Origin of the sequence: Micromonospora sp. NPDC050276 (genome assembly GCF_044459545.1) — a bacterium.
Lineage (GTDB): Bacteria > Actinomycetota > Actinomycetes > Mycobacteriales > Micromonosporaceae > Micromonospora.
The window spans coordinates 10011-67057 of the sequence record NZ_JBITJA010000009.1 but is presented as its reverse complement, the minus strand read 5'-3'; the positions used below and the strand labels follow the sequence as shown (position 1 = coordinate 67057).

The following is a 57047-nucleotide window of genomic DNA, read 5'->3' as shown; positions in this document are numbered from 1 at the left end:
CCGGGCCAAGGTCCGGGAGTTGCTCGACCTGGTCGGGCTCAACCCGGAGCACATCAACCGGTACCCGCACCAGTTCTCCGGCGGTCAGCGTCAGCGCATCGGCATCGCCCGCGCGCTCGCGCTGCGGCCCGAGATCATCGTCTGTGACGAGCCGGTGTCGGCGCTGGACGTCTCCATCCAGGCCCAGGTGATGAACCTGCTGGAGCAGCTGCAGGGCGAGTTCGGGCTGTCGTACGTCTTCATCGCGCACGACCTGTCGGTGGTCCGCCACCTCTCGGACCGCGTCGCGGTGATGTACCTCGGCAAGATCGTCGAGATCGGCACCGAGGACGAGATCTACGAGCGTCCGACCCACCCGTACACCCAGGCGCTGCTGTCCGCCGTGCCGGTGCCGGACCCGACCCAGCGGAACAACAAGACGATCATCCGGCTCACGGGTGACGTGCCGTCGCCGATCAGCCCGCCCTCGGGCTGCCGGTTCCGGACCCGCTGCTGGAAGGCGCAGGACATCTGCGCCGAGCAGGTCCCGCTGCTGGAGATCCGGCGGGACTCGGACCACCCGAGTGCCTGCCACTTCGCGGAGAAGCGCGAGATCGTCGCCACCCACGAGGCCTGAGTCACCGAAACCGCCTGCCGACGTCACCACGACGACGGCAGGCGGTTTCGTCTGTCCGTACCCGAAGGGCCGCGCGGCGCGGAGCTGCCCGCGTGGCGTCAGCGGGCCGGGCGACTCGCCGCGGGCCGGGGGTGGCTCACAGTGGGCCACGACCCGCGCGGAGCAGGAGCAGGGCCAACTGGGTGCCGTCGGCGCCGAGCGCGACCCGGAACCGCTCCAGGATCTCCCGTTCCCGGGAGAGCACCAGGCGTGTCCCACCGGACGCCATCCGGGTCACGCCGACCTCCTGGGACAGCGCGGCCCGCTCCTGCCAGAGCGTGATCAGCGCGTGGTCGATCTCGTCGATCCGTTCCCTGATCTGCACGATCCGCGCGGCGGCGGACGGCTCCTCGGTGCCGGTCTCCTGCTCGGCCGGCTCGGCATTGCCACCCGTCAGCGGCGTGACCACCGCCGGTTCAGCCCCCGGCGCGGCGGGCTCCCCAGCCTCCGGTCGGGTCGGGCCGCCGCTCTGCTGCATCACGTCTGTCATCATCGGGTACCTCTCGCACTGTGGTGCCCGGTGCCCGGAACCTGGGACGGAAAAAGCCCCGGACTCCAGGAGCCCGGGGCTTTAGCAGGTCTGAATCGATCAGGCGCGACCTACGGCTGCCGGACTCCCGGTGCCATAGTAAAAGTAGTAGCGCGCAACGATCACGCCGTCGAGTATGCCCACGTCGTTGCCGGGTGCGCAAGCATTCCGCGTCCAGACGGGCGCCTTTCTCACCGGTGGGCGGAGCCAGTGGTGGTGCGCGCCGTCCGGAAGTGTCTGGCCGGCGGCATAGACTTGTCGGGCGATGCATCCTCTCTTCGACATCCCCGCGTCCCCGCCTGCGCCGGAGTCCGCGCCGGCCCGCCCGCACCGACCCGGGGCGGCCGCCGCGCGCCTCGATCCACAGCAGCTGCTCGCCGGGCTGAACGGGCCGCAGCGCGACGCCGTCAGCCATGCCGGCTCGCCGCTGCTGATCGTGGCCGGCGCCGGGTCCGGCAAGACCCGGGTGCTCACGCACCGGATCGCCTACCTGCTCGCCGCTCGGGACGTGCACCCCGGTGAGATCATCGCGATCACCTTCACCAACAAGGCGGCCGGCGAGATGAAGGAGCGCGTCGCCGCGCTGGTGGGCCCCCGGGCCCGCCTGATGTGGGTGTCGACGTTCCACTCGGCCTGCGTCCGGATTCTGCGTGCCGAGCACGAGCACGCCGGCCTCAAGTCGACGTTCTCGATCTACGACGCGGACGACTCCCGCCGGCTGATGCAGTTGGTGACCCGCGAGCTGGATCTCGACCCGAAGCGCTACCCGGCCCGGGGGCTGGCCGCCCAGGTCTCCAACCTGAAGAACGAGCTGGTCGATCCGGAGCAGTTCGCGGCGCGGGCCACCGGGCCCAACGAGCGGGCGCTGGCCGAGGCGTACACGCTCTACCAGCGCCGGCTGCGTGAGGCGCACGCCCTGGACTTCGACGACCTGATCATGACCACGGTGCACCTGCTCCAGTCCCACCCGCACGTCGCGGAGAGCTACCGCCGGCGCTTCCGGCACGTGCTGGTGGACGAATACCAGGACACCAACCATGCCCAGTACGTCCTGATCAAGGAGCTGGTCTCCGGCACCGACGGGCTGGAGCCTGCCGAGCTGTGCGTCGTCGGCGACGCCGACCAGTCGATCTACGCGTTCCGCGGTGCGACGATCCGCAACATCCTGGAGTTCGAACGGGACTTCACCGACGCGCGGACGATCCTGCTGGAGCAGAACTACCGCTCCACCCAGACCATCCTCAACGCGGCCAACGCGGTGATCGACCGCAACACCTCCCGCAAGCCCAAGCGGCTGTGGAGCGAGGCCGGCGCCGGCGAGCGGATCGTCGGCTACGTGGCCGACACCGAGCACGCCGAGGCCGACTGGGTGGCCCGGGAGATCGACCGGTTGGTCGACGCCGACGAGACCCGTCCCGGCGACGTCGCGGTCTTCTACCGCACCAACGCCCAGTCCCGTGTCTTCGAGGAGGTGTTCATCCGCGTCGGCCTGCCCTACAAGGTCGTCGGCGGGGTGCGCTTCTACGAGCGCAAGGAGGTCCGCGACGCGCTCGCGTACCTGCGGTCGGTGGTCAACGACGACGACACGGTGAGCCTGCGGCGAGTGCTCAACACCCCCCGCCGGGGGATCGGCGACCGCGCGGAGGCGTGTGTCGAGGCGCTCTCCAGCCGCGACCGGATCTCGTTCGGTGCGGCACTGCGCCGGGCCCGGGAGGCGCCGGGCATCTCCAGCCGGGCCGCCAACGGCATCGCCGACTTCGTGGCGCTGCTCGACGGCGCCCGTGAGCTGGCCGAGACCGGCACCCCGGAGGAGGTCCTGGAGGCGCTGCTGACCCGCTCTGGCTACCTCACCGAGCTGGAGGAGAGCCTGGACCCGCAGGACGCCGGCCGGGTGGACAACCTCCAGGAGCTGGTCAGCGTCGCCCGGGAGTACACCGAGCGGATCGAGGCGCTGGGCGAGGAGGGGGAGCGGGCCACCCTGGCCGGCTTCCTGGAGCAGGTGGCGCTGGTCGCCGACGCCGACCAGATCCCCTCCGACGACCCCGACCACCAGGGTGTGGTCACCCTGATGACGCTGCACACCGCCAAGGGGCTGGAGTTCCCGGTGGTCTTCCTGACCGGGCTGGAGGACGGCGTCTTCCCGCACCTGCGCTCGCTGGGCGACACCCGGGAGCTGGAGGAGGAGCGCCGACTGGCGTACGTCGGCATCACCCGCGCCCGACAGCGGCTCTACCTCTCCCGGGCGGTGACCCGCTCGGCCTGGGGGCAGCCGTCCTACAACCCGCCGTCGCGCTTCCTGGAGGAGCTGCCGACCGAGTTGGTGCACTGGGAGCGCACCGAAGGGTCGTACACCTCCTGGGCCGGCGGGGGCGGCGGCGTCGGCGGTCGTGCGGACCGCGCGCCCGGCGGTCGTGGCAATTTCACCGGCGGCACCCCGAAGGCGGCGCAGCTGGCCCAGCGGCTCGGCGTGGACGCCAGCCGGCTGACCACGGCCAGCGAGCTGCCGCAGGGGCCGAAGGTGGTCGCGGGCGACCGGGTCAATCATCAGCGGTACGGGCTGGGTCGGGTGCTCGCCGTCGAGGGGCATGGCCCGGGCGCTCGCGCGCAGATCGACTTCGGCGACCAGACCATGTGGCTGGTGCTCCGGCACGCCCCGGTCGACAAGCTCTGACCCGCCCCACCGGGCCCCGCGCCCCCGATCGCGCCGATCTTGCAGTTTCGGTCGCCGACATCGGCGGTTTTACCCCGTTATGTCGGGGCAGAAAGTGCAAGATCGGCGCGGCTGAGGGGGCGCGGCGCGGCTCAGCAGCCGAGGTCGACGCCGCGTGCCCGCATGAACGGGGCCGGGTCGATCTGGTTCCACATCCCCTGGTGCACCTCGAAGTGCAGGTGCGGGCCGGTGGCGTCGCCGGTGGCGCCCTCGTAGCCGATGACCTGGCCGGCCTTGACCTGCTGCCCGACGGTGACCGCGATGCGGCTCTGGTGGGCGTAGTGGGTCAGGTAACCGTTGCCGTGGTCGATGAAGACGGAGTTGCCGTACCCGTCGGAGGCGTCACCGGCCTGGGCCACGGTGCCGGCGGCCGCGGCGTGGATCGGCGTACCGGAGGGCAGCGCCAGGTCGATACCGGCGTGCAGGGTGCCCCAGCGCTGCCCGTAGCAGGAGGTGACGGCCGCGCCGGGCATCGGGTCGACCCAGGCGGGCGTGGGCTTGGTGGTCTTCTTCGGCTTCGGCTTGGCCTTCGCGGTCGCCGTCTTCGCCGGTGTCGGGCTGGCGCTGACCGCCGACGGGCTGGGCGTCGGGCTGGCCGAGGGGGTGACCGGCGTGCTCGACTCGCGGACCGAGCGGTCGGCCCGGCCCGCCGCCTCGGCGCGGGACTGCGCGTCGAGGGAGACCGCGGCGGGCGCCGGGTGGTCGGTGCCGCTGGTGGCCACGGCGACACCACCGAGGCCGAGGGCTACCAGGGCGGCGGCGCTGAGCACGATGAGGCGGTTGCGCCGGCCCGGGCGCTGCGACCGCTCGGCCGGGACGGTGTCGGGGGTGTTCTCGTTCTGGACGGGGCTGTCTTCCTGCACGGCGGACCTTCACAGTCGAGGGGCACTTGACCTCGAAATACTGGTGTCGGGCCGAATCCAGGCAGGCGCGGGGACCAAACGACCGGGTGGTCGACCGACGGCCCGCTGTCCGGGTATGACCCGCTGTGCGGCGCTACATCCGGAAAAGTGATCATGTCGTCCGGTGGCGTCGGTCACAATCGTCGCTGTGACCGGGGATACATCTGGCAGTCCTGCCCAACGCAAAACCGCCCGGATCGACAGATCCGGGCGGTCAACGGTCGCTACGCAACGTCAGGAGGCGGCTACCTCGCTGTAAATTGCCTCGACTTGCAGCTTGATGTCCACTCCGCGCTCCTGGAGGAACGGCACCGGGTCGACCGGCTGCCCCTTGACATGGATCTCCAGGTGCAGGTGGGTGCCGTACGCGTGGCCGGTCTGACCCACCAGGCCGAGCTGGTCGCCCGCCTTGACCTGCTGGCCCTCCTTGACGCTGACCGCGGAGGAGTGGCCGTAGATGGCCTCGCTGCCGTCGGCGTGCTGCACGATCACGGCGTTGCCGTACCCGCCGAACCAGCCGGCCTTGGTGACCAGCCCGTCGTGGATCGCCACGTAGGGCGTGCCCTCGGGGGCGACCAGGTCCACGCCGGTGTGCAGCTTGCCCCAGCGCAGCCCGTAGGGGGAGTTGAAGTCGTAACCCTGCAGCGGTAGCAGCCAGACCTCGGGCTCGGCGCTGTCCTTGGGGCGGCTGTCCCGGGAGGCGCGGTCGGCGTTGTCCGCACGGGCCGCGGCATCCTGGCTGGTGACCGACGCCTGCTTGAGCTCGTCGAGGACCGTCGGGCTGACGTCCTTGGCGTCCGGCAGGGCGCTCGCGCCGAGGGCCACGATGCCGGCCCCGACGAACGCGGTGGTGACGACCGCGGCGTAACGGCTGCGGGGTGGGGTGGGTACGCGGCGGCGACCGCGATATCGATCGGGCTCAGACGACAGGCGCTGGCGCACGCACACCCTCCGTTGTCGGGGTTCCGAAGCGGCCGGTGAGCGTCCCCTGAAGCTCCAGTGAACGTCCGCTGACCGCGTCGTCACCCGTCCATGGACCTGATGACAACCGTGGACACGTTAGCCAACCACCAGGCGAGTCACAAGCTAGAGCGGAAAATTGGCGTGTCGATCTGTCCGTTTGCGTCCATGATTGTCATGCATCGCGACGCCGAACGGTGCCCCCGTCGCTGCCCGTTCGTCGCCGAGCGTGACCGTTCCGGCGGAGTCGTCCGGCTTGACTCCGAGCAGCACCGGGACGGGGGCTGACGGTGACACCGGGATGGTTGGGCGGTGGACCCCGGCGGGTTGCGGGGTGGACGCGCCGGGTGACGGCCGGTGACGGAGCCCGGATTTCCCGGTCCGGGTCCGCCGGGTTACCGTTCGTTCAGGTGAAGGCCGTGGAGCCGGTGAAAGGTGTGCGCTGATGAGCTCTCGTATTCGGGTCGTCGTCGCGAAGCCTGGCCTGGACGGCCACGACCGGGGCGCGAAGGTCGTCGCGCGCGCTCTGCGGGACGCCGGGATGGAGGTCGTCTACACCGGCCTGCACCAGACCCCGGAGCAGATCGTGGAGACCGCCATCCAGGAGGACGCCGACGCGGTCGGCCTGTCCGTCCTCTCCGGCGCGCACATGACGTTGTTCCGGCGGGTGCTGGAACTGCTCGGCGAGCGCGACGCCCGCGACATCGTCGTGTTCGGCGGCGGCATCATTCCGAACGGCGACATCCCCGAGTTGGAAAAGCTCGGTGTCGCGAAGATCTTCACGCCGGGCGCCACCACCCAGGCGATCGTCGAGTGGGTCCGGGCGAACGTGGCCCAGCCGGTTTCCTGAGGCCCGCCGCATTCCGGAGGCCCGCCGTTTTCCTGCGGGGTGCCGCGAGATTCACTGCGGTGTGCCGCGAAGGTTCGCTGCGGCGAAAGGATTTGGGCACGGGGGAGGGGCCGGACGCACCCCTCACACGTCCGGCCCCTCTATGCACGATGCCCCGCCGCCACCCCTCGACCGACAGGGCATCGGCCGTCTCCCGTCATCGCGCTCTGCAGCGCTCCGACACCTGACTCAACGACGCCCCCTCGGCCGGGTTACGCAGGTCCGACAACATCGCCCGGACGGTGGATGCCACCCGGCTCGTGGCCGGAAACCGGCCACGCCTGATGTCCGGTTGTGCATTACCGCACACCGCGCACCCGCTCGGTTGCCGGTGGTGCCGACCTCGCTAGGCTGCGGCCAATGGCCTGTTTCAACTGATGACAGGCGTCAAACTGTTTTCTGAACGCTGGTGGCGGCGCGACGGCGCGCCGCGGAGACGGGACGGGACGCGCAATCGTGGACCTGTACGAGTACCAGGGGCGGGACCTGTTCGAGCGGCACGGCTTGCCCGTGTTGGCCGGCGGCGTCGCCACTACCCCGGAAGAGGCCCGCGCGATCGCCGAACGCCTCGGCGGTCGTGTGGTCGTCAAGGCGCAGGTGAAGGTCGGCGGCCGAGGTAAGGCCGGCGGCGTCAAGCTGGCCGAGGGCCCGGATGAGGCGGTGGCTCGGGCCACGGACATCCTCGGCATGGACATCAAGGGTCACACCGTCCACAAGGTCATGATCACCGTGACCGCGGACGTGGCCGAGGAGTACTACTTCTCGTACCTGCTGGACCGGGCGAACCGCACCTTCCTCTGCATCGCCAGCGTCGCCGGCGGAATGGACATCGAGCAGGTCGCCGCCGACACCCCCGACAAGGTGGTGAAGGCCCCGATCGACGCCGTGAAGGGCGTGGACGAGGCGAAGGCCCGCGAGATCGTGACCGCTGCCGGTTTCCCGACCGAGGTCGCCGACCAGGTGGTCGAGATCGCGGTCGGCCTGTGGCAGGCGTTCGTCGCCGAGGACGCCACCCTGGTCGAGGTCAACCCGCTGGCCAAGAACGGCGACGGTCGGCTGCTGCTGCTCGACGCCAAGATCAGCCTGGACGAGAACGCGGCGTTCCGGCACCCGGACCACGAGGCCCTGGTCGACCAGGCCGCCGTGGACCCGCTGGAGCAGGCCGCCAAGGCCAAGGACCTCAACTACGTCAAGCTCGACGGCGAGGTCGGCATCATCGGCAACGGCGCGGGTCTGGTCATGTCGACCCTCGACGTGGTCGCGTACGCCGGTGAGCGGCACGGCAATGTCAAGCCGGCCAACTTCCTCGACATCGGCGGTGGCGCGAGCGCCGCGGTGATGGCGAACGGGCTGGAGATCGTGCTCTCCGACCCGGCCGTGAAGAGCGTCTTCGTCAACGTCTTCGGCGGCATCACCGCCTGCGACGAGGTCGCCAACGGCATCATCCAGGCGCTGGCCCTGCTGGAGCAGCGCGGCGAGCAGGTCACCAAGCCGCTCGTCGTTCGTCTCGACGGCAACAACGCCGAGGCTGGCCGGGCGATCCTGGACAGCGCGAACAACCCGCTCGTGCAGCGGGTGGACACCATGGACGGTGCGGCCGAGCGGGCCGCCGAGCTGGCAGCTGCGGGGGTCTGATCATGGCTATCTGGCTGACCAAGGACTCGAAGGTCATCGTCCAGGGGATGACCGGTTCCGAGGGTTCCAAGCACACCCGGCGGATGCTCGCCGCCGGCACCAACGTGGTCGGTGGCGTCAACCCGCGTAAGGCGGGCCAGAAGGTCGACTTCGACGGCGCCGAGCTGCCGGTCTTCGCGTCCGTCGCCGACGCGATGGCCGAGACCGGGGCCGACGTCACCGTCATCTTCGTGCCGCCGCAGTTCACCAAGGCGGCCGTGGTCGAGGCGATCGACGCCGCGATCCCGCTGGCCGTGGTGATCACCGAGGGCGTCCCGGTGCACGACACCGCGTCGTTCTGGGCGTACAACGTGGCGCAGGGCGAGCGGACCCGGATCATCGGGCCGAACTGCCCGGGCATCGCCTCGCCGGGCGCGTCCAACGCCGGCATCATCCCGGCCGACATCACCGGCTCGGGTCGGATCGGCCTGGTCAGCAAGAGCGGCACGCTGACCTACCAGATGATGTACGAGCTGCGCGACATCGGCTTCTCCACCTGCGTCGGCATCGGCGGTGACCCGATCATCGGCACCACCCACATCGACGCCCTGGCCGCGTTCGAGGCCGACCCGGAGACCGACGCCATCGTCATGATCGGTGAGATCGGTGGCGACGCCGAGGAGCGGGCCGCCGAGTTCATCAAGGCCAACGTCACCAAGCCGGTGGTCGGCTACATCGCCGGCTTCACCGCACCTCCCGGCAAGACCATGGGTCACGCCGGGGCGATCATCTCCGGTTCGGCCGGCACCGCCGAGGCGAAGCAGGCGGCGCTGGAAGCCGTCGGCGTCAAGGTCGGCAAGACGCCGACCGAGACCGCGAAGCTGATGCGGGAGATCATGTCCGGCAGCTGAGCCGGCCAGGCAACACCGAAGGGGGTCGACCGCAGCCGGTCGGCCCCCTTCGGCGTACGCGCGGTGCGCCGGTCAGCCGTTGTTCCAGAACGGGTAGTTGCCGGTGGCCCGCAGGATCGCCCCGCCGATGATGTTGATCACGCCGAGCACGATGGCGAGGTAACCGAGCAGCGGCGACTGCCCGTACCGTCGGGCGTCCCGGATGGACAGATAGCCGAAGACGATGCCGAAGATGCCGCAGCAGATCAGCCCCAGCACGATGCCCAGCACGCCCCAGAGGGTGGTCCGGTCCCGTCCCCGCGCCGGTGGCGGTGGGGGCGGCGGGTATGGCGTCGTCACAGCTACCTCCGAGCGGTCGTGGGCGGCAGGCCGGCCCGGACCGCGACCGGCGGGCCCGTCCCGGGTGGCGGCGACTCGCGCCCCCACTGGGCCGAGGCTAGACCGGACCGGGTGGCGTGGACGCCGGTTCGGTGAACTCGCCGCCCTTAGGAGGGGTTAACGGACTGCCGCCGCCCGCACGACGTGCCAGAGTAGAGCGGATGTCCCCCGTCACCCCTGACCGTCCCAGCCGTCCCGACGGTGTGAGCGCCGACGATCGGCCGGTCGACCGCGCCGCACCGGCCCGGCGGGTGCCCGCGCCCCGCGCGGGTGGGTCGCCACGCGGGCGTGCGCCGTTGCCCGTCGCCGCCGGGGTGGCCGCCGGCTGGGCCGCCCTCACCTCCTACCTGCCGGTCGCCATCGTGCTCGGCCTGGTTCAGCTCGGCGCGGATTCCACCACCCTGACCGGCACCCTGCGCACCGCGCTGGCCGGCTGGCTGCTCGGGCACGGCGTGCCGCTGCACACCGAGTCCGGTCCGCTCGGGCTCGCCCCGCTCGCGCTGACCGTCCTCGCGCTCTGGCGGCTCACCCGCGCCGGCGTGCACGTCAGCCGGGCGATCGGCGCCCGCGACACCCGCTCGCCGCGCCGGGCGCTGCTCGCCGCGGGTGCGGTCGGCATCGCGTACGCGCTGCTCGGTGCGCTCGCGGCGGTGCTGGTCGGTGCCGGCGGGCTGGACGTCTCCCCGATCCGGGCGGGTGCCACGTTCGCGGTGGTCGGCACACTCGCCGCGCTGGTCGGCGCGACCCGCATCACCGCCGTGACCCGGTTGCTCGTCACGTGGCTGCCCGGCCCGGTACGCGACGGCGTCCGCACCGGTCTGGTGGCCGGGCTGCTGCTGCTCGGCGCGGGCGCCGGCGCGGCCGGCCTGGCGGTGGCCACCGGCGGCGGCGACGCGGCGGACATGATCGGGGCGTACCGGACCGGGGTCGCCGGGCAGGCCGGTATCACCCTGGTCAGCGTCGCGTACGCGCCGAACGCGGCGATCTGGTCGACCAGTTATCTGCTCGGGCCGGGCTTCGCGGTGGGGACCGACACCGCGGTCCGCACCAGTGAGGTGTCGGTCGGCGCGCTGCCGGCCGTACCACTGCTCGCCGGCCTGCCGCGCGGCCCGCTGGACGGCTTCGGTGCCCTGCTGCTCGCGGTGCCGGCGCTGGCCGGGATGGTCGCCGGCTGGCTGCTCGCCCGCCGGGTGGCCCGGCTCGCCGGTCCGGAGCGGGCCCCGCAGCGCTGGGCCGAGCTACTGGCGCCGGCGGCACTGGCCGGGCCGGTGGCCGGGGTGCTGCTCGGCGTCGCCGCCAAGGTCTCCGGAGGGCCGCTCGGCGCCGGCCGACTCGCCCAGCTCGGGCCGGTGGCCTGGCAGGTCGCCGCCGTGGCGACCGGTGTCATCGCGGTCGGGGCGCTGCTCGGCGCCGCCGCGACCCGAGCGCTGACCCGCGCGCCAGCGCAGTAAAGCCCAACCGCGCCCGCTCGGTAGACGAGCGCGGGGCGCCCCGGGCGAACCCGGAGCGCCCCGTCGAATCCGAGCCCGTCAGGGCTGGGCGGGCAGGTTGACCTGCGCCACGACGCTCAGGATCAACGCCAGGATGCCCAGCCCGACGCCGACCGCGCCGCAGATCAGACCGGCCTTGGCCTGCCCGGCGTTGCTGGCCTGGCCTTGGGCCACCTTCTGCTTGGCGAGGTAGCCGGTCACGATGCCCGCGATGCCGACCGGGATGCCCAGGTAGAGGCAGCAGACCAGCGGGATCGACGCGATACCGAGAATCATCGACACCAGGCCGAGGGTGTTGTTCTGCCCCTGCGCCTGCGGGTACCCGGCGTTCGGGTACGTCGGCCCGGCGCCGTACGGCGGCTGCTGCTGGCCGTACGGGTCCTGGTACGGCGGCTGCTGGCCGTACGGCTGCCCCGAGGTGGGCTGCTGGCCGTACGGGGCCTGCGGCGCGGCGTACGGATCCTGCGGCTGCTGGCCGTACGGCTGGCCGGGCTGCTGGCCGTACGGGGCGGCTGGCGGCTGGGGGGTGGTCGGATCCTGGTTGGGCTGCTGGCCGTACGGGTCCTGACCGGGGTTACCGGGCTGCATTCGAGAAGCTCCTTGTACTGGTTCCGTCAGTTGCTGCTGTTTGTTTCCATCCATGATCGCGGTCAGTCCTCCCGATGCCCAGTAGAGCAACAGGACGACATGTCTCTCAAAGCACGCAGAAGGGGACTTGTTGACCGCTTCCGTGTCCCGGATCAGGTCGGTGTGGGGCCGGCGCGGCGTTCGGCCCGAGCGAGCGGCAGCGTACCGAGTCGGCGCACGTCGGAACCCCCATGATCGGCGCGCCGCCCAGCCGAAGGGCGTCCCTGACCTGCCCGATAGGGTGGCCCGGTGACCGAGCCCGCGTCTGTCGCCCGCATCGTCGTCCTCATCTCCGGCTCCGGGAGCAACCTTCAGTCGCTGCTGGAGGCCGCCGCCGACCCCGCGTACGGCGCGCAGGTCGTCGCGGTCGGCGCGGACCGCGACGGCATCGCGGGCCTGGACCGGGCCGACGCGGCGGGGGTGCCGACCTTCGTCGAGCGGGTCCGGGACCACGACACCCGGGAGGACTGGGATCGTGCGCTCACCGCGCACGTCGCGAAGTACCAACCCGACCTGGTCATCTCCGCCGGCTTCCTCAAGCTGGTCGGTCCGCACTTCCTCGCCGCCTTCGGCGACCGCTACCTGAACACCCACAACACGCTGCTGCCGGCGTTTCCCGGCATACACGGCCCGCGTGACGCCCTCGCCTACGGCGTGAAGCTCACCGGCGCCACCCTCTTCTTCGTCGACGCCGGTATGGACACCGGGCCGATCGTCGCGCAGGTCGCGGTGCCGGTGCTCGACGACGACGACGTGGACACGCTCACCGAGCGCATCAAGGAAGCCGAGCGGCGCCAGCTCGTCGAGCAGGTCGGTCGCCTGGTCCGCGAAGGCTGGACCATCACCGGAAGGAAGGTCACGGTTCCGTGAGTCCCACTCAGGACGGGCGCCGCCCGATCAGGCGGGCGCTGGTCAGCGTCTACGACAAGACCGGGCTGGTCGAGCTGGCTCAGGCCCTGCACGCGGCCGGTGTGGAGATCGTTTCCACCGGCAGCACGGCGGGCACCATCGCCGCCGCCGGGGTGCCGGTGACGCCGGTGGAGACGGTGACCGGGTTCCCCGAGGTGCTCGACGGTCGGGTGAAGACCCTGCACCCGAAGGTGCACGCGGGTCTCCTCGCGGACCTGCGGAAGGACACGCATGTCGCGCAGCTCGACGAGCTGGGCGTGGCGGCGTTCGACCTGCTGGTGTCCAACCTCTACCCCTTCCAGGCGACCGTCGCGTCCGGCGCCGGCGTCGAGGAGTGCGTGGAGCAGATCGACATCGGTGGCCCGGCCATGGTGCGGGCCGCCGCCAAGAACCACGCCTCGGTCGCCGTGCTCACCGGCCCGACCGCTTACCCGGCGCTGATCGGCGCGCTCGGTGCGGGCGGTTTCACCCTGGCCCAGCGTCGCGCGCTGGCCGCCCGGGCGTTCGCCGACATCGCCGAGTACGACGTCGCGGTGGCCCAGTGGTGCGCCCAGGAGCTGGCTCCGGCCGACGACTCCTGGCCGGCGTTCGCCGGGTCCGCGCTGCGCAAGTCGACGGTGCTGCGCTACGGCGAGAACCCGCACCAGCCGGCCGCGCTCTACACCGATCCGGACGCCCCGCCGGGGCTGGCCCAGGCCGAGCAGCTGCACGGCAAGGAGATGTCGTACAACAACTACGTCGACGCGGACGCCGCCTGGCGGGCCGCGAACGACTTCGCCGACCAGCCGGCGGTGGCGATCATCAAGCACGCCAACCCGTGCGGCATCGCGGTCGGCGCGGACGTCGCCGAGGCGCACCGCAGGGCACACGCCTGCGACCCCGTGTCGGCGTTCGGTGGCGTCATCGCGGTCAACCGGTCGGTCTCGGTCGAGCTGGCCCGGCAGGTCGCCGACATCTTCACCGAGGTGGTGGTCGCCCCCGGCTTCGACGAGGGTGCGGTCGAGGTGTTGCAGGGCAAGAAGAACATCCGGCTGCTGCGCGCGCCGGCGTGGACCCCGGCGACCCTCGAGTGGCGACCGGTGACCGGCGGCGTACTCACCCAGGTCGCCGACCGGGTGGACGCGCCCGGTGACGACCCGGCCAATTGGCAGTTGGTGACCGGCGAGGCCGCCGACGAGGAGCTGCTGCGGGACCTCGCGTTCGCCTGGCGGGCGGTCCGCGCGGTGAAGAGCAACGCGATCCTGCTCGCCAAGGACGGTGCCACCGTGGGCGTCGGGATGGGTCAGGTCAACCGGGTCGACTCGGCACAGCTCGCGGTCAGCCGCGCCGGCGCCGACCGGGCGCGCGGCTCGGTCGCCGCCTCGGACGCGTTCTTCCCGTTCGCCGACGGCCCGCAGATCCTCATCGACGCGGGCGTCCGCGCCATCGTGCAGCCGGGCGGCTCCATCCGCGACGAAGAAGTCATCGAAGCCGCCAAGAAGGCCAACGTGACGATGTACCTAACGGGAACCCGCCACTTCTTCCACTAACCCCGGTTAGACCCCGTCGATCATGAAGTTATTGCCCTGACACGCCGACGTGCAGGGCAATAACTTCATGATCAACGGCAGGGGTCAGGCTGCTGGGGTGGTGGGGCGGAGTTCGGCGAAGTGGCAGGCGGACGGGTGGGGGTCCGCCGCTCTCGGGACCGTCTGCGGGTCCTGGGTGGCGCAGATCTCCTGGGCCTTCCAGCAGCGCGTCCGGAAGTGGCACCCGCTGGGCGGGTCGGCCGGGCTGGGCACGTCGCCGACCAGCCGGATCATGTTGCGCTGGTCGCGGGCCTCCGGGTCCGGCACCGGCACGGCGGAGAGCAGAGCCTGGGTGTACGGGTGGGTGGCCCGCTCGTAGATCTCGTCCTCGGTGCCGATCTCGACGATCCGGCCGAGGTACATCACCGCGACGCGGTCGGCGATGTGCCGCACCACGGACAGGTCGTGGGCGATGAAGATGTACGAGAGCCCCAGCTCGCCCTGGAGCTGCTTGAGCAGGTTGATCACCTGGGCCTGGATGGAGACGTCCAGCGCCGACACCGGCTCGTCGCAGACGATGACCTCGGGCTTCAGCGCGAGCGCACGGGCGATGCCGATGCGCTGACGCTGACCGCCGGAGAACTGGTGCGGGTACCGGTTGATGTGCTCCGGGTTGAGCCCGACCAGGTCCAACAGCTCCTGGACCCGCTTCTGCTTGCTGCCCTTCGGCGCGGCGTCCGGGTGGATCTCGAACGGCTCGCCGATGATGTCGCCGACGGTCATCCGCGGGTTCAGCGAGGTGTACGGGTCCTGCATCACCATCTGCATGTTGCGGCGCAGCCGGCGCAGCTCGCCCCCGGAAGCCTTGAACAGGTCCTTGCCCTCCAGGGTGGCGCGTCCGGAGGTGGGAGTCTCCAACCGCATCAGCAGCCGGGCGAGGGTCGACTTGCCACAGCCGGACTCGCCGACCACGCCGAGTGTCTCGCCCCGACGCAGCTCGAAGCTCACCCCGTCGACGGCCTTCACCGCCCCGATCTGCCGCTGGAACAGCACGCCCTGGGTGATCGGGAAGTGCTTCACCAGGTTGTCGACGGCGAGGATGGTCTCGCCGCGAACCTTGGTGGAGTCAGCGGGCGACGCTGTCATCACGGACCTCCTGCGCGAAGTGGCAAGCGCTGGTCCGGCCGTCGCCGAGGACCAGGTCGTGCGGCACCTCGTCCACGCAGACCTGCTGGACGTATGGGCACCGGGGGTGGAACGGGCAGCCGGACGGGATGCGCATCAGGTTCGGCGGCAACCCCTTGATCGTCGACAGCTCCTGGCCGCGGACGTCCAGGCGCGGGATCGACTCCAACAACCCCTTGGTGTACGGGTGGGCGGGCGCCTTGTAGAGCGAGCGGACGTCGGCGTGCTCGACGATCCGGCCGGCGTACATGACCGCGATCCGGTCCGCGACACCGGCGACCACACCCAGGTCATGGGTGATCAGGATCATCGCCATGTTGAGTTCCCGGCGCAGGTCGGCCAGCAGGTCCATGATCTGGGCCTGCACGGTCACGTCGAGTGCCGTGGTGGGCTCGTCGGCGATCAGCACCTTCGGTTCCAGCGCCAACGCCATGGCGATCATGACGCGTTGCCGCATGCCGCCGGAGAACTGGTGCGGATAGTCGCCGATCCGCTTCGCGGCCCCCGGGATCTTGACCAGATCCATCAGCTCGATGGCGCGGCGTCGGGCGTCGGCCCGGGACATGCCGGCGCGCTGGCGTAGGGTCTCGCCGATCTGCCAACCGACCGGGAAGACCGGGTTCAGGGCCGAGAGCGCGTCCTGGAAGATCATCGCGATCTCCTTGCCGCGTACCTGCCGACGCTGCTCCTCGGAGCGGGTGAGCAGGTCCTCACCCTGGTAGAGGATCTGGCCGGAGCGGACGAACGCGGGCGGAGTGTCCAGGATGCCCATGATCGCCTGGGCGGTGACCGACTTGCCCGAGCCGGATTCGCCGAGCACGGCAAGCGTCTCGCCGGCATCCAGGTGGTACGACACGCCGTTGATCACCCGGGCGACACCCTCGTTGGTGCGGAACTCGACGTGCAGGTCCCGCAAGTCCAACAGGTGACCGCCCTCGGGCGTGGCGGAGGCGGGCGTGGGTTGAACGGTCATGAGGTCTCACCGCAGCTTCGGGTCGAAGGCGTCACGGATCGCGTCGCCGAGCATGATGAACGCCAGCACGGTCAGCGCCAGGAAGGCCGACGGGACGATCAACGGGGTGGCCGCCTCCCGCATGTGGATCCGGCCGGTGTCGATGTCCTGGCCCCACGAGATGGTGGGCGCCTTCAGGCCGATGCCCAGGAAGGAGAGTGTCGCCTCGGCGGCGATGAACGAGCCGAGCGCGATGGTCAGCACGACGATGGCCGGGGCCAGCGAGTTCGGCAGGATGTGCCGCCACATGATCCGGCTGTTGCCGGCGCCGAGCATCCGGGCCGCCGCGACGTAGTCCTGCTCCTTCGCGGTGATCACCGAGGAGCGGACCACGCGGGCGGCGGTGGTCCAGCCGAGCAGGGCCAGCACGAACACGACCGCGCCGATCCGGGCCCACTGGCTGTCGCTGGACACCCGCTTGAGCAGCACGATCGCGGCCAGCAGCAGCGGGATGCCGAGCACCACGTCGATCACCCGGGAGAGCACCGCGTCGACCCAGCGGCCGAAGTAACCCGCCAGCATGCCGACCACCAGCGCGATGATCCCGGTGCCGAGCGCGGCGAGCGCGCCGACCAGCAGCGACGCCCGGGTGCCGTAGACCGCCCGGGAGTAGGTGTCGCAGCCCTGGAAGTCGTACCCGAAGATGGCGCCGCCGGACGGCCCGGCGTGCTGCCGGGAGAGCAGGCAGTCGTTCGGGTTGTTGGCGGTGAACACCCCGGGAAGCAGCGCCATCAGGGTGAAGATGACGACCAGCGCCAGCGAGATCCAGAAGATCGGGTTGCGCCGCAGGTCGCGCCAGGCGTCTCCGGCCAGGCTGCGGGGCTTCTGCGCGGCACCGACCTGGTTGGGTGTGCCCGGCTCGCCCGAGGGGCCACGCCGCGCGGCCTGGTTCTCGGTCGCCGCCACAGTCTCAAAGTCGCTCATGCCGGCACCTCGCTGCGGTCACTCATAGCGGATCCTCGGGTCGAGTACGGCGTACAGGACGTCCACCACCAGGTTCGAGACCAGGTAGACCACGACGAGCACGCTGACGATGCCCACCACCAGGGGGCCGTCCTCGGTGCGGATGCCGCGGAAGAGGTTGAAGCCCACGCCGGGGATGTTGAAGACGCCCTCGGTGATGATCGCGCCGCTCATCAGGTTGCCCAGTTCCACACCGAGGAAGGTGACCACCGGGATCAGTGAGTTGCGCAGCACGTGGACGATGACGATGCGGCGCTTGACCAGGCCCTTCGACCGGGCGGTCCGGACGTAGTCCGCGCGCAGGTTCTCCGCCACCGAGGCCCGGGTGAGCCGCAGTGCGGTGGCCAGCGACAGCGAGCCGAGCACGATGCCCGGCAGCAGGAGCGCGTAGAACGTCGGGTCGGAGCCGGCGGTGGGTGGGAAGAGCTGCCACTTGACGCCGAAGAAGTACTGCGCCAGCGGCGCCAGCACGATGGTCGGGATGCCCAGCACCAGCAGGGTCAGCACCAGCGTCGAGTTGTCGAAGATGCTGGCCCGGCGGATGCCGGCGAGCACACCGGCGGTGACCCCGAAGATGATCGCCACAGCCAGCGCGATGAGCGCGAGCCGCACGGTGACCGGCCAGGCCTGCTGGAGGATGTCACCGATGTTCCGACCGGTGAGTGACTCGCCCAGGTTGCCCTGGAGCAGGTTCTTCACATAGTCGAAGTAGCGGTAGAAGAAGCCGCCGACGCCGGTGGCGTCCAGGTGGTACTTCTCGGTCAGGTAGGCCCGTTGGGCTGGCGTCACCGGCCGCTCACCGGCGAGCGCCTGGATCGGGTCGCCCTGCCCGGCGAATGTCAGCGCGTAGACGATCAGGGTGGTCCCGAAGAACGCCAGGACCATCTGCAGTAGGCGCCGCAGGATGTAGCGGAACATGCTTAGCAGTCTCTCCGGAAATGTGCGAAAGGGTCGCAGGACGGCATCTCTGGCGTACCCGAAATATCCGAGACGTGCCGTCCGGCCCGGGGGAGAGCCGGCACCACCGACGCCGGGTCCGCTGCTGCGGCCCGGCCCGGTGGTGCGGATTGGGCCACCCGGGCTTCGTCGCCCGGGTGGCCCGCACCATGGTCAGCTCAGCTGGCTGCTTCGATCTTGACGAGGTTGACCCGCTGGAACAGGTCCATCTCGACGTTCTTGACCTTGGACGAGTGGCCGAACACGTTCTCGCCGAAGCGGAGCGGGATCACCGGCATGTCCTTGGCCAGGATGTCCTCCGCCTGCTGGTACTTGGCGATCGCCTCGTCCTGCGTCTTGGCGGCGGAACCCTCCTTGACCAGCTTGTCGAACTCCGGGTTGCTGTAGCCGTAGTAGTTCGACGAGCCGTTCGTGCTGTACAGCGGGCCGAGGTAGTCCTCCATGGTCGGGTAGTCCATGACCCAACCCATCCGGAACGCACCGACCGGCTGCTTCTTCTCGACCTTGGTCAGCAGGTCGGCGAACTTCGGCTCGGCCGAGCCGACGGCGTCGACACCCAGGTTGGTCTTGAGCTGGTTGACCGTGGCGTCGACCCAGTCCTTGTGCCCGCCGTCGCCGTTGTACGAGATGACGATCTTCGACGGACCGCCCGCGGCCTGGTAGAGCTTCTTGGCCTCGGTCGGGTTGAACTCGCCGGCCTTGCCAGCGGTGTTCTCCCGGTAGCCCGGCAGGACCGGCGAGACGAAGGAGCGCGCCGACTGCTGCGAACCCTTGAAGACCGACTTGGTGATCTCGTCACGGTCGATCGCCATCGAGATCGCCTTGCGCACGTCCGGGTTGGCGTAGTCCTTGTCGAACGTCGGGAACGCGAGGAACTGGAAGGACGACATCGGGCTGACCTGGTACCGGTCGCCCAGGTCGGTCGGCGCGGTGCTCAGGCTCTCGGTCGGGATCGTCGGCAGCACGTCCAGGTTGTCCGCCAGGACGTCCGCGTAGGCCGCGGTCAGCTGCTGGTAGATCCGGAACTCGATGTCCTTCACCTTCGGCTTCTCGCCCGGGTACGCGTCGTAGCGCTCGACATCGATCTTGCTGTCGTGCTGCCAGGTGCCCTTCATCTTGAACGGGCCCTGTCCGATCGGCGCCTGCTCGTAGGTGTCCTTGAGCACGCCCGGGGCCGAGAACGCGGCGTCCGGCAGCGGGTAGAACGCGGTGTAGCCGAGCATGGTCTTGAAGTCGATGTACGGCTCGGACAGCGTCACGGTGAAGGTGAGGTCGTCGACCTTCTTCAGCCCGGACATCTCCTTGGCCTTCGGCGCCTTACCCTGCAGGTCCGCGTAGCCAGCGATCTTCTCGAAGAAGTAGTTGCTGTCCTGACCGTTGGGGGCGTACGCGCCGTAGTTCCAGGCGTTGATGTAGTCCTCGGACGTGACCTTCTTACCGTTGTGGAAGGTGAAGCCGTCCTTGAGCTTGATCGTCCAGACCTTGTTGTCGGACGAGGTCACCGACTGGGCCGCGACCTCGTACGGCTTGTTCTGGGCGTCGTAGTCGACGAGCGGGCTGAACAGGCCGGTGAGCACCTGCGCCCCGGACGTCTCGGTGGTGTTGGTGGGAACCAGGTGCTTCGGCTCGGCGATCTGGATGCTGACCGCCGAACTGCCGCTGCCGCCGGATCCACCGTCTCCGCCGCTGCCGCAGGCCGCGAGGCCCAGCGTCACCGCGAGCGGGAGGGCGGTCCAGGCGGCGAGTCTACGAACTCGCATTGAGCCTCCTCATCTCCTCACGCTGCGCAGTCAGGCCCGACGCTGGGTTACGCTGCGCAACAAGCCGTAACGGTAGGTCGGGGAGGGGTCTTCGACAACGACGCGGTTGCGGGTGGGTAACGGTCCGGGGTTGCCTCCCTTGTCGAAGGCGAGCGGATCTGCTACCCGAAACCGGGCTTATTGCGGCTGAACTCCGGATATGAGGTTGGTTGACACGATGAATGGGCCCGTCTGGGCCAACTCGGCAGCGGCTGAGGTGGCCATCCGGTCTTCGTTTCGCTGGCCCGGTCTGTCTGGTTCGACCGTGATCGAATCCACAGATCGTGACTGAGAGTGACTAGCGCCACGTTACGTACGGTCATTGGGGCGGCGGCCGGCTCAGGTTGGCCCGGTCGCCCGGCCGGACGCGGCTGGAGCGGCGGTCGGACGGCCCGGAGCGAGGTCGTCTGAAGCGTGGGCGGTGGCCGTGAGACGATCTGGTCGTGACGGCGACGCTTCTGGACGGCAAGGCAACCGCAGCGGAGATCAAGGACGAGCTGCGCATTCGGGTGAAGGCACTGGCGGAACGCGGCATCACCCCCGGGCTCGGCACGGTCCTGGTCGGGGCAGACCCGGGCAGTCAGGCGTACGTCAACGGCAAGCACCGCGACTGTGCCGAGGTGGGCATCGCCTCGATCCGCCGCGAGCTGCCGGCCGACGCCACCCAGCAGCAGGTCGACGACGTGCTGGCCGAGCTGAACGCCGACCCGGCGTGCCACGGCTACATCGTCCAGCTGCCGCTGCCGGCCCACCTCGACACCCAGCGGGTGCTGGAGTTGATCGACCCGGACAAGGACGCCGACGGCCTGCACCCGGTCAACCTCGGTCGACTCGTCCTCGGCTACGACGGCCCGCTGCCCTGCACCCCGCGCGGCATCGTCGAGCTGCTCCGTCGGCACGATGTGGCGCTGCGTGGCGCCACCGTCGCGGTGGTCGGCCGGGGCAACACCGTCGGTCGACCGCTCGGCCTGCTGCTCACCCGGCGCAGCGAGAACGCCACGGTCACCCTCTGCCACACCGGCACCCTCGACCTCGCCTCGCACACCCGTGCCGCCGACATCGTCATCGTCGCGGCGGGCGTACCGGGTCTGCTCACCGCCGACATGATCAACCCCGGCGCGGTGGTGGTGGACGTCGGCATCACCCGGGTGATCGGCGCGGACGGCAAGGGCCGCTACACCGGTGACGTGGACCCGGAGGTGGCCGAGACGGCCGGCGCGTTGGTCCCCATGCCCGGCGGCGTGGGCCCGATGACCCGAGCCATGCTGCTCACCAACGTCGTGGAGCGCGCCGAGCGCGGTTGAGGTGTAGGGCCGTAACCGTCCGCCCCTGGCCCGATCGGTGCCAGGATGACTGATACGGTCCGGAAAACCGACTGGTATCAGGGAGTGGGACGACCATGGGTAAGAAGGTCACTGTCGTCGGGGCTGGCTTCTACGGCTCCACCACCGCACAGCGCCTGGCCGAGTACGACGTCTTCGACACCGTTGTGATCACCGACATCGTGGAGGGCAAGCCCGCGGGCCTCGCACTCGACCTCAACCAGTCCCGGGCCATCGAGGGCTTCGAGACCAAGGTGGTCGGCGTGACGACCGGCCCCAACGGTGAGGGCTACGAGGCCATCGAGGGCTCCGACGTCGTCGTGATCACCGCCGGTCTGCCGCGCAAGCCCGGCATGAGCCGGATGGATCTGCTGGAGACCAACGCCAAGATCGTTCGGCAGGTCGCCGAGAACGTCGCCAAGTACGCCCCGAACGCCGTCGTCATCGTGGTCTCCAACCCGCTGGACGAGATGACCGCGCTGGCCCAGATCGCCACCCAGTTCCCGAAGAACCGGGTGCTCGGCCAGGCCGGCATGCTGGACACCGCCCGGTTCAGCAACTTCGTCGCCGAGGCGCTGAACGTGCCGGTGGCGTCGGTACGCACGCTGACCCTGGGCTCGCACGGCGACACCATGGTCCCGGTGCCGTCGAAGAGCACCGTCAACGGCAAGCCGCTGCGCGACGCGATGCCGGCCGAGCAGATCGAGGAGTTGGTCGTCAAGACCCGCAACGGTGGCGCCGAGGTCGTCGCGCTGCTCAAGACCGGTTCGGCGTACTACGCCCCGTCCGCCGCCGCCGCCCGGATGGCGAAGGCCGTCGCCGAGGACTCCGGCGAGGTCATGCCGGTCTGCGCCTGGGTCGACGGTGAGTACGGCATCTCCGGTGTCTACCTGGGTGTCGAGGCCGAGATCGGCGCCGAGGGCGTCAAGCGGGTCGTCGAGACCGACCTGGACGCCGACGAGCGCGCCAGCCTGCTGGAGGCGGCCGAGGCCGTCCGCGCCAAGCAGGGTGACATCTCCAGCATGTAGTCCCCCGAACCACCGCTTCACCGAAGGGCGCGCCGGCTCCGCCGGCGCGCCCTTCGCCGTCCATCCCCACCCCACCCCACCCCACTGCCCACCCGGCCCTCGCCCCGGTGATCAAGAGGTTTGCGTCACCACAACCGCGATTCCTGACGCAAATCTCTTGATCAACCGAGAGGGGTGGGGTGGGGGTGGGGGGTGAAGGGGGCGGACAGGTGGGGGGTGGCCAGGAGGGTGGGGTTGAGGGCGTTCAGGGCGGTCCGTCGGGAGGTGCGGGCGGCTTCCGGGTCCTCCTCGTGGGCGTAGGCCAGGTCGGGGTCGACCAGTTGCACCATGTGCACCAGAAGGTCACCGGTGAGCAGCATCCGTTCGTCGGCCGCGGTCAGCAGCACCGACTGGTGACCGGGGGTGTGGCCAGGGGTGGGCAGCAGACGTACCGCTGGGGTCAGGGAGGTCTCGCCGTCGACCACCCGGAGCTGGCCGGCGGCGCGCAGGGGCGCGAGCAGGCCGGCCGGCAGCCCGGGGTTGAGCGTCTCCGCCGCGTCGAGTTCGGCGCGCTGCACCAGGTAGCTCGCGTTCGGGAAGTACGGCCGCCCCGGCGTGCCGGTGACCGCCCAGCCGATGTGGTCGCTGTGTAGGTGGGTCAGGACGACCGTGTCGACGTCGGCCGGGCCGATCCCGGCGGCGGCCAGTTCGGTGGGCATCCTGCCGGGCACCGGTGCCCAGCTCGCGGCGGGCGCGTCGGCCGGGCCGATTCCGGCGTCGACCAGCGTGACCGGCCCGTCACCGGTGCGGATGGCGAAGCTGCGGAAGGGGAGCCACCACTGCCCGTCGGCGGTCACCGAGCCGGGGTCGCGTCGGTCGGCCTCCGCCCAGTGTGCCGCTGTGGCCTGCGGAAACGCCTCCGCCCGGGGCTGAAAGAAGGCACCCTCACCGTCGGTGAGCGCGGTGACCGTGATAGACCCGAGGGTGCGGTTCAGTGGCATCGGACGATGATTCCAGGGCATTTCTGTTCCGCGCAGCCCGGTTTCCGCCGGCCGGTCGAGGCCGGCTGAGGGCTGCCGGCCCAATTGCAGTACGCTCGTACTGCTTGAGCACGTGTCCCCCGAGAGGAGCGCCGGCCGATGGCGAAGATCAAGGTAAACAACCCGGTCGTAGAACTCGACGGCGACGAGATGACCCGGATCATCTGGAAGCAGATCCGGGAGCAGCTGATCCTGCCCTACCTCGACGTCGACCTGCACTACTACGACCTGTCGATCCAGCACCGCGACGAGACCGACGACCAGGTCACGATCGACGCCGCCAACGCCATCAAGGAGCACGGCGTCGGCGTCAAGTGCGCGACCATCACCCCGGACGAGGCCCGGGTCGAGGAGTTCGGCCTGAAGAAGATGTGGCGGTCGCCCAACGGCACCATCCGCAACATCCTCGGCGGCGTCGTCTTCCGTGAGCCGATCATCATGTCCAACGTGCCGCGGCTGGTGCCCGGCTGGACCAAGCCGATCATCATCGGCCGGCACGCCCACGGTGACCAGTACAAGGCCACCGACTTCGTCGTCCCCGGTCCGGGCACGGTGACCATCACCTACACCCCGGCCGACGGCGGCGCGCCGATGGAGATGGAGGTCGCCAACTTCCCCGGCGGCGGCATCGCCATGGGCATGTACAACTACGACGAGTCGATCCGGGACTTCGCCCGGGCCTCGTTCCGGTACGGCCTGGACCGCAACTACCCGGTCTACATGTCGACCAAGAACACCATCCTCAAGGCGTACGACGGCCGGTTCAAGGACATCTTTGCCGAGGTGTTCGAGGCCGAGTTCAAGGCCGAGTTCGACGCCGCCGGCCTCACCTACGAGCACCGGCTCATCGACGACATGGTCGCCGCCGCGCTCAAGTGGGAGGGCGGCTACGTCTGGGCCTGCAAGAACTACGACGGTGACGTGCAGTCCGACACCGTCGCGCAGGGCTTCGGCTCGCTGGGTCTGATGACCTCGGTGCTGCTCTCCCCGGACGGCCGGACCGTCGAGGCCGAGGCCGCGCACGGCACTGTCACCCGGCACTACCGGCAGTACCAGAAGGGCGAGAAGACCTCGACCAACCCGATCGCGTCGATCTACGCCTGGACCCGTGGCCTGGCCCACCGGGGCAAGCTGGACGGCACCCCGGCGGTCACCGAGTTCGCCAACACCCTGGAGCAGGTCATCGTCGACACCGTCGAGGGCGGCCAGATGACCAAGGACCTCGCGCTGCTCATCTCGCGCGACGCCCCGTGGCTGACCACCGACGAGTTCATGAACGCGCTCGACGAGAACCTGGCCCGTAAGCTCGCCGCCTGACCCAGGCGTACCGCATCATCGGAGCCCGCCGGCACCCTGCCGGCGGGCTTCGGCGTGTCCGGCGCCGCCGCGCCGATCGGCGTCACTCCGGTCGGCGCGCCTCGTTGACCAGGATGGACGAGATGCCAGTCGAGTCCAGGAAGGTTGACCACGGTCGACCTGCGGCACCCGTGCGCCGATCAGCCAGCCTTCCCGGCTGTGCCGTGCACAGCCAGCCGTCCCTTCCCTGCGGGGCCCTGTCCCGGGCCCCCCGCGCCCTGTTCTGGAGCTACCGCCTCGCTCGGCTCAGGCGGCGCGCAGCAGGTCGGCGGCGCGCTCCGGCGAGATGTCGTTGATGAAGACACCCATCCCGGACTCGGAGCCGGCCAGGTACTTCAGCTTGTCCTTGGCCCGCCGGATGCTGAACAGCTGCAGGTGCAGGTAGCTCAGCTCGCGGTCGATCCGCACGGGCGCCTGGTGCCAGGCGGAGATGTACGGCATCGGCATGTCGAACAGGCCGTCGAAGCGCCGCAGCAGATCCAGGTAGAGCGGCCCGAACGCGTCCCGCTCGCTGTCGCTGAGCGCCGGGATGTCCGGCAGCACGCGGTGCGGCGCGATGTGCACCTCGAACGGCCAGCGGGCGGCCGCCGGCACGAACGCCGTCCAGTGCTCGTTCTCGGTGACCACCCGGTCACCGGTGGCGCGCTCGGCGGCCAGCACGTCGGCGTACAGGTTGCCCCCGCCGGTCCGCTCGGCGTGCCGGCGCGCCGCGGCCAGCAGCGCGCGGGTGCGCGGCGTCACGAAGGGGTACGCGTAGATCTGCCCGTGCGGGTGGTGCAGCGTGACGCCGATCTCGACGCCCCGGTTCTCGAAGCAGAAGACCTGCTCGACGCCGGGCAGCGCGCCGAGCACCTCGGTGCGGTCGGCGAGCGCGTCCAGCACGGTGCGGACCCGGCGCGGCGGGAGGCTGGCGAAGGAGGCGTTGTGGTCCGACGTGAAGCAGACCACCTCGCACCGGCCGAGGCCCGGCCGGACCGGTGCGAACGGGGTGATCTCCCCGGGCTCCTCGGCCACCCGGCCGCTCAGCGACGGGAACCGGTTCTCGAAGACCACCACGTCGTAGTCGGGCGCGGGGATCTCGGTGAGCCGGTCGCCCACCGACGGGTCGAGGGGGCACTCGTTGGCCGGCGGGAGGAAGGTGCGGGTCTGCCGGTGCACGGCGACCGCCACCCACTCGTCGGTCAGCGGGTCGTAGCGCAGCTGTGAGGCGGGGGGAGGGGGCGGCAGGTCCCGACGGTCCGGCTGGTCGCGGACCGCGTCGTCGCGCTCGTCGAAGTAGATCAGCTCCCGGCCGTCGGCCAGGTCGATCGCGGTGCGCTTCACGGCGCCGTCCCCTCAGTTGTCGGCGTGCGCGTCGCGCGGCCCGCCCCTGTCGCCTTCACCATGATCAGTTCGCCCACCTGTTCGCCGAGTACCCGCCGGGCGGGCGGGGGCAACCGGTCGTCGCTGACCAGTACGTGTGCTGCCGTCAACGCGACGATCGACGAGATCCCCACCGTGCCCCACTTGGTGTGGTCGGCGAGCACCACCAGTTGGTCCGCCGCCGCCACGAGGGCGCGGTCGGTTTCCGCCTCCATCAGGTTCGGGGTGGTGAAGCCGGCCCGTTCGGTGATGCCGTGCACGCCGAGGAAGAGCAGATCCAGGTGCAGTGACCGGACCGCGCCGACCGCGAGCGGGCCGACCAGCGCGTCCGACGGTGTGCGTACGCCGCCGGTGAGCACCACCGTCTGGTCCGGTCGGCCACCGGCGTGCAGGATCTCGGCCACCGGCAGTGAGTTGGTCACCACGGTGAGGTTGGGCACGTCCACCAGCCGGCGGGCCAGCTCAGCCGTGGTGGTGCCGGCGGAGAGCGCGATGGCCGCGCCCGGTCGGACCAGTTGGGCGGCCCGGTCCGCGATGGCGGCCTTCTCCGGCAGTTGGCGGACCGACTTGGCGTGGAAGCCCGGCTCGTCGGTCGAGCTCGACCCGGCCGTGGTGGCGCCGCCGTGCACCTTGGCCAACAGACCGCGCTCGTGCAGCGCCTCCAGGTCGCGCCGGATGGTCATGTCGGAGACACCGAACTCGGAGGCCAACTCGCTGACCCGGACGCCGCCGGTCGAGCGGACCCGCTCCAGGATGGCCGCCTGCCGCTGTTGAGCGAGCATCCGCCTGCCTCCCGGGGGTCCACGTACCCTCACGCGGTCAAACGTGTTCCAACAAAGATGAACACTAGCGCGAGCGAGCAGCGGTGGAAGAAACGGGTGCGGTGACGCCTCAGGCAGACGCGATCTTCAACTCCACCCAGCCGGTCTCGGTCAGGTGGTGCAGTACGGCCTGCACCGCGTCCGCCACGCTCAGGTCGGTGGTGTCGAGCACCAGATCGGCGTCGGTCGGCTCCTCGTACGGGTCGTCGATGCCGGTCATCCCGGTGAGCAGGCCGGCTCGTGCGCGCGCGTACAGGCCCTTGCGGTCCCGCTGCTCGCACACCTCCAGCGGGGTGGCCACATGCACCAGCACAAACCCCGCCCCGGCAGCCAGGGCCATCTCCCGGGCGGTGGCGCGGGCCGCCGCGTACGGGGCGATCGGGCAGCAGATGCCCACCCCGTGGTGCCGCGCGATCTCGGCGGCCACCCAGCCGATCCGCCGGACGTTGAGATCCCGATCGGTCTTGCTGAAGCCCAGACCGGCGGACAACTCCCGGCGCACCACGTCCCCGTCGAGCAGGGTCACCGTGCGGTCACCGCTCTCCCGCAACGCGTCCGCCAACCCCCGGGCGATCGTCGACTTGCCCGAGCCGGAGAGGCCGGTCAGGAAGACCACCAGCCCTCGATGCCGACGCGGCGGACGGGCCCGGGCCAACTCCCGCGCCACGGCCGGTGGGGTGTGCCACTCCGGCAACGGGAAGCCCCGGTCGAGCAGGTCGTCGATCTCCGGCTGGGTCAGCGCGAGTCGACGGTTGCGCGGTGGGATGTCCTCCCGCCAGCGCCACTGCCCGTCCCGGTTGTCGTACGCGAGTTCGCGCGGCACGAGCACCCGCAGCCCGGCGCCGGACAGCATCTCCCCGGTGGAGAGCAGGTGGGTGACCCCGTACGCGGCGGAGACCCGGGCGCGCAGCAACGCGTCGCTGATCTCCTCGCGTCGGTGCGACAGCGGCACCGCGACCAGGGTGGCGGGCGGCATCCGGTCCCGGGCGGCGAAGATGGTGCGGACCAGCGCCTCCGGTGGGAGCCCGTCGACGCCACCCTCACCGACCGGGATCATCACGAGCAGATGCGCGGCCAGGGTGCGGGCGGCGTGCGCGATCTGGGCGAGCTGCGGACGATGCAGCGGCCGGTCGGCGATCACCCCGAGCACCCGGCCCGGTGGCAGCAGCGCGCGGACCTCCTCCGGGCTGCGGCGCAGTCGCTGGAACGGACCGTGCCCACCGTCGCCCAGCCGCCGGACCTGACCGCCCACCCCCGCCACGCCCTCGCGCACCGGCCAGACGTCGGCCACGTCCAGGGCGGCCGCCGGGGCGCCCTCGCCGTCGGTCAGCACCAGGGCCCGGCGGGCCGGGTCACGCGGATCGAAGCTCTGGGCCAGCGCGGCCGGCACCTGGAGAGTGACCGCGACCTGCCACGGCGCGCCGTCGGCCAGCCGGCCGCGTCGGCTGACCGAGACCAGGTCGGCACGGGTCATGAAGCCGGTCAGAGGGGCGTACGCGCCAGTCAACAGCAGCTCGAGATCCGCGAGCTCACCGGGACGCGGCGTGTACGCCGGAGCGTCCCGCAGCACCTCGTCGGGCAGCACCCAGCCGTTGCTCATCCACACCCCCCACTCGCTGACCGGCACACAGTTTCGCAGCCGACCGCCGATCGGTCGAGGGCGCCACTCCACGACCCGCGCAGGCGGATCAGCGCTTGATTCGCCGGCCCACCGCCGACCGCACCCGGTTCCACACCTTTCGCTCGTCGCGGATCCGGGGACGCGAGCCGTCCGCCCGGCAGATGAAGAGCAGTGGCAGCCGCGCGTCCTCGGTCCAACCCACGTTGGTGATCCGGGCCTTGAGCAGCCAGCTCCCTCTGGTCCGGCCGCCGTTGAGGGCGGCGAAGTCGACCGTGGCGGTGGCCCGGTGCACCAGGTGGACGGTGTCCGCTCCGGTCGTCCCGGTGATCCGCTCGGTCTCGAAGGTCACCGGAAGGAAGATCTCGTCGCCGGTCTCCCGGCGACGGGCCACCAGGTCGAGGCGGGCCTTGCGCACCTGGGCGGTGGCGTCGAGCACCTCGGGCGCGATCTCCTCCATCGGGAGCACCAGCACGTCCCGGCCGTCGTCAACGCGGAAGCCGACCGGCTGGCCCGCGGAGTGCAGTTCGGCGGCGACGGTCACCGTGACGGCGTGGTCGGTGCGCCGGAACTCGGCGATTGTGCCGTGCGCGGCGATGCCCGCCTCCCAGCGGGCCAGCCGGCGCAGGTCCGCGACGCGGCCCCGCTCCGCCAGGTACGCCACCGCGCGGAGCAGGGGCGGCAGTCCGGCGGCGACGCCCGGGGCGAAGCGGTCCTGGATGACCTTCTGGGTCTCCAGCGCGACCTGCTCCAGCCATGCCTCGGGGGCGTTCAGCAGCCGCTTGCCGCGCAGTCGGCTGAGCATCTCGTTGCGCAGCCAGCGCCGGTGCAGCCGGTCCCGCAGCGGGCCCGGCTCGGTGTGCGCGTCGACGATGTCCAGCGCGTCCCGCACGCTCTCGAAGTAGCTCGACGGCTCCAGCAGCGCCGCGGTGACGTTGCGCGCGTCGGTCCGCTGGACGTGGTGGTAACAGGTGTAGTCGGACAGCACCGAGGTGCGGCGGGACAGGAAGTACGCCCGCACGACCACCGAGTGGTCCTCCAGCCGGCGCTTGCCGCCCTCCGGGAACCGCAGACCGTGCTCGTTGAGAAACTCGCGCCGGAACAACTTGTGACAGGTCAGGCTGTCGATCAGCGGCGAGTTTTCCAGAGTCGCGTCGAAGCGGTTCTTCCGGAACAGCTCCCGGGGCACGGGTCGCCCGTACCCGGCCATCTTCCCGACGACGATGTCCGCGTCGTTCGCCTTCGCGCAGGCGTGCAGCCGCTCCAGCGCCTCGTCGGCGAACCAGTCGTCGTCGTCGGCGAAGAAGACGTACTCGCCGCGGGCGTGCTCGATGCCGAGGTTGCGCGGGCGCGACGGCCAGCCGGAGTTCTCGATGTGCAGCACCCTGATGTGCGGGTGCTCGGCGGCCAGCCGGTCCAGACGCTCGGCGGTGTCGTCGGTCGAGCCGTCGTCGACGAAGATCGCTTCGAACTCGCCGGCGGGCAGTGACTGGCGCAGCAGCGAGGCGGCGAGCTTCTCGATGTGCGGGCCGCAGTTGTACGCCGGCACCACGACGCTCACCTTCGGGACGCCCACCTCGGCCATCAGGATTCCTCCCGGGTCGTCGGTCGATCACCCGGCGGATCGATGCCTGGTGAACGGGAGGTGAATGGTGTCACCCCGGAAGTCTCTTCCCCGAGGCGGGGTCGGACCGAACGCAGGACCGGCGGAAACGTCGCGAGCAGCCCGGCGGACGACCTTAGGGGTAGGTCGGGACAAGGATCAGGGGAGTGCCGGGGGCGTGCCGGTGTCCATGCTGGGCATCGACTCCCTACGCTGGGCGCGTGACACTGATCGCGACCCAGTCGCTCACCAAGACGTACGGAGGTCGGGTCACCGCGCTCGCCGACCTCACCGTCGCCGTCGAGCCCGGGATCATCGGCTTGGTGGGCGCGAACGGCGCCGGAAAATCCACGTTGATCAAGATTCTGCTCGGCCTGATCGCACCGACCAGCGGTCAGGTCTCGGTGCTCGGCATCGACCCGACCGCGGACCCGGCGGCGGTCCGCGCCCGGGTCGGCTACATGCCGGAGCACGACTGCCTCCCACCGGACCTGTCCGCCGCCGAGTTGGTCACCCACCTCGGCCGGATGAGCGGCCTGCCGCGCACCGCGGCTCGCGAGCGGGCCTCGGAGGCCCTGCGGCACGTGGGGCTCTACGAGGAGCGCTACCGCCCGGTCGGTGGCTACTCGACCGGCATGAAACAGCGCGTCAAGCTGGCGCAGTCGCTGGTGCACGACCCCGACCTGCTGTTGCTGGACGAGCCGACCAACGGTCTGGACCCGGCCGGCCGCGACGCGATGCTGGCCCTGGTACACCGGATCGGCACCGAGTTCGGCATCTCCGTGCTGGTCTGCTCGCACCTGCTCGGCGAGGTGGAGCGGATCTGCGACACGCTGATCGCCATCGACGGCGGCCGGTTGCTGCGCGCCGACAACATCTCCGCGATGACCTCGGCGACCGACGTGCTCGCGGTGGAGGTCAGCGAGGGCACCGACGAACTTGCCGCCCGGCTCGCCGAGCTGGACCTGCCGGTGGCGCGGGACGGGCGACTGCTCCTGGTGCCGCTCGCCGACGACAACACCTACGACCTGATCCTCGGCGCGGTCGCCGAACTGGACCTGCCACTGCACCGACTGGACCAGCGCCGGCACCGGGTGGCCGAACTCTTCGCCACGAGGGAGCTCACCCATGCCTGAGCCGTCCAGCGCCGCCGTGCGCACCGCGCCGTCCGGCGTGATCCACGACATCGGCTACCAGCGTTACGAGGGGCCTCGGCTGAGCCGGCGGCACGTCTTCGGCGCGCTCTACCTGCACGGGCTGCGCACCACGTTCGGGTTCGGCCGCAGCGCCAAGGCCAAGATCTTCCCCTGGCTGGTGGTCGGCATCGTGACCCTGGTCGCGGTGGCCCTGGCCGCGGTACGCAGCCAGATCGGCGAGCCGGTCGCCACGTACGCCCAGTTCGCCGACGCGATGAGCTGGTTGGTCATCTTCTTCGTCGCGGTGGCCGCGCCCGAGCTGGTCTCCCGGGACCTGCGCAGCGGGGTGCTGCCGCTGTACTTCTCCCGGCCGCTGCCGCGCACGGACTACGCGCTCGCCAAGCTGCTGGCGCTGGTCACCGCGCTCTGGCTGCTGCTCGGTGGGCCGCAGTTGGTGATGTTCCTGGGCGCCGCGTTCACTACCAAGGACGGCATGCGCGGGGTCTGGAACGAGCTGCTCGACCTGCTGCCCGGGCTGCTCTACGCCGGGCTGTGGGCGGTGGTCTTCGCCTCGATCGGGCTGCTGGTCGCGTCGCTGACCGGCAAGCGCGCCTTCGCCGCCGGCGGGGTCGTCGCGGTCTTCCTCATGACGACCCCGATCGTGGGGGTGCTGAGCATCCTGCCGTCGCGTACCGCCAACGAGTTGGCCGGGCTCGCCTCGCCGTCCACGCTGGTGCAGGGAGTCGGCATCTGGTCGTTGGGCGACCTGCTGGTCGAGGGCGATCCGGGCGAGATGATGATCGGCGGGTTCGGTCCGGTCTACGCCCTGGCCGCAGTGCTGCTGGTCGCCGGCGCGACCGCCCTCCTGCTGGCCCGCTACCGGAAGGTCGCCTCCTGATGAGCACGCTGAACCTGACCGGGGTGTCCCGGTGGTACGGCAACGTGGTCGCGGTCAACGACATCAGCATGGCCCTGGGGCCGGGGGTGACCGGGCTGCTCGGCCCGAACGGCGCCGGCAAGACCACGCTGCTGCACATGATGGCCGGGTTCCTCGCCCCGTCCCGCGGCACGGTCACCCTCGACGACGAGCCGACCTGGCGTAACCCGGACGTCTACCGGCGGCTGGGGCTGGTCAGCGAGCGGGAGGCGGTGCAGGGCTTCCTCACCGCGTACGAGTTCGTGCTGGCCAGCGCGAAGCTGCACCGGCTGGCCGACCCGGCGGCGGCGGCCCGGCGGGCCATCGACCTGGTGGAGTTGGAGTCGGCGCAGGACCGCCGGATCGGCACGTACTCGAAGGGGATGCGCCAGCGCGCCCGGGTGGCCGCCGCGTTGGTGCACGACCCGCAGGTGCTGCTCCTCGACGAGCCGTTCAACGGGATGGATCCGCGCCAGCGGCTGCACATGATGCAGCTGCTGCACACCCTGGGCGACGCCGGCCGGACGATCCTGTTCAGCTCGCACATCCTGGAGGAGGTCGAGCAGGTCTCCGGGACGGTGCAGGTGATGGTGGCCGGTCGGTTGGCCGCCTCCGGCGACTTCCGGACCATCCGCCGGTTGATGACCAACCGCCCGCACGTCTTCGCGGTGCGCTCCACCGACGACCGGGCACTGGCCGTCGCGCTGATCGCCGAGGCCTCGGTGAGCGGGGTCGAGTTGGACCCGACGGGCCTGACCGTGCGGGCCGGCGACTACGGCGCCTTCACCCGCGCGCTACCCCGGATCGCGCTGGACAAGGGCATCCGGGTGCGCCAGTTGGTGCCGTCCGACGAGTCCCTGGAGAGCGTCTTCTCCTACCTGGTGGAGGCCTGAGGTGAGGGCGAGGAGTGAACGAGCGCAGCGAGTGATCCCCGCAGTCACGAACGAAGGAAGCTGAGATGTCGACTATTACCTGGATCACCGCGCGCGGGTTGTTCGGCCGCCGGCGGTTCCTGCTGCTGCTTCCGCTGCCGTTGGTGCTGCTCGCGCTGGCCGTGCTGTGCCGGTCGCTGGGGGTGGACCCGCGCGAGTGGGGGCCGCCGGTGCTGGTCGGCCTCGGGTTGGCCGTGGTGCTGCCGGTGGTCGCGCTGATCATCGGCACCGGCGTGCTGGGCGCCGAGATCGACGACGGCACGGTGGTGCACATCCTGACCAAGCCGCTGCCGCGCTGGCAGATCGTGCTGCCGAAGCTCGCGGTGGCCGCCGGGGTCACCGCGGCCACCGTCGCGGTGCCGCTCTACGTCGCGGGCGTGCTGGCCGATTCGGTACGCCTCGGGCTGGCGCTGGCGCTCGCCGGGGCGCTCGGCGCTCTGGCGTACTCGGCGTTGTTCCTGGCGCTGAGCCTGGTCACCAGGCGGCCGGTGCTGCTCGGCCTGGTCTACGTGTTGATCTGGGAGGGACTGCTGGGCAACTTCGTCAGCGGCACCAAGGTGCTCTCCATCCAGCAGTACGTGATCGCCCTGGCCGACCGGCTGGCACCCACCGGGCTGCTGGAGACCAGCGTGTCGGTGCCGGTGGCGTCGGTGATGACCGCCCTGGTCAGCGTCGGCTTCACCGTGCTGGCCATCGACCGCCTGCGCTCGTTCAGCGTGGCCGGGGAAACGAGCTGAGCACGGTTCGCCGCGGTGTTCCGGCCAGCCACCGCCCGGCGGTAGGGCTGGCCGGATGGACCGGTCGGTTCGCATCAGGCCAGGCTGGTGGACGTGAGTGTCGAAGCGGAGCAGACGTCGTTGGCTGAGCCGTACTCCCGGAGCAGCCGGCCGTGGCTGACCAGCCTGGCGGTCGCCGGGCTGGCCTGCGCCACGGTCGCCACGGCCGCGCAGGGCATCGGCCAGTTTCACTGGTGGGCCGTGTTCATCCTGATCCCAGCGGCATTGATCGCGGCCAGCGGCGGGCCGTTGCTAGCCCGGGGCGGTGGCCGGGCCTTCGCGGGATACATGCTCGCCTGCGTCGGCACGATGGTCTTCGCGGTGGGTGCGCTGCTGATGTTCGGCGTGATGGGGCGGGGTTGGCCGCTGATGGTGGTGCTGCCCTGCCTGGCGGTCGCCGGCACCTACGGCTGGCGGGCGGCCCACCCGCTGGCCCGGGGTCTGCACCGGGCGGTGGCTCTGCTCGCGTTGACCGGCGCGCTGCTCGGCGTGACCCTGCAACTGATCCGAGTGGATCTGATCCACCTCGAGACCGGCTGGTGGGGCGCGTTCCTGATGCTGGCCGGGGCCATCGTGCTCGGCAATGCCGGCGAGCTGACCCGGCACCGGATGCCGTACCGGCTCCAGGCGATCACCCTGCTGGTGGGGCCCGCCGTGGTCGCGTTCCTGCTCGGGCTGCGCTTCCTGCGCGGCTGGTGACGGCGGCGTCCGCCGCCGTCCCGGGGAGCGGCGGCGGACGCCGCCGTCTCAGCGGGGCCGGCGGCGGACGCGGGTCAGAAGGCGCAGGCGATGACGAGCTCCGGGGTGCGGTCCGGAAGCAGGTCGAGTTTGCCGATCCGGCCGGCCGCCCGTAGGTCGTCGGCGACCAGGGTGAGCTGCTCCAGCAGCGCCGCCGGGCCGAGCGCCTCCGCCAGCGGCACCTCCGCCTTCATGGACAGCTTCCGCTCCGACTTGGCCCGGCGCACCTGGCTCAACGCGTCACCGGCGAGCCGCAGCAGCGCCGGCTCACCCGAGCCCTCGATGCTCCGGGCCACCTCGTAGGTGGTGGGCCACGGCGCCCGGTGCACCGAGCCGTACCGCCACCACGACCAGACCTCCTCGGTCACGTACGGCAGCACCGGGGCGAACAACCGCAGCTGCACCGAGAGCGCCGAGGCCAGCGCCGCCCGTGCCGAGTCGGCCGCCGCGCCGGTGCCGTACGCCCGCTCCTTGACCAGCTCGATGTAGTCGTCGCAGAAGCGCCAGAAGAACGCCTCGGTCACCTGCAACGCCGCCGTGTGGTCGTACGAGTCGAAGGCGGTGCTCGCGGCGGTGACCACGGTGGCCAGCTCGGCGAGCATGGCCCGGTCCAGGGGAGTGGTCGCCGGGGCGCGCAGCGCGTCCGCCGCACCCAGCCCGAGCGCGAACTTCGACGCGTTGAGCAGCTTGGTGGCCAGTCGCCGGCCGACCTTGATCTGCGCCGGGTCGAAGGCCAGGTCCATGCCGGGCTTGCCGCTGGCCGCCCAGTAGCGCACCGCGTCCGAACCGTGCTGCTCCAGCAGGGCCAGCGGGGTGACCACGTTTCCCTTGGACTTCGCCATCTTCTTGTGGTCCGGGTCGAGGATCCAGCCCGAGAGCACGGTGTCCCGCCAGGGCAGCACCCCGTGCTCGAAGTGCGACCGGACCACGCTGTCGAAGAGCCAGGTCCGGATGATCTCCTGCCCCTGTGGGCGGAGGTCCATCGGGAAGATCCGGGCGAACAGGTCCGGGTCGGTCTCCCAGCCGCCGACGATCTGCGGGGTCAACGACGAGGTGGCCCAGGTGTCCAGCACATCCGGATCGCCGATGAAGCCGCCCGGCTGGCCGCGCTGCGACTCGTCGTAACCGGGCGCGGGGTCACTGGATGGATCGACCGGCAGCGCGGACTCGTCCGGCGTGAGAGGGTGGGTCCAGTCCGGCTCGCCAGTGTCGTCGAGCCGGTACCACACCGGCACCGGCACCCCGAAGAAGCGTTGGCGGCTGACCAGCCAGTCCCCGTTCAGGCCGCCCACCCAGTTGTCGTAGCGGTGTTTCATGTGCGCCGGCACCCAGTGCAACTCCTCGCCCCGGGCCAGCAGCGCGGCGCGCAGCGCCTCGTCCCGGCCGCCGTTGCGCAGATACCACTGTCGAGTCGAGACGATCTCCAGTGGCCGGTCGCCGCGTTCGTAGAACTTGATCGGGTGGGTGATCGGGCGCGGCTCACCGATCAGGTCGCCGGCGTCGGCCAGCATCCCGACGATCTCCCGGCGGGCGCCGTTGACGGTCTGCCCGGCCAGTGCCGCGTACGGCTGCGCCGGCACCCCGGCCGGCGGCTCGGGCAGCAGTCGGCCGTCCCGGCCGATCACCACCCGGGTGGCCAGCCCCAGCTCGCGCCACCAGGTCACGTCGGTCAGGTCACCGAACGTGCAGACCATCGCGACGCCGGTGCCCTGGCCCGGGTCGGCGAGCGGGTGGGCGTACACCGGCACCTCGACGCCGAACAGCGGGCTGCGCACCGTCGCGCCCACCAGGTCGGCGTACCGCTCGTCGTCGGGGTGACAGACCAGCGCCACGCAGGCCGGCAACAGCTCGGGCCGGGTGGTGTCGATGAGCACCTCGCGCCCGTCGGACGCGACGAACCGGAGCCGGTGGTAGGCGCCGGGGCGCTCCCGATCCTCCAACTCCGCCTGGGCGACCGCCGTGGCGAAGCCGACGTCCCAGAGGGTCGGCGCCTCGGACTGGTACGCCTCGCCGCGACGCAGGTTGCGCACGAACGCCCGTTGGCTGGTGGTCCGGGCGATCCGGCCGATCGTCGTGTACGTCAGGGACCAGTCCACCGAGAGCCCGAGCCGCCGCCACAGCGCCTCGAAGGCCTGCTCGTCGGTGACCGTCAGACGTTCGCACAGCTCGATGAAGTTGCGCCGGGAGATCGGGGTGGGGTCGCGGCGGGCCGCGTCGTCGACCGGGGCCGCCGGTGGCCGCCACACCGGGTCGTACGGCAGCGCCGGATCGCAGCGCACCCCGTACACGTTCTGCACCCGGCGCTCGGTGGGCAGGCCGTTGTCGTCCCAGCCCATCGGGTAGAAGACGGCCTTGCCGCGCATCCGCTGGTAGCGCGCCGTGGTGTCGGTGTGGGTGTACGAGAACACGTGCCCCATGTGCAGCTCGCCCGATACGGTCGGTGGCGGGGTGTCGATCGAGTACACGTCGGCCCGCACCTTGGCGCGGTCGAACGCGTACGTGCCCTCCTCCTGCCAGCGGCGTGCCCAGCTCTCCTCGAGCCCGTCCAGGGTCGGACGCTCGGGAACGCCGGTGCGGGCCGTCCTCGCCGTGTCGGTCATTGTGCGATCGTAGGCACCACCAGGGGGTCAGGCCACGCAGTTGCGGATCGCTGGCTCAGATCAGCGAGTCGCGCCACTGCCGGTGCAGGGCCGCGTACCGGCCGCCGGCCTCGGCCAGCACAGCGGGTGGGCCGTCCTCGACGACCTGGCCGTCGTCGAGGACGAGCACCCGGTCGGCGGTCTCCACGGTGGAGAGTCGGTGCGCGATCACCAGGGCGGTCCGGTCGCGCAGGATGGTGCCGAGGGCCCGCTGCACCAGCCGCTCGGTCGGCACGTCCAGCGACGACGTCGCCTCGTCCAGGATGAGCACTGTCGGGTCGGCCAGGAACGCGCGGGCGAACGCGACGAGTTGCCGCTGCCCGGCGGAGAGCCGACCGCCGCGTCGGTGCACCTGTGTGGCGTACCCCTCGGGCAGCGCGGCGATGAAGTCGTGCGCGCCGATCGCCCGCGCGGCGGCCTGCACGGCGGCGTCGTCGGCCCCCGGGCGACCGAACCGGATGTTCTCCGCGACCGTTCCGCTGAACAGGTGGTTCTCCTGCGTCACCAACACCACCGCGCGGCGCAGGTCGGCGTCGCACACGTCGCGCAGATCGACCCCGTCCAACCGGACCGTGCCGGCGTCGGGGTCGTGGAACCGGGCGACCAGCTTGGCGACCGTCGACTTGCCCGCTCCGGTCGGCCCGATCAGCGCCACGGTCTGGCCGGCCGGCACGGTCAACTCCAGCCCGCCGAGGATCGGGGTGTCGGCCCGGTAGCCGAAGGAGACCGCCCGGAAGATCAACTCACCACGGCCAGGCCCGGCCGGCAGCGGTGTGGGCCGGGCCGGTTCGGCGACGGCCGGTCGTTCGTCGAGCACCCCGGCCAGCTTCTCCAGCGCCGCGGTGGCCGACTGCAACGAGTTGTAGAACTGGCTCAGCTCCTGCATCGGCTCGAAGAAGCGGCGCAGGTAGAGCAGGAACGCGGCGAGGACGCCGATCTCAGTCTGCCCGCCGAGCACTCGCCAACCGCCGTAGCAGAGCACCACCGCCACGGTGACGTTCCCGATCAGCTTGATCGCCGGCGAGTACGTGGCGATCAGCCGGAACGCGTGCAGGCTGGATCGCCGGTAGTCGTCGCCGAGCGCCACGAAGATCCGTTGGTTGCGCGGCTCCCGGCGGAACGCCTGCACCGCCCGGATGCCCCGCATCGATTCGACGAAGTGCACGATGACCAGCGCGACCGCGTCCCTGGTCCGGCGGTACGCGCTGGCCGACGACCGGGCGAACCAGCGGGAGAGCCCGAACAGGAACGGGAAGGCGAACAGCGTCACGGCGGCCAGCGGCAGGTCCAGCCAGAGCAGGATGGCGGCCACCGACAGGATCGACAGCCCGGCCAGCACCAGGCTGTCGATCCCACCGTCGACCAGCTCGGCGATCGAGTCCAGGTCGCTGGTGAGCCGGGAGACCATCCGGCCGGAGGTGTACCGCTCGTGGAAGCCCACCGACAGGCGCAGGAAGTGCCCGAACACCCGCTGCCGCAGGTCGAGCAGGACGGCCTGGCCGATCCGGGCGGAGAGGGTGAGGAATCCGCGCCGGGCCGCGTACTCGGTCACCGAGGCCACCGCGAACGCCCCGGCGACGGCGATCAGCGGGCCCGGGTCGCCGGCGCGCAGCGGTGGGATGGCCCGGTCGATTCCGATCATGACCAGGTACGGGCCGGCCATCGCGGCGGCGTTCTGGGTCAGCAGCAACCCGACGGCGGCGGCGAGTCGCCCCCGGTGCGGGCGGAGCAGACCGGCCAACAGGGCCCGGCTGAGCCGGCGGAGCCGGGCCACCGCCTCGGGTGTGCTGTCCTCGGCCCGACTGCGGTCGGCCTCCGGGTCGGTGGCGGTGCCGCGCCAGCGGGTGAGTTCCGGCTCCTCCTCCGGCGGTGGGTCGGTCTGTTTCGACACGCTCACGAGCGCACCAGCCCCCACCCGTCCGAAGGGGACGGGCTCGGCCCGCTCGCTCCGGCCGGCGGTGGGTGCCCGGCGGGCGGCTCGGCGGCGAGCAGCGCCCGGTACGCCGGAATCGTGGCCAGCAGGTCGGAGTGCCGGCCGATCGCGGTGATCCGGCCGTCTTCGAGCAGGGCGACCCGGTCGGCCAGCGCGATCGTCGACGGCCGGTGCACCACCAGCAGCGCGGTGCTGTCCCGCAGGACCCGCCGCAGCGCCGCCTCGACCAGCGCCTCGGTGTGCACGTCGAGAGCGGAGAGCGGATCGTCCAGCACCAGCACCGCCGGTCGGCCGAGCACCGCCCGCGCCAACGCGAGCCGTTGCCGCTGCCCGCCGGAGAGCGACAGCCCCTGCTCGCCCACCCGGGTGGCCAACCCCCAGGGCAGGTCGTACGCGAAGTCGGCCTGGGCCAGGGCGAGGGCCGCGCGGACCTCGTCGTCACCGGCGTCCGGGCGACCCAGGGTGAGGTTCTCCCGTACCGACATGGAGAAGAGCGTGGATTCCTCGAACGCCACCCCGACCAGCCGGCGCAGCGAGGCCAACCGCAGCTCGCGCAGGTCGTGCCCGTCCAGGGTGATCCGGCCGGCGGTCACCTCGTGCAGTCGGGGCACCAGCGCGAGCAGCGTGCTCTTACCAGAGCCGGTGGCGCCGACCAGGGCCAGCGTCTCGCCCGGTTCGATGCTCAGGTCGATCTCGCGCAACACGGCCGTGCTGGCGCCGGGGTAGCTGAACGCCACCCGCTCGAAACGCAGCCGACCGCGTACCACGTTGCGGGGCAGTGCGACCGCATTGGGGGAGTCCACGATCTGAGGTGGGGTGTCCAGCACCTCCTGGATCCGGTCGGCGGCGGTGGCTGCCTCCTGACCGTTCGCGATGATCCAACCCAGCGACTGCACCGGCCAGATGAGCATCAGTTGGAGGCTGACGAACGCGACCAACTCGCCGATGGTGAGCGCGCCCTGCGCGGCGGCGGCGGCCCCCGCCACCAGCACCACGCCCAGGGTCACGTTGGGCACCAGGTCGAGCAGCGCCGAGGTGTTGGCCAGCAACCGCCCCTTGCCGACGCCCGTGTCGTGCAGCCGCCGGGCCGCACCGGCGAACCGGGCGGCCAGTTCGGGCCCCCGGCCGTACGCCTTCATGGTGCGCAGGCCCTGCGCGGTCTCCTCCACCAGCGTCGCCACGTCGCCCTGCTGGTCCTGCATCCGGCGGGACGCGGCGTGGTAGTGCCGCCCGAACCGGCGACTGATCAGCAACAGCGGTACGGCGCTGGCCGCGACCAGCACGCCGAGGGCCGGGTGCAGGTTGATCAGCAGCACGACCACGACCACGTACGTGGTCAGGTTGAGCACCAGGAAGAACACACCGAAGGAGAGGAACCGGCGGATCACCGACAGGTCGCTGGTGATCCGGGAGAGTAACTGGCCGGACTGCCAACGGTCGTGGAAGCTCGTCGGCAACCGTTGCAGGTGGGCGTAGACGTCGGCGCGCAGCGCCGCCTCCATGCCCACCGCCGAGGACGACTGCACCCACCGGCGGATGAAGATGAGCACCGCCTCGACGACGCCGAGCAGCAGCGCCAGGCCACCGAGCTGGAGCAGCCCGGCCGGTTCGTGTCGAGCCACCGGCCCGTCCACGACCCGCTGCACGACCAGCGGTACGGCGATCCCGGCCGCGGTGCCGGCGAGCCCTGCGACGAGCAGCCAGGCGAATTCAGCGGCGTACGGGCGCAGGTAGGGGCGCAGCCGCCAGAGGTTGTGCACGGGGTGGGTGCCCGCGGCGGCCCGGGCGGCCGGGTCGCCGTCGCTCTCCACAGGCACTAGCCGACGGTAGCGTCAATGAGTGTCGATGCTCCTGTCAGCTTGTTGTCAAGCGTCGCTCATGACCGAGAAGCCACTTCTTCACGTCCAGCCCCCAGCGGTAGCCGCCGAGCGTGCCATCGGTGCGAAGCACCCGGTGGCAGGGCACGAACAGGGCTGCCGCGTTGCGGGCGCAGGCGGCCGCGGCGGCCCGCACCGCCGGTGGGCGTCCGGCCAGCGCGGCGTACCCGGTGTAGGTGACCGGGGTGCCTGGCGGCACCTCGCGCAGCACCTGCCAGGCGTGCGCCATGAACTCTCCGCCGGTGCGCTGGTGGACCGGCACCGCGTCGATGGCGGCGAGGTCACCGTCCAGGTAGGAGCGGACCGCCGCGCTGACCGGACCGAGGTCGGCCCGCTCCCGCAGCGGTGCCCGCAGGGCCGGGTGGATCAGGGGCAGCAGCGCCGCCGGGTCCGGGGTGAAACCGGCCGCCCGGACGTCACCGTCGGGGCCGGCGAGGATGCTCAGTGGGCCGGTCGGCGTGCTCACTACGGTGCTGTCGATGTTCATGCCGCTCTCCAGAGTCTGATCGTGGCGTAGGACCGCCAGGGACGCCAGCGCTCGGCGTACCGGTCCAGGGTTGTCGGGGTGTCGGGCAGGCCGAGCGCGGCGGCGCCGCGTCGGACCGCGAGGTCGGAGCTGAGGAGGACATCCGGGTCGCCGAAGGCGCGCATGGCCAGGTAGTTGGCGGTCCACGGACCGATGCCGGGCAGCGCCAGCAGTCGCCGAACGGCATCCTCCCGATCCACCCCCGGCGCAAGGTCGACAGATCCGTCCACCACGGCCCGAGCCAACCCCCGCAGGGCCTCCCGCCGCCCCACCGGCATCCCGAACCCCGAGTCGGGCACCTGTAAAAGCTCCTCCGCCCCCAAAAACCCGCGCAGATCCCCCCGTTTCCCCCGTTGATCATGAAGTTGTTGTCCCGACACGCCGGCGTCGGTGGCAATAACTTCATGATCAACGTGCTGGTGGGCGGTTAGGAGGCGGATGAGGGTCGTTTTCGCGGACGTGATTGCGACCTGTTGGCCGATGATGGCGCGGACGGCCAGCTCGAAGCCGTCGACCGCGCGGGGGACGCGGATGCCGGGTTCGGCCGCCACCGCCGGGGCGAGCGCCGAGTCGTCGGCGAGTGTGGCGTCGATGGCCGCCGGGTCCGCGTCCAGGTCGAGCAACCGGCGGCAGCGGGCCACCGCCGGCGCCAGGTCGCGCAGGTCGGCGAGCCGCAGCGTCGCTGCCACGTGCCCGTCCGCCGGGGTCAGCGCCACCTGGCCGGTGCCGTGTGGCAACCGCAAACCCCGGTGGTACGTCCCGTCGCGGACCTCCTCCACGCCGGGCAACGCCCGCAGCGCGAGAAAGTCCAGCAGCGCCCGGGCGTGCAGCGGCGGGCGGTACGCCAGCCGGAGCGCGATCGTCCCCGCGCCGACCGGTGCCTGTTGGCGGCCACGGGCCGCGCGCAGGTCCGACGGGGCGCTCGCGTACACCTCGCGAAGCGTGTCGTTGAACTGCCGCACGCTGCCGAAGCCCGCGGCGAACGCGATCTCGGCCATCGCCAGGTCGGTCGTCTCGATCAGGATCCGGGCGGTCTGCGCCCGCTGGGCCCGGGCCAGCGCGAGCGGCCCAGCGCCCATCTCGGCGCTCAGCATCCGGTGCAGGTGCCGCTCGGTGTAGCCCAGGCGGGAGGCCAGCCCCGGTACGCCGTCCCGGTCGACCACGCCGTCGGCGATCAGCCGCATGGCCCGACCGACCACGTCGGCACGGACGTCCCAGAGCGGGGAGCCCGGCGCGGCGTCCGGCCGGCAGCGGCGGCAGGCGCGTAGGCCGGCTCCCTGCGCCGCGGCGGCGGACGGGAAGAACCGGACGTTCTTCCGCTTCGGCGTGATCGCCGGGCAGGACGGCCGGCAGTAGATGCCGGTGGACGTCACACCGGTGTAGAACCAGCCGTCGAAGCGCTGGTCACGGCTGTCCACGGCCCGGTAACACCGCTCAAAGTCCAGCTCCATGTCACCGATGATGCCCCGCTCGACCGGCCCTCGGCTGGCGGGAATCGGACCTGGCCGTGCGCGGCCGGCGCGGACCCCGCCGTCGGTCAGCGGCGGCGTCGGTGCGGCTGACCGGAACGGCCGGTCCGGCTCGCCTGACCGGCGCGGTTGCCCTGTCCGGGCTGGGCGCCCTCGCCGGCCTGGCTGCCCTGAGCGGTCCGGTTGCCCTGGCCGGTGCGGTTGGCCTGGCCGGTCAGCAGCGCCGACCGGAACACGCCGTCCGGGTCGTACCGCTTCCACAGCCGGCGGACCCGCACCCCGGTCTCACCCGGGTAGATCCGGGCGAACGCGGCCGGGTCCGGTCGACTCTCGAAGTTGACGTACGCGCCGTCGGCGCGCGCTCCGGCGGCCCGCCAGGCGGCGTTCAACGCGGCGTCGGCCTGCGGCGGGAACACCGAGGCCACGATCAGCGTGTCCTGGTGCCGATGCGGGTACGCGGTCGCGTCGGGAGCGACGTCGTTGACCGCCCCACCCAACGAGCGAAGCTGAATCACCGCCCGCCCCGGCCCGGTCACCGCTCTCGTGACGGCCCGGGCCCCGCCCTCGTCCAGCGCGGTGAACAGACCGTTGGTGGTCGTGCCCCGCTGCTGCCCGACGTTGGGGTTGAGGTGCGTGGTCGGCACCAGCGTCGGGTAGGGCAGCAGGTCGGTCCGGTGTTCGAGCACCTTGCCGATGGCGAGCAGCGGTTCCACCACCGGTCGGGCCCGGCGCAGGCTCTCGGCGGCGACCACGGCGGTGATGGACATGAGGACCGAGCGGCCCTCGGCGAACACCACGGCGGCGGCGGACAACTCCCGTGGCGCCCGCGCGAGGTAGCGCGTCCACTCCCGGATGGTGCGGCCGTCCGGATGCGCCTCGACGACCAGTTGTGCGACGCCGACGTTGCGCTGCTCGGCCGCCTCGATCTCGAAGGCCACCACGATCCCCGCGCCCGCCCCGGCACCACGGACCAGCCAGAACAGCTCCGGCTCGTGCTCGGCGTCCGCGCGTACCAGCGTTCCGTCCGCGAGCACCACCTCGACCGCGCGGACCCGATCGATGGTGAGGCCGTGGGCGCGGACCAGCCAGCCGACACCACCGCCGGTGGCCAGGCCGCCGACGCCCACACCGCCGTAGTCGCCCGAGCTGATCACCAGGCCGTACCGGGCCAGCTCCTTCGCGACGTTCGCCCACCGGGCGCCGGCCTCGACCCGGACCAGCCCGGCCCGCTCGTCGAGCACCTGCACCCGGTTGAGCATGGACAGGTCGATGACCAGGCCACCGTTGTTGGAGGAGGCGCCGGAGAGGCCGTGCCCGCCGCTGCGGACCGCGATGGGCAGCCGCTGCTCCCGGGCGTAACGGAGCGCGTCGACCACCTGCGCGGTGCTCTTCGGCAGCAGGACGGCGGCCGGCGACGCCGACCTGGTGTACGTCGAACGCAGCTGCGCGTACCGGCGGTCGCCGGGTGTGACGAGCTGCCCCCGGAGGGAGTCGGGCACCCGGGCCAGGGCGGTACTCATCGATGCCCCCACAGCTCACGCCTCGGGTGTCCGGGTTCGGTCATGGCCCAAGAATGAGCCGGCACACCGGCCTCGACAAATTCGGTGGACCGGTGCCCGCCGGTCGCCGCGGGGCGCGACGCTCGCCGGTACCGGGGAGTGGCGCGAGAGGGTGACCGGGATCTCCGACCGGTTGCCCGCCTCCGGCTTGGGAGGCCAGTGGCGTGCCGGCACCACCGTGGCCGGCGATGGCAGTGGGACGGCCGGTCCGGCCGGCGCGAGGACACCGCCGACCGGACCGGTCCTGCTCAGCGCAACGGGGTCGGCGACACCGTCGGTCGGCCCGGCACACCGGGCGGGCCCAGCGAACTCGACGGGCTCGGTGAGGCGGTCGGTCCGGCCGGCGCACCCGGTGCCCCCGGCTTGCCTGGCACGCCGGGCGGAGCCAACGGGGTCGGCGAGACCGTCGGCCGTTCCGGTACGCCGGGCGGGCCCGGCGGATTCGCGTCCGCGCCACCGGGGCTGGGCTCGACCGTGGGCACCGTGGTGGGCGCGGACGGGGTGGGCACGGGTGGGCTGGGCACGGCCGCCGGGCCGGCCGGGCTGGGCACGGCCGGCGGAGGCTCGTCCGAGCCGGTCGCGGCCAGGGCGAGTGGCGTGGCGATCAGGATCGCCGCCAGCGTGCTCACCGCCCCCACCGTCACCGTGGCGCGGCGTCGGTTGCGCACCCGCCGTTCCGCTCGGCTCAACTGGTCATGCACGATCGGTGCCTCCTCGGCCAGGTCGGTGAGGGTGGAGCGGATGAGGTGCTCGAAGGGTTCGGTCATCGCCGTACCTCCAGCCTGTCGACGTCCGGCAGCAGGTCGCGTAGTCGCTTCACCGCTCGATGGGTACGGCTGCGTACGGTCCCCACCGAGCAGCCCAGCAACTCGGCCACCCGGGCTTCGGGCAGGTCCTCGTAGTAGCGGAGGACCACCACCGCACGCTGTGTCGGTGGCAGGTGACGCAGCGCGGCCCGCATCGCCAACCGCACGTCGGTGCCGCCGCTCGGGTCACCGCCGACCGGTTCGTCGGCCGGGTTGAGCGGTGTCTCCCGCCACCGGCGGAGTCGCCGCCACCAGCTGATCTGCTCGCGGTACATCACCACCCGCAGATAGCCCTCGGGATCGGCGTGCCGAATGGTTCCCCACTTCGGGATGGTCCGCGCCAACGCCGACTGGAACAGGTCCTCAGCGGCGTTGCGGTCCCCGGTCAGCAGGTACGCGACCCGCATCAGCGCCGGAGTCCGGCTGCCCACGAACTCGGCCAGCCGCGCGCGCTCGTCCTCGTCCACCCACCACCCCCGTTTCGTTGTCACAGATACAGACGTCCCAGGTCATCGTCGCTATCCACGATCGGCGGGGTTTTTCGGCCCGAAAAGTGTCGGTCGTGCCGGGTAGCGTCCGGCCACCAACTGAAGAAGGGGTGCGGCGGATGACGAGCGTGGCGGGTTGGGCGGCGGCGTCGACACCGGGCGCGTTCCCGCCATTACCCCGCGCGGTGGCGCAGTCCCTCTTCCGCCGGATGCGGGCCGTCGCGCCGGCCGCCGTGGGCGCCATCGAACGGGACCGGGCGGGCGACCCCGAGCGGGTCTTCGCCGACACGGCCTGCGGCCGACTGGTCGGCTCGCTCGACGACGCGGGCGTGCGGGCGCTCGGGATGTGGACGCACCACTGGTGCATGCGCTTCTACGACGACGACACCCGCGTCGGCCGGCGGCTCGTTCGCGAGATCGCCGCTCGGTCGGGGTTGGGCTGGACGGCCGACGAGGTGCGTTGGATGCTGCGCGAGTCGGCCTCGGCCGGCCCGGCCGCCGCCGACCGGTTTACCCTGCCCCGTGCCGCCGCCGCGCAACTGCCCCCGGCCGACCGCCCGCCCCCGGGTCACTGGCCCGAGGTCGAGGTGCCCCGCCAACGGCGACCGGACCAGCCTGGTTGATCATGGGGATGACCGGGTGTTCGACCTCGACCCGCGGGCGGCGGTCGAACACCCCGGATTGAGCGGGCGGACGGCCGGCGCTGCGGCAGGATGGACGCCGCACCGCCCCGACGGAAGGACGCCCGATGCCCGCCAGCGACCCGACCATCATCGCCACCAGCATGGGCTTCTCTCGGGGTGACCGGGGGCCCTACGACATGCGCCCCAGCCCCCTCTTCGAGTTGGCGGCCGAGCTGGCCGAGGCCGGCCCGCAGCCGCGGGTCTGCTACCTCGGGCAGGCCGTCGGTGACCAGCCCACCTCGTTGACCGCCGTCTACGGCGCGTTCGCCGGCACCCGGTTCCGGCTGTCGCACCTCGCGCTGTTCCCGATGCCGAACGTCGAGGACGTCCGCGCTCACCTGCTCGGCCAGGACGTGATCTGGGTCGGCGGTGGCAGTGTGGCCAACCTGGTCGCCGTGTGGCGGGTGCACGGGCTCGACGAGATCCTGCACGAGTGCTGGCAGGCCGGCGTGGTGCTGGCCGGTGTCTCGGCCGGCTCGATCTGCTGGCATGTCGGCGGTGCCACCGACAGCTTCGGCCCGCGGCTGCGGGGCTTCACCGAGGGCCTGGCCTGGTTGCCGTACGGCAACGGGGTGCACTACGACAGCGAGGGCCAGCGCCGCCCGCTCATGCACGAGCTGGTCGGCAACGGCACCCTCCCCACCAGCCACTGCACCGACGACGGTGTCGGCCTGGTCTACCGGGGCACCCGGCTGGTCGAGGCAATCGCGGACCGCGAGGGCGTCTCGGCGTACGAGGTCAGCCGTGGCGCGGACGGCAGCGTCCGGGAGGCGGTCATCGCCCCACGCCTGCTCGGCTGAGCGTCACGCCTCCTCGGCCGCCTGTCGGCGGCGCAGCACCGCGTCGAAGACCAGGGCCAGCTCGGCGGCGTCCTCCCCGGCGTGGTGCGTGTGCGGCACGTCGTGCAGGCCCAGCTGGTGCTTGATCGTGCCCTTGCGGGTCTGGACCCACTCGTTGCCGGTCATCCCCATCCAGTAGCTGCGCAGATCGACGCCGGAGCCGGTCGCACCGAACGGGCTGTGTCCGACGAAGCGGACGAAGTACCAGTGCACGAACATGCCGTCCCAGACGGCCGGGGCGGCGAGGAAGACCGGACGGCCGATTCGGCGCAGCCCGTTGACCCAGGCCGCCGCGGCGGACATCGCCTCCTGCGCGGTGGGTGCCTCCCGCAGCAGACGATCACGGTCCAAGCCCGAGACGGCCAGTGCCGCCGGGACGAACTCGTCGGAGATGGGACGCAGCTCGGTGTAGAAGGTCAGGTCCGGGCGGCCGGCCACGGCCATGCCCAGCGAGATCATGCTGAACGGCCCGGGGATCGGCCCGTCCGCCTCCACGTCGACGGCGATGTACAGCTCGGGCAAGTTCGAGGTCATCCCACCTCCAGCAGCGGCACGTCGAACCGGGAGGGTAGCAACACCGGCCCGGCCGGGACCGGCGTAAGCTGGCCCGTCGTGAGTCTCACCATCGGCATCGTCGGCCTGCCCAACGTCGGCAAGAGCACGCTTTTCAACGCGTTGACCAAGAACGACGTGCTGGCGGCGAACTACCCGTTCGCCACCATCGAACCCAACGTCGGCGTGGTCGGGCTGCCCGACGAGCGGCTGGGCAAGCTGGCCGAGATCTTCTCCTCGCAGAAGGTTCTGCCGGCGCCGGTGTCGTTCGTCGACATCGCCGGCCTGGTCCGTGGCGCGTCGAAGGGGCAGGGCCGGGGCAACGCCTTCCTGGCCAACATCCGGGACGCCTCGGCGATCTGCCAGGTCGTCCGGGCCTTCTCCGACCCGAACGTGGTGCACGTCGACGGCAAGGTCTCCCCGGCCGACGACATCGAGACGATCAACACTGAGCTGATCCTCGCCGACCTGCAGACCCTGGACAAGGCGCTGCCCCGGTTGGAGAAGGAGGCCAAGCTCCGCAAGGACCGGGCCGCCGCGGTCGCCGCCGCGAAGGCCGCGATCGAGGTACTCGACGGTGGCACCACCCTCTACTCCGGGGCCGCCGCCGCCAAGATCGAGCTGGAGCACCTGCGCGAGCTGCACCTGCTCACCACCAAGCCGTTCCTGTACGTCTTCAACGTCGACGAGGCCGAGTTGGCCAACGAGACGTTCCTCGACGAGCTGCGCGCCCTGGTCGCCCCCGCCGAGGCCATCTTCATGGACGCCAAGATCGAGTCTGAGCTGGTGGACCTGCCCGAGGAGGAGGCCCGCGAGCTGCTGGAGTCGATCGGGCAGAACGAGCCCGGCCTCAACCAGCTCGTCCGGGTCGGCTTCCGCACCCTCGGCCTCCAGACGTACCTCACGGCCGGCCCCAAGGAAGCGCGCGCCTGGACCGTCCCGATCGGCGCCACCGCGCCGGAGGCCGCGGGTGTGATCCACAGCGACTTCCAGCGCGGCTTCATCAAGGCCGAGGTGGTCTCGTACCACGACCTGGTCGAGCACGGTTCGATGGCGGCGGCCAAGGCGGCGGGCAAGGTCCGCATCGAGGGCAAGGAGTACGTCATGCAGGACGGCGACGTGGTGGAGTTCCGCTTCAACGTCTAGGTGGGCCGCGTTCGTGCAGGTCACGGGCTATGTCATGCCTCCTTGGTCCGCAGGGAGTCCGCAGACCGTTCGGCGCGACCCAGCGTTTCGGTCATCAGAGCGGCCGTCGCCTTGCGGGTCCGATCTTCGGCGGTCGGCCACAGATGGCTGTAGGTCTTCAGGGTCACAGTGGCGCTGGCGTGGCCGAGCGCCCGCTGGACGGTTACGACGTCACAGCCCTGCGCGATGAGGCCGGACGCGTAGTAGTGACGTAGGTCGTGCAGCGTGAAGCCGGTGACCCCGGCGTCTCGGCAGGTCTTGCGCCACCAGTAGCCGACGGTGTTCTGGTGCGGCGGGTCGCCGGGCTTGCCCTCGAAGAGCCAGCGCCGGGGGTCCGTGCCCTCTCGGTGCTTGGCGACGTGCCGCGACAGGACCTCGACCAGCGCCGGCGCGAGGAACACGGTTCGCTCGCTGCCGTACTTCGGTGGTGAGATCACCACTGTGCCGCCCGGGCCGCGTTGGACTTGTCGCTTCACCTGGAGGCTGCGGCCGAGGAAGTTGACGTCGCCCACCTGCACGCCGGATGCCTCACCGAGGCGCAGTCCGGCGAACGCGGCCAGGGCGATGAAGGCTACGAACCGAGGGCTGGCGACGTCCAGTAGGGCTCGAACCTGCGCGGGAGTGGGTAGCTCCATCGCCGCTTCGGCCCGGCGAACTCGCGGCAGGGTTACGCCCTCGCTCGGATCCGCCACGATGACCCGGTCGCGGACTGCAGCACGCAGCACCGCGCGGACGTTGTTGAAGCGCGTCTTGATGGTGCTCGGCGCCAACCCTCGCGATCTGCCCTCGCCGCGGTCGGCGGTCTGCATGGCCTTCACCCACTGCTCCACGTGCGAGCGGCGCAGTGCCCGCAGCTCGACGGTGGCGAAGGTGACTGACCTGGCGGCGAGCCTCATGGCCTTGTCGGTGCCGGACGTCCACACCTGCCGGGCCGCCCACTCATCGAAATAGCGTGCGAAGGTCACCTTGCCGGCCTTGGGGTCGACGTACTGGCCGGTGATGATCGCGGCTGTCTTCTCGTCCAGCCAATGCTGCGCGTCGACCTTGCGGACGAAGTGCTTCGAGTGTTCCTTGCCGGCCTCGTCGCGGTACCGGGCGCGGTACTTGCCGTCGGGGCGCTTCTGAATGCTAGCCATTCGCTTGGCCTTCGGCGCCGCCGGCGAGCTGCCGCAGCACTGCGGTGCTGCCCATCTCGTACTCCCGGACTGCCGCCTCCAGGTGACTGCCGGGGTCGAGTTCGCGTTCCCTCTGGGTCCGGAAGTTCGTCGCTTCGACCTTGCGGCGGAGCGTCTCTTGGTGCTGTAGCGGGTCAGGATCCGACCAGAAATAGGTGTAGCCAGGGCGGTCGCCGCTGGGACTGACCCATGCTCGTGTCATGAAGGGCTCCTTGGTGCTGTGCAGGCCAGCCGGCTTCGGGGCGCACGTCATCGCCCCGGATTCGCCTACGGCGAGCGGGTTGAGGACAGTGGATGTCGCCCCGGCGGCCGGACAGAGCCGCGGGTTGAAGAGGGGTGCGGAGTCGCCGTCGACGTCTGAGGTGCGCTACGGCTCGTCGGGTAGGGGTTATCGCCTCATGACCAAGTCGCAGGTCACGAGTGGCTTTGTGAGAAGCGGTGAGCGGCTGTTCGGGGTGTTACCCCAGCCGGTCGAGAAAGCCGTCGATCATCGTGATGAGTTCGTCAGCGGGGACGCCGTTGGTGGCTGCGGTGCGGACCTCGCCGAGTACCTCGCGAACCTGCTGGCGGGTCTTGCGGCGGATCTCGTCGCTGTCGGCGAAGAAGCCGTCGAACGCGGCCTGCGCCCTGGTCAGGAACTCGTCGCGCAGCTGTTGCGGGACTCTGCCCTCGGACGGTCCGAGTGACCCGGCCGCGACCGCCTCGTAGTGCGTCGTGTCGGTACCGTTGAGCGCTTCCTCGCCGCGCATCCACCGCAGCAACCGGGTCGCGTCGACCACCACGCCGGGCGCGACCTGCACCTGTTGGTCGGTGCCGGGAACCAGCAACGCCTCCGGTGGGACATCCAGCGCGTAGGCGAAGCGCATCAGCTCGTCGACCGTGACCGGAGTCCGGCGGCGGCCCGCCTCGATGTTCATCAACACCGTCGTCGACATCGCTGGGTCGCCGTACAGCTCAGCAGCTTTGTCCGGGTTCAGCCGGCGCTTCTTCCGGATCTCCTTGAGGCGCAGACGTACCACCTCACCCGGCGTTGCCTCGCCGAGCTGCTCACTTGTCATGTTCGTAAGTTTTACTCGCCCTGTTGACAAGTTGCAAGCCCTGCGGCCATATTACTTCCCCACCCCATAAGTGATCCTCGATTACTTACCGATGAGGCAAGTGAGTGGACGATGCGAGAAGAGCTGAACGGCATGTTGACCCACGACGAAGCAGCCCGATACCTGGGCATCCAGCCCCAGACCTTGTACTACATGAACTACAGGGGCAACGGGCCCAAGTCGTACAAGGTCGGAAAGTACCGCCGCTACCGCAGGCGCGACATCGACGCGTGGCTCGAAGCGAACAGCTCCGAACGCTGACACCCCAACCGCCGCCACCCCAGCCTGTTCGGAGCGAGCCCCGCATGACCACCGGCACCAACTTCGCACTGTTCTATGTCGACGACTCTGGTAGCGAAGCCCACGGCTTGGCCACGTTCAGCTGGATCCGCATTGACCCGGCGTACTGGGCCGACGCTACCCAGCGATGGCTTCACTTCCGCGCTGCGGCCTACCGCCGCCACGGCATCCCCGCCGACACCCGGCTGCACGCAACCGAACTCGCCGGCGGCCGAGGAACCTGGGCGCCAACTCCTGCCATCAGGAGCAGGCGCGAAGGCCTCACCGTCATTCACGACGGGCTGAACGCAATCGCAGCTCTGCCCGGCATCACGCTTGGCAGCGTCTACCGCCGCACCAACGCTCGCGGACGCGACTTCGAACGCGACAAGCAAGACCTCTACCGCCGCATGATCGCGAGACTCGACGCAGAGCTACGGGAGGTTGCCGCCTTCGGCGCCGTCGTCATCGACGGCGACGGCACCAACGCTGGCTACAACCGTGGGCACCGCCGCCTCGACAACGGTCGTGCCCTCATTGAGGACCCCTTTTTTCGGCACGCGAGCACGAGCCAATGGGTTCAGATCGCCGATCTCGCGGCATGGACCGGGTACCGGTCTCTCCGTCCTGCCGGACGGGGAGACACGAGCACCACGTGGTACGCCCAAATCCTGCGGCACCTTGACAGGGACGGGGGGCCGATTGAACTCTGAACGCTCGGCACCTATTGCGGCTATCCCAAGTGGATGCGCGTGCGAATAAATTGATCAGTGCGGGACTTGCGGATCAAGATGGTTGCCCGCGCCGTTGGCGGCCCGTAGTGGCGCGGGCGCAGGAGCAGCATCCGCCCCCGACGCAAGCGGTGTCATAGCCCCCACTCGCGGTGACCCCTATGGAAGCGCAACGTCGATACCCCTCCTCACCTTGGCCGGTTGGGGGCTTGACGCCGGTAGGCGGGGGAGGAGCGTCGCTCCTCGCCCAGCGCCGAACGGGCCTGTCGGCGCTGGGCGAATTCAGCCCGCGTTGACAGGGTCGCACGATTCGATCAGATCGTTCAGAACGGGTCCACTTCGGCGGGCGACCGGAAAGCCCTTGCGCGTGCGGGGACGACGCCTAAACATCATCACGCTCGTGATCCTCACCCCGAAAACCCACACGGGTGCGGGGACGATTCGGCCGGTGCACGGTCCGGGCAGGTGGCCGCGGGAAGACCCCAGCGCGTGCGGGGACGATCGGCCGCCAGACGGGTCGGTGGTGTAATGAATCGGAAGGCCCCGCGCGTGTGGGGACGACCAGCACATCCCGCCCCTGCTCAACTCGGCGCAGGAAAGACCCCCGCGTGTGCGGGGACGACAGGGCTGTCTCGGTGTAGTCGTGCCACCAGCTCGGATGACCCCCGCGAGTGTGGGGACGACGGCTCGGCGTAGCAGTGGCACTGGTTGTGGTACGGAAAACCCCCGCTCCTGCGAGGACGACCGAAACAGACCGGGGTGGTTCCCGGTGACCCGGGAAGACCCCCGCGCGTGCGGTGACAACGCCTCCCAGCCGGGCCGGTGCAACCGGTGCGACGGAAGACCCCGCGCGTGCGGGGACGACCAGGTGGCACCGTCTCCGGCGCCCTCGATTCAGGGAAGACCCCCGCGCGTGCTGGGACGACAAGGTCATGGTCTCGTTGCGGATGGCGGCGATGGGAGGACCCCCGCGCGTGCGGGGACGACGCCGCCGACATCTTCGCGCAGTACATGACGTCGGGAAGACCCCCGCGCGCGGGGACGACCTCACCGGACGCCACCACAGCGTTGTACGCGCCGGAAGACCCCCGAGAGTGCGGGGACGACCACCCACGTCGACCATGTTTTCTGCCGGCCCTCGGAAGACCCCCGCGCGTCCGGGGGCGACGTGCTCGCCGGCGGCGCCATCGAACCACGGCGGGGAAGACCCCCGCGCGTGCGGGGACGACTCGATGGTGGTCTTGACGGCCGCGCGGACCTGCGGAAGAACCCCCGCGCGTGCGGGGACGACGACGGTGGAGGGCTCGCGCAGATCGCCGACACGGGAAGACCCCGCGCGTGCGGGGACGACTCCGTCAGCAACGCAACAGCGTCCGCGCGGGTCGGAAGACCCCCGCTCGTGCGGGGACGACTCGCGTTCGCAGCCGCAGGTCGGGCAGACGTGCGGAAGACCCCCGCGCGTGCGGGGACGACCGTGACTACCGGCTAGTACAGCTGGGGCACAGGGAAGACCCCCCGCGCGTGCGGGGACGACGCGCCGACCATGCACACCGCCAGGTCCACCAACGGAAGACCCCCGCGCGTGCGGGGACGACACCTACAACGCCACTCCGCTGGATCATCGCGGCGGAAGACCCCCGCGTGCGGGGACGACGCTTCCCAGTGGCAGTCCGTCATGTGCACGGTGGGAAGAACCCCTCGCGTGCGGGGACGACGCTCCGACTACACCCGGAATGAGTCGCTGTTCGAGGAAGACCCCCGCGCGTGCGGGACGACTGCGAGCAGCCCGAGCAGTGCAGCCCGGTGCACCGAAGACCCCCGCGCGTGCGGGGACGACCCAGCGCGTCCGCGTCGGCCTTGGTGAACGCCTGAAGACCCCCGCGCGTGCGGGGACGACACGTCGCCAATCGTCAGCCGGTCGGTGATCGCCGGAAGACCCCCGCGCGTGCGGGGACGACAAGGTGCGCAGCATCAGCGACAGCTCCGCGGCAGGAAGACCCCCGCGCGTGCGGGGACGACTCACCTTGAGACGCCAAGCGGGGAAGTAAGGAAGACCCCCGCGCGTGCGGGGACGACCGCTCGGGCCGCATGGCGGCCGGGCTGGTGCCGGGAAGACCCCCGCGCGTGCGGGGACGACCACCCGGCGTCGATCAGCGGGTACCAGGGCTGCGGAAGACCCCCGCGCGTGCGGGGACGACTCGACCGCGAACTGGTGGGACAGCTCGTCGTACGGAAGACCCCCGCGCGTGCGGGGACGACCTGGTAGGGGACGGTGGTGAGGGCGGCGACGGGGGAAGACCCCCGCGCGTGCGGGGACGACTACACGACCAACGTCTACCCGCAGCGCGCCGAAGGAAGACCCCCGCGCGTGCGGGGACGACACTTCTCCACGGTGTTCATCGGTGGTGCCTCATGGAAGACCCCCGCGCGTGCGGGGACGACGCGCCCGGGTACCTCGGGTGGCGGCGCGACGAGGGAAGACCCCCGCGCGTGCGGGGACGACCAGCCCGACCCTCGGGTGAGACCAAGATCTGCGGGAAGACCCCCGCGCGTGCGGGGACGACCTCGACTGCGGTGCTCACTGTGTGCCCTCCAAGGGAAGACCCCCGCGCGTGCGGGGACGACGCCTCCAAGAGCGGCAGGTGCTCGTCCTCCCACGGAAGACCCCCGCGCGTGCGGGGACGACGCCGCCATGCTGCCTGTGCGCCGGGCGTACCACGGAAGACCCCCGCGCGTGCGGGGACGACCGCACGAAGGTCGCCGTGCCGCGCGGAGCCGAGGGAAGACCCCCGCGCGTGCGGGGACGACCTTCGATCCGAAGACGGTGACGTTGGAGCAGGTGGAAGACCCCCGCGCGTGTCGGGGACGACGCCCACAACCGCTGGTAGCCCGACCGGGTGGCCGGAAGACCCCCGCGCGTGCGGGGACGACGCGATGACGGTGACGTGCCTGGTGATGATCGCGGGAAGACCCCCGCGCGTGCGGGGACGACGAGGAGGTCGTCCAGGGCGTCGACCGCAGCCTCGGAAGACCCCCGCGCGTGCGGGGACGACGGCGCGGTCCCACGCGAGCGCGGCCCGGTCGTCGGAAGACCCCCGCGCGTGCGGGGACGACGAGAAGCGGGAGGCCATCGAGTTGGCCAACCGGGGAAGACCCCCGCGCGTGCGGGGACGACCGACCGGGCAGCGTTGCTCGCGGCTGGGCGCGCGGAAGACCCCCGCGCGTGCGGGGACGACGGGGACAGCCGGGACGAGGTGCGCGCCCGGGACGGAAGACCCCCGCGCGTGCGGGGACGACTTCGACACCACATGCGCATACCCCTCGGTGACCGGAAGACCCCCGCGCGTGCGGGGACGACTCCTTCTCGTCGACCTCCGTCTGTAGCTCGATCGGAAGACCCCCGCGCGTGCGGGGACGACGAGATGCCACCGGACCTGTCCAACTCGGTGATCGGAAGACCCCCGCGCGTGCGGGGACGACTTGAGCGCTCGAAGCGTCCGCAGCCTCTCCAACGGAAGACCCCCGCGCGTGCGGGGACGACCTGGTCGAGATGGTGGTACCGGTCAGGATGTTGGGAAGACCCCCGCGCGTGCGGGGACGACATGACGCTGCTCGGTGAGCGCGAGCGCGGCAGCGGAAGACCCCCGCGCGTGCGGGGACGACGACCACGACGGCGCGGAGGGCGTTGTACATGCGGGAAGACCCCCGCGCGTGCGGGGACGACCTCCCGGTCGGCCTCGGCGAACTCGGCGTGCAGGGAAGACCCCCGCGCGTGCGGGGACGACCCGGAGGGTGCGGCTGGTTGGGCGAAGGTGTGGGGAAGACCCCCGCGCGTGCGGGGACGACCATGGTGATCGGGTCGAGGGCCATGCTGGTCACGGAAGACCCCCGCGCGTGCGGGGACGACGGCACGGTGCGCACCCGCTCCCCACTGGTGTGCGGAAGACCCCCGCGCGTGCGGGGACGACCGCTTGGCGATCATGGAAGGGGTGAGCAGCGTGGGAAGACCCCCGCGCGTGCGGGGACGACATGCCGACGCTGGTCAACACCTTCGAGACCGCAGGAAGACCCCCGCGCGTGCGGGGACGACGTGCGGCGTGGGAGGTCGCCCCCGATGCTGATGGGAAGACCCCCGCGCGTGCGGGGACGACATGCCGACGCTGGTCAACACCTTCGAGACCGCAGGAAGACCCCCGCGCGTGCGGGGACGACGTGCGGCGTGGGAGGTCGCCCCCGATGCTGATGGGAAGACCCCCGCGCGTGCGGGGACGACGCGAGCAGGCGAAGGTGGACTCCCCGGACTGGAGGAAGACCCCCGCGCGTGCGGGGACGACCCCTCGACGTCCCGAAACCCGCCGGCCGGGACAGGAAGACCCCCGCGCGTGCGGGGACGACCGTCGCCGCCCGCCTCTCGGCCCGGGTCCCCGCGGAAGACCCCCGCGCGTGCGGGGACGACCCCGTCGTTGATCCCGGCGCGGGCGAAGAGGTCGGAAGACCCCCGCGCGTGCGGGGACGACGTGCGGCGTGGGAGGTCGCCCCCGATGCTGATGGGAAGACCCCCGCGCGTGCGGGGACGACGCGAGC

Annotated in this window: 48 protein-coding genes and 1 CRISPR repeat array (1 of these 49 only partly in view); of the genes, 21 read left to right on the top strand and 27 right to left on the bottom strand. The window is 71.2% G+C overall.

Annotated features, from left to right (window positions below; translation table 11 throughout):
• Window positions 1-616, top strand: the 3' portion of a protein-coding gene (locus ACIBF8_RS21005) for an ABC transporter ATP-binding protein (protein ID WP_396784999.1). 398 nt of this gene lie to the left of the window's left edge; only the last 616 of its 1014 coding nucleotides appear in the window; its start codon lies beyond the left edge, outside the window; the stop codon is at window positions 614-616.
• Between the two features lie 136 nt (window positions 617-752).
• On the opposite strand, the gene ACIBF8_RS21000 is transcribed toward ACIBF8_RS21005, so the two are convergent.
• Complete coding sequence (locus tag ACIBF8_RS21000; RefSeq protein ID WP_396784998.1) at window positions 753-1148, bottom strand: chorismate mutase; 396 nt, start codon at window positions 1146-1148, stop codon at window positions 753-755.
• Window positions 1149-1449: 301 nt separating this feature from the next.
• Between ACIBF8_RS21000 and pcrA the strand changes: the two genes are divergently transcribed.
• The gene (pcrA, locus tag ACIBF8_RS20995) at window positions 1450-3855 is read left to right on the top strand and encodes a DNA helicase PcrA (protein WP_396784997.1); all 2406 of its coding nucleotides are present in this window, start codon (window positions 1450-1452) and stop codon (window positions 3853-3855) included.
• Between the two features lie 131 nt (window positions 3856-3986).
• Here the strand turns inward: pcrA and ACIBF8_RS20990 are convergent, their stop codons facing one another.
• Both ACIBF8_RS20990 and ACIBF8_RS20985 read right to left on the bottom strand, forming a co-directional pair.
• Window positions 3987-4757, bottom strand: coding sequence for a M23 family metallopeptidase (locus ACIBF8_RS20990; RefSeq protein WP_396784996.1), 771 nt, complete (start codon window positions 4755-4757; stop codon window positions 3987-3989).
• A 273-nt stretch (window positions 4758-5030) separates the two neighbouring features.
• Window positions 5031-5738 carry a M23 family metallopeptidase gene (locus ACIBF8_RS20985; protein ID WP_396784995.1) on the bottom strand — a complete coding sequence of 236 codons (708 nt, stop codon included), beginning with the start codon at window positions 5736-5738 and terminating at the stop codon, window positions 5031-5033.
• 463 nt (window positions 5739-6201) lie between these two features.
• Here ACIBF8_RS20985 and ACIBF8_RS20980 point away from each other — a divergent pair, with 463 nt between their 5' ends.
• The 3 genes from ACIBF8_RS20980 (at window position 6202) to sucD (ending at window position 9170) form a co-directional block, all read left to right on the top strand.
• On the top strand, window positions 6202-6606 hold the full coding sequence (locus ACIBF8_RS20980) for a cobalamin B12-binding domain-containing protein (RefSeq protein WP_363611402.1): 405 nt from the start codon (window positions 6202-6204) through the stop codon (window positions 6604-6606).
• Between the two features lie 495 nt (window positions 6607-7101).
• On the top strand, window positions 7102-8280 hold the full coding sequence (gene sucC, locus ACIBF8_RS20975; protein WP_396784994.1) for an ADP-forming succinate--CoA ligase subunit beta: 1179 nt from the start codon (window positions 7102-7104) through the stop codon (window positions 8278-8280).
• 2 nt (window positions 8281-8282) lie between these two features.
• Window positions 8283-9170: a succinate--CoA ligase subunit alpha gene (gene sucD / locus ACIBF8_RS20970; RefSeq protein ID WP_396784993.1), complete on the top strand. Its 888-nt coding sequence runs from the start codon at window positions 8283-8285 to the stop codon at window positions 9168-9170.
• A gap of 72 nt (window positions 9171-9242) precedes the next feature.
• Here sucD and ACIBF8_RS20965 read toward each other — a convergent pair whose 3' ends face one another.
• Complete coding sequence (locus ACIBF8_RS20965; RefSeq protein WP_396784992.1) at window positions 9243-9509, bottom strand: DUF4190 domain-containing protein; 267 nt, start codon at window positions 9507-9509, stop codon at window positions 9243-9245.
• Window positions 9510-9709: 200 nt separating this feature from the next.
• On the opposite strand from ACIBF8_RS20965, the gene ACIBF8_RS20960 reads away from it, so the two are divergent.
• Window positions 9710-10999, top strand: coding sequence for a DUF6350 family protein (locus ACIBF8_RS20960; protein WP_396784991.1), 1290 nt, complete (start codon window positions 9710-9712; stop codon window positions 10997-10999).
• A gap of 78 nt (window positions 11000-11077) precedes the next feature.
• On the opposite strand, the gene ACIBF8_RS20955 is transcribed toward ACIBF8_RS20960, so the two are convergent.
• On the bottom strand, window positions 11078-11626 hold the full coding sequence (locus tag ACIBF8_RS20955) for a DUF4190 domain-containing protein (RefSeq protein ID WP_396784990.1): 549 nt from the start codon (window positions 11624-11626) through the stop codon (window positions 11078-11080).
• A gap of 288 nt (window positions 11627-11914) precedes the next feature.
• Here ACIBF8_RS20955 and purN point away from each other — a divergent pair, with 288 nt between their 5' ends.
• On the top strand, window positions 11915-12535 hold the full coding sequence (gene purN, locus ACIBF8_RS20950) for a phosphoribosylglycinamide formyltransferase (protein ID WP_396784988.1): 621 nt from the start codon (window positions 11915-11917) through the stop codon (window positions 12533-12535).
• Window positions 12532-14103, top strand: coding sequence for a bifunctional phosphoribosylaminoimidazolecarboxamide formyltransferase/IMP cyclohydrolase (purH, locus tag ACIBF8_RS20945; RefSeq protein ID WP_396784987.1), 1572 nt, complete (start codon window positions 12532-12534; stop codon window positions 14101-14103). The genes purN and purH overlap by 4 nt, the downstream gene beginning before the upstream one ends.
• A gap of 84 nt (window positions 14104-14187) precedes the next feature.
• On the opposite strand, the gene ACIBF8_RS20940 is transcribed toward purH, so the two are convergent.
• From ACIBF8_RS20940 to ACIBF8_RS20920, 5 genes are all read right to left on the bottom strand, one after another.
• Window positions 14188-15228: an ABC transporter ATP-binding protein gene (locus ACIBF8_RS20940; protein WP_396784985.1), complete on the bottom strand. Its 1041-nt coding sequence runs from the start codon at window positions 15226-15228 to the stop codon at window positions 14188-14190.
• Entirely contained in the window at window positions 15209-16240 is a 1032-nt protein-coding gene (locus ACIBF8_RS20935; RefSeq protein WP_396784984.1) for an ABC transporter ATP-binding protein, read from the bottom strand. Before ACIBF8_RS20935 ends, ACIBF8_RS20940 begins: the two co-directional genes overlap by 20 nt.
• A 6-nt stretch (window positions 16241-16246) precedes the next feature.
• Window positions 16247-17203 carry an ABC transporter permease gene (locus tag ACIBF8_RS20930; RefSeq protein WP_396784983.1) on the bottom strand — a complete coding sequence of 319 codons (957 nt, stop codon included), beginning with the start codon at window positions 17201-17203 and terminating at the stop codon, window positions 16247-16249.
• A gap of 18 nt (window positions 17204-17221) precedes the next feature.
• Window positions 17222-18160, bottom strand: a complete 939-nt coding sequence (locus tag ACIBF8_RS20925; RefSeq protein WP_396784982.1) for an ABC transporter permease — start codon at window positions 18158-18160, stop codon at window positions 17222-17224.
• Window positions 18161-18357: 197 nt separating this feature from the next.
• Window positions 18358-19959, bottom strand: coding sequence for an ABC transporter substrate-binding protein (locus ACIBF8_RS20920; protein WP_396784981.1), 1602 nt, complete (start codon window positions 19957-19959; stop codon window positions 18358-18360).
• A gap of 482 nt (window positions 19960-20441) precedes the next feature.
• Here ACIBF8_RS20920 and ACIBF8_RS20915 point away from each other — a divergent pair, with 482 nt between their 5' ends.
• The gene (locus tag ACIBF8_RS20915) at window positions 20442-21302 is read left to right on the top strand and encodes a bifunctional methylenetetrahydrofolate dehydrogenase/methenyltetrahydrofolate cyclohydrolase (protein WP_088950132.1); all 861 of its coding nucleotides are present in this window, start codon (window positions 20442-20444) and stop codon (window positions 21300-21302) included.
• A gap of 95 nt (window positions 21303-21397) precedes the next feature.
• The gene (locus ACIBF8_RS20910; RefSeq protein ID WP_282264569.1) at window positions 21398-22348 is read left to right on the top strand and encodes a malate dehydrogenase; all 951 of its coding nucleotides are present in this window, start codon (window positions 21398-21400) and stop codon (window positions 22346-22348) included.
• A gap of 161 nt (window positions 22349-22509) precedes the next feature.
• Here the strand turns inward: ACIBF8_RS20910 and ACIBF8_RS20905 are convergent, their stop codons facing one another.
• Window positions 22510-23328 (bottom strand): MBL fold metallo-hydrolase, encoded by an 819-nt coding sequence (locus tag ACIBF8_RS20905; protein WP_396784980.1) that lies wholly within the window; start codon window positions 23326-23328, stop codon window positions 22510-22512.
• Between the two features lie 138 nt (window positions 23329-23466).
• Between ACIBF8_RS20905 and ACIBF8_RS20900 the strand changes: the two genes are divergently transcribed.
• Entirely contained in the window at window positions 23467-24684 is a 1218-nt protein-coding gene (locus tag ACIBF8_RS20900; protein ID WP_396784978.1) for an NADP-dependent isocitrate dehydrogenase, read from the top strand.
• 285 nt (window positions 24685-24969) lie between these two features.
• Here ACIBF8_RS20900 and galT read toward each other — a convergent pair whose 3' ends face one another.
• The 4 genes from galT to ACIBF8_RS20880 form a co-directional block, all read right to left on the bottom strand.
• Window positions 24970-26046 carry a galactose-1-phosphate uridylyltransferase gene (gene galT, locus ACIBF8_RS20895; protein WP_396784977.1) on the bottom strand — a complete coding sequence of 359 codons (1077 nt, stop codon included), beginning with the start codon at window positions 26044-26046 and terminating at the stop codon, window positions 24970-24972.
• A complete protein-coding gene (locus ACIBF8_RS20890; protein ID WP_396784976.1) occupies window positions 26043-26867 on the bottom strand; it encodes a DeoR/GlpR family DNA-binding transcription regulator in 825 nt (274 codons plus the stop codon). Before ACIBF8_RS20890 ends, galT begins: the two co-directional genes overlap by 4 nt.
• Before the next feature lie 109 nt (window positions 26868-26976).
• Window positions 26977-28506 carry an adenylyl-sulfate kinase gene (gene cysC / locus ACIBF8_RS20885; protein WP_396784974.1) on the bottom strand — a complete coding sequence of 510 codons (1530 nt, stop codon included), beginning with the start codon at window positions 28504-28506 and terminating at the stop codon, window positions 26977-26979.
• Between the two features lie 88 nt (window positions 28507-28594).
• On the bottom strand, window positions 28595-30109 hold the full coding sequence (locus ACIBF8_RS20880) for a glycosyltransferase family 2 protein (RefSeq protein ID WP_396784972.1): 1515 nt from the start codon (window positions 30107-30109) through the stop codon (window positions 28595-28597).
• A 239-nt stretch (window positions 30110-30348) separates the two neighbouring features.
• Here ACIBF8_RS20880 and ACIBF8_RS20875 point away from each other — a divergent pair, with 239 nt between their 5' ends.
• From ACIBF8_RS20875 to ACIBF8_RS20855, 5 genes are all read left to right on the top strand, one after another.
• Window positions 30349-31263, top strand: a complete 915-nt coding sequence (locus ACIBF8_RS20875) for an ABC transporter ATP-binding protein (protein WP_396784971.1) — start codon at window positions 30349-30351, stop codon at window positions 31261-31263.
• Window positions 31256-32161 (top strand): ABC transporter permease, encoded by a 906-nt coding sequence (locus ACIBF8_RS20870; RefSeq protein ID WP_396784969.1) that lies wholly within the window; start codon window positions 31256-31258, stop codon window positions 32159-32161. Before ACIBF8_RS20875 ends, ACIBF8_RS20870 begins: the two co-directional genes overlap by 8 nt.
• A complete protein-coding gene (locus ACIBF8_RS20865) occupies window positions 32161-33072 on the top strand; it encodes an ABC transporter ATP-binding protein (protein ID WP_396784967.1) in 912 nt (303 codons plus the stop codon). The genes ACIBF8_RS20870 and ACIBF8_RS20865 overlap by 1 nt, the downstream gene beginning before the upstream one ends.
• 65 nt (window positions 33073-33137) lie before the next feature.
• Window positions 33138-33848, top strand: a complete 711-nt coding sequence (locus ACIBF8_RS20860; RefSeq protein ID WP_396784965.1) for an ABC transporter permease subunit — start codon at window positions 33138-33140, stop codon at window positions 33846-33848.
• A gap of 93 nt (window positions 33849-33941) precedes the next feature.
• Entirely contained in the window at window positions 33942-34586 is a 645-nt protein-coding gene (locus ACIBF8_RS20855) for a hypothetical protein (protein ID WP_396784964.1), read from the top strand.
• 74 nt (window positions 34587-34660) lie between these two features.
• Here ACIBF8_RS20855 and valS read toward each other — a convergent pair whose 3' ends face one another.
• The 8 genes from valS to ACIBF8_RS20815 form a co-directional block, all read right to left on the bottom strand.
• Window positions 34661-37225 (bottom strand): valine--tRNA ligase, encoded by a 2565-nt coding sequence (gene valS, locus ACIBF8_RS20850; protein WP_396784962.1) that lies wholly within the window; start codon window positions 37223-37225, stop codon window positions 34661-34663.
• Between the two features lie 55 nt (window positions 37226-37280).
• Window positions 37281-39161 (bottom strand): ABC transporter ATP-binding protein, encoded by a 1881-nt coding sequence (locus ACIBF8_RS20845; protein ID WP_396784960.1) that lies wholly within the window; start codon window positions 39159-39161, stop codon window positions 37281-37283.
• The gene (locus ACIBF8_RS20840; RefSeq protein ID WP_396784958.1) at window positions 39158-41014 is read right to left on the bottom strand and encodes an ABC transporter ATP-binding protein; all 1857 of its coding nucleotides are present in this window, start codon (window positions 41012-41014) and stop codon (window positions 39158-39160) included. The genes ACIBF8_RS20845 and ACIBF8_RS20840 overlap by 4 nt, the downstream gene beginning before the upstream one ends.
• A gap of 37 nt (window positions 41015-41051) precedes the next feature.
• Window positions 41052-41561 carry a methylated-DNA--[protein]-cysteine S-methyltransferase gene (locus ACIBF8_RS20835; RefSeq protein WP_396784956.1) on the bottom strand — a complete coding sequence of 170 codons (510 nt, stop codon included), beginning with the start codon at window positions 41559-41561 and terminating at the stop codon, window positions 41052-41054.
• Entirely contained in the window at window positions 41558-43051 is a 1494-nt protein-coding gene (locus ACIBF8_RS20830; protein WP_396784954.1) for a DNA-3-methyladenine glycosylase 2 family protein, read from the bottom strand. Before ACIBF8_RS20830 ends, ACIBF8_RS20835 begins: the two co-directional genes overlap by 4 nt.
• Window positions 43052-43137: 86 nt before the next feature.
• The gene (locus ACIBF8_RS20825; RefSeq protein ID WP_396784953.1) at window positions 43138-44589 is read right to left on the bottom strand and encodes an FAD-binding oxidoreductase; all 1452 of its coding nucleotides are present in this window, start codon (window positions 44587-44589) and stop codon (window positions 43138-43140) included.
• A gap of 287 nt (window positions 44590-44876) precedes the next feature.
• On the bottom strand, window positions 44877-45395 hold the full coding sequence (locus tag ACIBF8_RS20820) for a hypothetical protein (protein ID WP_396784951.1): 519 nt from the start codon (window positions 45393-45395) through the stop codon (window positions 44877-44879).
• A complete protein-coding gene (locus ACIBF8_RS20815) occupies window positions 45392-45901 on the bottom strand; it encodes a SigE family RNA polymerase sigma factor (RefSeq protein WP_091406289.1) in 510 nt (169 codons plus the stop codon). Before ACIBF8_RS20815 ends, ACIBF8_RS20820 begins: the two co-directional genes overlap by 4 nt.
• Before the next feature lie 140 nt (window positions 45902-46041).
• On the opposite strand from ACIBF8_RS20815, the gene ACIBF8_RS20810 reads away from it, so the two are divergent.
• Together ACIBF8_RS20810 and ACIBF8_RS20805 are read left to right on the top strand one after the other, a co-directional pair.
• Window positions 46042-46545 carry a hypothetical protein gene (locus tag ACIBF8_RS20810; protein WP_396784949.1) on the top strand — a complete coding sequence of 168 codons (504 nt, stop codon included), beginning with the start codon at window positions 46042-46044 and terminating at the stop codon, window positions 46543-46545.
• 125 nt (window positions 46546-46670) lie between these two features.
• Window positions 46671-47405 carry a Type 1 glutamine amidotransferase-like domain-containing protein gene (locus ACIBF8_RS20805; RefSeq protein ID WP_396784948.1) on the top strand — a complete coding sequence of 245 codons (735 nt, stop codon included), beginning with the start codon at window positions 46671-46673 and terminating at the stop codon, window positions 47403-47405.
• Window positions 47406-47408: 3 nt separating this feature from the next.
• On the opposite strand, the gene ACIBF8_RS20800 is transcribed toward ACIBF8_RS20805, so the two are convergent.
• A complete protein-coding gene (locus tag ACIBF8_RS20800) occupies window positions 47409-47978 on the bottom strand; it encodes an exonuclease (RefSeq protein ID WP_396784946.1) in 570 nt (189 codons plus the stop codon).
• 78 nt (window positions 47979-48056) lie between these two features.
• Between ACIBF8_RS20800 and ychF the strand changes: the two genes are divergently transcribed.
• On the top strand, window positions 48057-49142 hold the full coding sequence (ychF, locus tag ACIBF8_RS20795) for a redox-regulated ATPase YchF (RefSeq protein WP_396784944.1): 1086 nt from the start codon (window positions 48057-48059) through the stop codon (window positions 49140-49142).
• A 32-nt stretch (window positions 49143-49174) separates the two neighbouring features.
• Here the strand turns inward: ychF and ACIBF8_RS20790 are convergent, their stop codons facing one another.
• The 3 genes from ACIBF8_RS20790 to ACIBF8_RS20780 form a co-directional block, all read right to left on the bottom strand.
• The gene (locus ACIBF8_RS20790; protein ID WP_396784943.1) at window positions 49175-50317 is read right to left on the bottom strand and encodes a tyrosine-type recombinase/integrase; all 1143 of its coding nucleotides are present in this window, start codon (window positions 50315-50317) and stop codon (window positions 49175-49177) included.
• A complete protein-coding gene (locus ACIBF8_RS20785; protein WP_396784942.1) occupies window positions 50310-50558 on the bottom strand; it encodes a hypothetical protein in 249 nt (82 codons plus the stop codon). Before ACIBF8_RS20785 ends, ACIBF8_RS20790 begins: the two co-directional genes overlap by 8 nt.
• A gap of 256 nt (window positions 50559-50814) precedes the next feature.
• Window positions 50815-51414 (bottom strand): helix-turn-helix domain-containing protein, encoded by a 600-nt coding sequence (locus tag ACIBF8_RS20780; RefSeq protein WP_396784940.1) that lies wholly within the window; start codon window positions 51412-51414, stop codon window positions 50815-50817.
• A gap of 111 nt (window positions 51415-51525) precedes the next feature.
• On the opposite strand from ACIBF8_RS20780, the gene ACIBF8_RS20775 reads away from it, so the two are divergent.
• Both ACIBF8_RS20775 and ACIBF8_RS20770 read left to right on the top strand, forming a co-directional pair.
• Window positions 51526-51714, top strand: coding sequence for a helix-turn-helix transcriptional regulator (locus tag ACIBF8_RS20775; protein ID WP_396784938.1), 189 nt, complete (start codon window positions 51526-51528; stop codon window positions 51712-51714).
• Window positions 51715-51758: 44 nt separating this feature from the next.
• Entirely contained in the window at window positions 51759-52445 is a 687-nt protein-coding gene (locus ACIBF8_RS20770; RefSeq protein WP_396784936.1) for a DUF3800 domain-containing protein, read from the top strand.
• 370 nt (window positions 52446-52815) lie between these two features.
• Window positions 52816-57041: a CRISPR direct-repeat array (repeat unit 28 nt; unit sequence GGAAGACCCCCGCGCGTGCGGGGACGAC).
• Window positions 57042-57047 lie beyond the last annotated feature (6 nt).

Bases quoted from the DNA above. Each gene is read 5' to 3' on its own strand.
- ACIBF8_RS20905 (WP_396784980.1), bottom strand. From the start codon at position 23,328: ATGCCACTGAACCGCACCCTCGGGTCTATCACGGTCACCGCGCTCACC.
- ACIBF8_RS20910 (WP_282264569.1), top strand. From the start codon at position 21,398: ATGGGTAAGAAGGTCACTGTCGTCGGGGCTGGCTTCTACGGCTCCACC.
- ACIBF8_RS20930 (WP_396784983.1), bottom strand. From the start codon at position 17,203: ATGAGCGACTTTGAGACTGTGGCGGCGACCGAGAACCAGGCCGCGCGG.
- ACIBF8_RS20925 (WP_396784982.1), bottom strand. From the start codon at position 18,160: ATGTTCCGCTACATCCTGCGGCGCCTACTGCAGATGGTCCTGGCGTTC.
- ACIBF8_RS20775 (WP_396784938.1), top strand. From the start codon at position 51,526: ATGCGAGAAGAGCTGAACGGCATGTTGACCCACGACGAAGCAGCCCGA.
- ACIBF8_RS20810 (WP_396784949.1), top strand. From the start codon at position 46,042: ATGACGAGCGTGGCGGGTTGGGCGGCGGCGTCGACACCGGGCGCGTTC.
- ACIBF8_RS20940 (WP_396784985.1), bottom strand. From the start codon at position 15,228: ATGACAGCGTCGCCCGCTGACTCCACCAAGGTTCGCGGCGAGACCATC.
- ACIBF8_RS20825 (WP_396784953.1), bottom strand. From the start codon at position 44,589: ATGAGTACCGCCCTGGCCCGGGTGCCCGACTCCCTCCGGGGGCAGCTC.
- ACIBF8_RS20800 (WP_396784946.1), bottom strand. From the start codon at position 47,978: ATGACCTCGAACTTGCCCGAGCTGTACATCGCCGTCGACGTGGAGGCG.
- ACIBF8_RS21000 (WP_396784998.1), bottom strand. From the start codon at position 1,148: ATGATGACAGACGTGATGCAGCAGAGCGGCGGCCCGACCCGACCGGAG.
- ACIBF8_RS20785 (WP_396784942.1), bottom strand. From the start codon at position 50,558: ATGACACGAGCATGGGTCAGTCCCAGCGGCGACCGCCCTGGCTACACC.
- ACIBF8_RS20870 (WP_396784969.1), top strand. From the start codon at position 31,256: ATGCCTGAGCCGTCCAGCGCCGCCGTGCGCACCGCGCCGTCCGGCGTG.
- ACIBF8_RS20980 (WP_363611402.1), top strand. From the start codon at position 6,202: ATGAGCTCTCGTATTCGGGTCGTCGTCGCGAAGCCTGGCCTGGACGGC.
- ACIBF8_RS20770 (WP_396784936.1), top strand. From the start codon at position 51,759: ATGACCACCGGCACCAACTTCGCACTGTTCTATGTCGACGACTCTGGT.
- ACIBF8_RS20900 (WP_396784978.1), top strand. From the start codon at position 23,467: ATGGCGAAGATCAAGGTAAACAACCCGGTCGTAGAACTCGACGGCGAC.
- ACIBF8_RS20960 (WP_396784991.1), top strand. From the start codon at position 9,710: ATGTCCCCCGTCACCCCTGACCGTCCCAGCCGTCCCGACGGTGTGAGC.
- sucD (WP_396784993.1), top strand. From the start codon at position 8,283: ATGGCTATCTGGCTGACCAAGGACTCGAAGGTCATCGTCCAGGGGATG.
- ACIBF8_RS20835 (WP_396784956.1), bottom strand. From the start codon at position 41,561: ATGAACATCGACAGCACCGTAGTGAGCACGCCGACCGGCCCACTGAGC.
- ACIBF8_RS20890 (WP_396784976.1), bottom strand. From the start codon at position 26,867: ATGCTCGCTCAACAGCGGCAGGCGGCCATCCTGGAGCGGGTCCGCTCG.
- cysC (WP_396784974.1), bottom strand. From the start codon at position 28,506: ATGAGCAACGGCTGGGTGCTGCCCGACGAGGTGCTGCGGGACGCTCCG.
- ACIBF8_RS20820 (WP_396784951.1), bottom strand. From the start codon at position 45,395: ATGACCGAACCCTTCGAGCACCTCATCCGCTCCACCCTCACCGACCTG.
- ACIBF8_RS20805 (WP_396784948.1), top strand. From the start codon at position 46,671: ATGCCCGCCAGCGACCCGACCATCATCGCCACCAGCATGGGCTTCTCT.
- ACIBF8_RS20880 (WP_396784972.1), bottom strand. From the start codon at position 30,109: ATGGCCGAGGTGGGCGTCCCGAAGGTGAGCGTCGTGGTGCCGGCGTAC.
- ACIBF8_RS20920 (WP_396784981.1), bottom strand. From the start codon at position 19,959: ATGCGAGTTCGTAGACTCGCCGCCTGGACCGCCCTCCCGCTCGCGGTG.
- ACIBF8_RS20860 (WP_396784965.1), top strand. From the start codon at position 33,138: ATGTCGACTATTACCTGGATCACCGCGCGCGGGTTGTTCGGCCGCCGG.
- ACIBF8_RS20780 (WP_396784940.1), bottom strand. From the start codon at position 51,414: ATGACAAGTGAGCAGCTCGGCGAGGCAACGCCGGGTGAGGTGGTACGT.
- pcrA (WP_396784997.1), top strand. From the start codon at position 1,450: ATGCATCCTCTCTTCGACATCCCCGCGTCCCCGCCTGCGCCGGAGTCC.
- ACIBF8_RS20865 (WP_396784967.1), top strand. From the start codon at position 32,161: ATGAGCACGCTGAACCTGACCGGGGTGTCCCGGTGGTACGGCAACGTG.
- ACIBF8_RS20955 (WP_396784990.1), bottom strand. From the start codon at position 11,626: ATGCAGCCCGGTAACCCCGGTCAGGACCCGTACGGCCAGCAGCCCAAC.
- ACIBF8_RS20935 (WP_396784984.1), bottom strand. From the start codon at position 16,240: ATGACCGTTCAACCCACGCCCGCCTCCGCCACGCCCGAGGGCGGTCAC.
- valS (WP_396784962.1), bottom strand. From the start codon at position 37,225: ATGACCGACACGGCGAGGACGGCCCGCACCGGCGTTCCCGAGCGTCCG.
- ACIBF8_RS20790 (WP_396784943.1), bottom strand. From the start codon at position 50,317: ATGGCTAGCATTCAGAAGCGCCCCGACGGCAAGTACCGCGCCCGGTAC.
- ACIBF8_RS20830 (WP_396784954.1), bottom strand. From the start codon at position 43,051: ATGGAGCTGGACTTTGAGCGGTGTTACCGGGCCGTGGACAGCCGTGAC.